61 protein-coding genes and 2 riboswitches are annotated in these 57,671 nt (G+C 38.5%); of the genes, 39 read left to right on the top strand and 22 right to left on the bottom strand.

The genetic code is table 11. The features are described from left to right. Nucleotides 1-51 precede the first annotated feature (51 nt). Nucleotides 52-462, bottom strand: a complete 411-nt coding sequence (locus N784_RS08130) for an ABC transporter ATP-binding protein (RefSeq protein ID WP_052127208.1) — start codon at nt 460-462, stop codon at nt 52-54. A gap of 775 nt (nt 463-1,237) precedes the next feature. Here N784_RS08130 and N784_RS08125 point away from each other — a divergent pair. Continuing rightward, entirely contained in the window at nt 1,238-1,543 is a 306-nt protein-coding gene (locus tag N784_RS08125) for a YfzA family protein (protein ID WP_036834086.1), read from the top strand. Nucleotides 1,544-2,074: 531 nt separating this feature from the next. Here the strand turns inward: N784_RS08125 and N784_RS08120 are convergent. Next, complete coding sequence (locus N784_RS08120) at nt 2,075-2,587, bottom strand: gamma carbonic anhydrase family protein (protein ID WP_036834005.1); 513 nt, start codon at nt 2,585-2,587, stop codon at nt 2,075-2,077. A gap of 68 nt (nt 2,588-2,655) precedes the next feature. On the opposite strand from N784_RS08120, the gene N784_RS08115 reads away from it, so the two are divergent. The 9 genes from N784_RS08115 to lpdA all read left to right on the top strand — a co-directional run bounded on the left by N784_RS08115 (nt 2,656) and on the right by lpdA (nt 11,930). Continuing rightward, nucleotides 2,656-3,606, top strand: coding sequence for an NAD(P)H-dependent flavin oxidoreductase (locus tag N784_RS08115; protein WP_036834004.1), 951 nt, complete (start codon nt 2,656-2,658; stop codon nt 3,604-3,606). Between the two features lie 271 nt (nt 3,607-3,877). Then, nucleotides 3,878-4,915 (top strand): ABC transporter substrate-binding protein, encoded by a 1,038-nt coding sequence (locus N784_RS08110; protein WP_036834003.1) that lies wholly within the window; start codon nt 3,878-3,880, stop codon nt 4,913-4,915. Nucleotides 4,916-5,012: 97 nt separating this feature from the next. Beyond that, nucleotides 5,013-5,981, top strand: coding sequence for an ABC transporter permease (locus tag N784_RS08105; protein WP_036834002.1), 969 nt, complete (start codon nt 5,013-5,015; stop codon nt 5,979-5,981). Next, on the top strand, nt 5,968-6,762 hold the full coding sequence (locus tag N784_RS08100) for an ABC transporter ATP-binding protein (RefSeq protein WP_036834001.1): 795 nt from the start codon (nt 5,968-5,970) through the stop codon (nt 6,760-6,762). Before N784_RS08105 ends, N784_RS08100 begins: the two co-directional genes overlap by 14 nt. A gap of 16 nt (nt 6,763-6,778) precedes the next feature. Beyond that, nucleotides 6,779-7,183: a thioesterase family protein gene (locus N784_RS08095; RefSeq protein WP_036834000.1), complete on the top strand. Its 405-nt coding sequence runs from the start codon at nt 6,779-6,781 to the stop codon at nt 7,181-7,183. A 51-nt stretch (nt 7,184-7,234) separates the two neighbouring features. Next, complete coding sequence (gene pdhA / locus N784_RS08090) at nt 7,235-8,308, top strand: pyruvate dehydrogenase (acetyl-transferring) E1 component subunit alpha (RefSeq protein ID WP_036833998.1); 1,074 nt, start codon at nt 7,235-7,237, stop codon at nt 8,306-8,308. Next, on the top strand, nt 8,305-9,300 hold the full coding sequence (locus N784_RS08085) for an alpha-ketoacid dehydrogenase subunit beta (RefSeq protein WP_036833997.1): 996 nt from the start codon (nt 8,305-8,307) through the stop codon (nt 9,298-9,300). Before pdhA ends, N784_RS08085 begins: the two co-directional genes overlap by 4 nt. 17 nt (nt 9,301-9,317) lie before the next feature. Next, nucleotides 9,318-10,520, top strand: a complete 1,203-nt coding sequence (locus N784_RS08080; protein ID WP_036833996.1) for a dihydrolipoamide acetyltransferase family protein — start codon at nt 9,318-9,320, stop codon at nt 10,518-10,520. Then, complete coding sequence (lpdA, locus tag N784_RS08075; protein WP_036833994.1) at nt 10,521-11,930, top strand: dihydrolipoyl dehydrogenase; 1,410 nt, start codon at nt 10,521-10,523, stop codon at nt 11,928-11,930. A 49-nt stretch (nt 11,931-11,979) separates the two neighbouring features. On the opposite strand, the gene spxA is transcribed toward lpdA, so the two are convergent. The 6 genes from spxA to N784_RS08045 all read right to left on the bottom strand — a co-directional run bounded on the left by spxA (nt 11,980) and on the right by N784_RS08045 (nt 16,816). Beyond that, a complete protein-coding gene (gene spxA / locus N784_RS08070) occupies nt 11,980-12,375 on the bottom strand; it encodes a transcriptional regulator SpxA (protein WP_036833992.1) in 396 nt (131 codons plus the stop codon). Between the two features lie 118 nt (nt 12,376-12,493). Continuing rightward, the gene (locus N784_RS08065) at nt 12,494-13,687 is read right to left on the bottom strand and encodes an NRAMP family divalent metal transporter (RefSeq protein WP_036833990.1); all 1,194 of its coding nucleotides are present in this window, start codon (nt 13,685-13,687) and stop codon (nt 12,494-12,496) included. Between the two features lie 13 nt (nt 13,688-13,700). Then, the gene (locus tag N784_RS08060) at nt 13,701-14,468 is read right to left on the bottom strand and encodes a LamB/YcsF family protein (protein ID WP_036833988.1); all 768 of its coding nucleotides are present in this window, start codon (nt 14,466-14,468) and stop codon (nt 13,701-13,703) included. 12 nt (nt 14,469-14,480) lie between these two features. Next, complete coding sequence (locus N784_RS08055) at nt 14,481-15,482, bottom strand: 5-oxoprolinase subunit C family protein (RefSeq protein WP_036833987.1); 1,002 nt, start codon at nt 15,480-15,482, stop codon at nt 14,481-14,483. Next, nucleotides 15,483-16,190, bottom strand: coding sequence for a 5-oxoprolinase subunit PxpB (pxpB, locus tag N784_RS08050; RefSeq protein ID WP_036833986.1), 708 nt, complete (start codon nt 16,188-16,190; stop codon nt 15,483-15,485). A gap of 164 nt (nt 16,191-16,354) precedes the next feature. Continuing rightward, the gene (locus tag N784_RS08045; protein WP_036833984.1) at nt 16,355-16,816 is read right to left on the bottom strand and encodes a hypothetical protein; all 462 of its coding nucleotides are present in this window, start codon (nt 16,814-16,816) and stop codon (nt 16,355-16,357) included. A gap of 102 nt (nt 16,817-16,918) precedes the next feature. Here N784_RS08045 and N784_RS08040 point away from each other — a divergent pair, with 102 nt between their 5' ends. Beyond that, complete coding sequence (locus N784_RS08040) at nt 16,919-17,602, top strand: phosphatase PAP2 family protein (RefSeq protein WP_036833982.1); 684 nt, start codon at nt 16,919-16,921, stop codon at nt 17,600-17,602. 161 nt (nt 17,603-17,763) lie between these two features. On the opposite strand, the gene chbG is transcribed toward N784_RS08040, so the two are convergent. Then, nucleotides 17,764-18,507 carry a chitin disaccharide deacetylase gene (chbG, locus tag N784_RS08035; protein WP_036833980.1) on the bottom strand — a complete coding sequence of 248 codons (744 nt, stop codon included), beginning with the start codon at nt 18,505-18,507 and terminating at the stop codon, nt 17,764-17,766. A 12-nt stretch (nt 18,508-18,519) separates the two neighbouring features. After that, entirely contained in the window at nt 18,520-19,236 is a 717-nt protein-coding gene (locus N784_RS08030) for a GntR family transcriptional regulator (protein WP_036833978.1), read from the bottom strand. Nucleotides 19,237-19,397: 161 nt separating this feature from the next. Here N784_RS08030 and N784_RS08025 point away from each other — a divergent pair, with 161 nt between their 5' ends. From N784_RS08025 to N784_RS08010, 4 genes are read left to right on the top strand one after another with little or no spacing between them, the layout of a single operon-like run. Next, nucleotides 19,398-20,723 (top strand): 6-phospho-beta-glucosidase, encoded by a 1,326-nt coding sequence (locus tag N784_RS08025; protein WP_036833975.1) that lies wholly within the window; start codon nt 19,398-19,400, stop codon nt 20,721-20,723. Then, nucleotides 20,720-22,051 carry a PTS cellobiose transporter subunit IIC gene (gene celB / locus N784_RS08020; protein WP_052127207.1) on the top strand — a complete coding sequence of 444 codons (1,332 nt, stop codon included), beginning with the start codon at nt 20,720-20,722 and terminating at the stop codon, nt 22,049-22,051. Before N784_RS08025 ends, celB begins: the two co-directional genes overlap by 4 nt. After that, on the top strand, nt 22,051-22,377 hold the full coding sequence (locus tag N784_RS08015) for a PTS lactose/cellobiose transporter subunit IIA (RefSeq protein ID WP_036833974.1): 327 nt from the start codon (nt 22,051-22,053) through the stop codon (nt 22,375-22,377). Before celB ends, N784_RS08015 begins: the two co-directional genes overlap by 1 nt. 1 nt (nt 22,378) lies before the next feature. Next, the gene (locus N784_RS08010) at nt 22,379-22,681 is read left to right on the top strand and encodes a PTS sugar transporter subunit IIB (protein ID WP_036833972.1); all 303 of its coding nucleotides are present in this window, start codon (nt 22,379-22,381) and stop codon (nt 22,679-22,681) included. Nucleotides 22,682-22,779: 98 nt separating this feature from the next. Here the strand turns inward: N784_RS08010 and N784_RS08005 are convergent, their stop codons facing one another. Beyond that, on the bottom strand, nt 22,780-23,319 hold the full coding sequence (locus N784_RS08005; RefSeq protein ID WP_036833971.1) for a hypothetical protein: 540 nt from the start codon (nt 23,317-23,319) through the stop codon (nt 22,780-22,782). 148 nt (nt 23,320-23,467) lie between these two features. Between N784_RS08005 and N784_RS08000 the strand changes: the two genes are divergently transcribed. Further along, a complete protein-coding gene (locus N784_RS08000; protein ID WP_052127206.1) occupies nt 23,468-23,728 on the top strand; it encodes a 2Fe-2S iron-sulfur cluster-binding protein in 261 nt (86 codons plus the stop codon). A 170-nt stretch (nt 23,729-23,898) separates the two neighbouring features. Here N784_RS08000 and N784_RS07995 read toward each other — a convergent pair whose 3' ends face one another. Beyond that, nucleotides 23,899-24,948 carry a homocysteine S-methyltransferase family protein gene (locus tag N784_RS07995; RefSeq protein WP_084600188.1) on the bottom strand — a complete coding sequence of 350 codons (1,050 nt, stop codon included), beginning with the start codon at nt 24,946-24,948 and terminating at the stop codon, nt 23,899-23,901. Nucleotides 24,949-25,041: 93 nt separating this feature from the next. Then, a riboswitch (SAM riboswitch) is annotated at nt 25,042-25,150 on the bottom strand. A 277-nt stretch (nt 25,151-25,427) separates the two neighbouring features. Between N784_RS07995 and N784_RS07990 the strand changes: the two genes are divergently transcribed. From N784_RS07990 to N784_RS07980, 3 genes are all read left to right on the top strand, one after another. Beyond that, complete coding sequence (locus N784_RS07990) at nt 25,428-25,859, top strand: BrxA/BrxB family bacilliredoxin (RefSeq protein WP_036833969.1); 432 nt, start codon at nt 25,428-25,430, stop codon at nt 25,857-25,859. A 62-nt stretch (nt 25,860-25,921) separates the two neighbouring features. Beyond that, nucleotides 25,922-26,875 (top strand): aromatic acid exporter family protein, encoded by a 954-nt coding sequence (locus tag N784_RS07985; RefSeq protein WP_036833966.1) that lies wholly within the window; start codon nt 25,922-25,924, stop codon nt 26,873-26,875. 51 nt (nt 26,876-26,926) lie between these two features. Next, a complete protein-coding gene (locus tag N784_RS07980) occupies nt 26,927-27,436 on the top strand; it encodes a L,D-transpeptidase (RefSeq protein WP_036833964.1) in 510 nt (169 codons plus the stop codon). Nucleotides 27,437-27,442: 6 nt separating this feature from the next. Here N784_RS07980 and N784_RS07975 read toward each other — a convergent pair whose 3' ends face one another. Further along, entirely contained in the window at nt 27,443-27,976 is a 534-nt protein-coding gene (locus N784_RS07975) for a dihydrofolate reductase family protein (protein ID WP_036833962.1), read from the bottom strand. Between the two features lie 123 nt (nt 27,977-28,099). Further along, nucleotides 28,100-29,188, bottom strand: coding sequence for a D-alanyl-D-alanine carboxypeptidase family protein (locus N784_RS07970; RefSeq protein WP_052127205.1), 1,089 nt, complete (start codon nt 29,186-29,188; stop codon nt 28,100-28,102). 230 nt (nt 29,189-29,418) lie between these two features. On the opposite strand from N784_RS07970, the gene N784_RS16610 reads away from it, so the two are divergent. Further along, on the top strand, nt 29,419-29,592 hold the full coding sequence (locus N784_RS16610) for a hypothetical protein (protein WP_156965207.1): 174 nt from the start codon (nt 29,419-29,421) through the stop codon (nt 29,590-29,592). A gap of 19 nt (nt 29,593-29,611) precedes the next feature. Then, complete coding sequence (locus tag N784_RS07965) at nt 29,612-31,627, top strand: penicillin-binding transpeptidase domain-containing protein (protein ID WP_036833960.1); 2,016 nt, start codon at nt 29,612-29,614, stop codon at nt 31,625-31,627. 192 nt (nt 31,628-31,819) lie between these two features. On the opposite strand, the gene prli42 is transcribed toward N784_RS07965, so the two are convergent. Then, nucleotides 31,820-31,975, bottom strand: a complete 156-nt coding sequence (gene prli42 / locus N784_RS16605; RefSeq protein WP_232305991.1) for a stressosome-associated protein Prli42 — start codon at nt 31,973-31,975, stop codon at nt 31,820-31,822. A gap of 234 nt (nt 31,976-32,209) precedes the next feature. On the opposite strand from prli42, the gene N784_RS07960 reads away from it, so the two are divergent. From N784_RS07960 to N784_RS07930, 7 genes are all read left to right on the top strand, one after another. Continuing rightward, a complete protein-coding gene (locus tag N784_RS07960; RefSeq protein ID WP_036833958.1) occupies nt 32,210-33,862 on the top strand; it encodes an acyl-CoA mutase large subunit family protein in 1,653 nt (550 codons plus the stop codon). A 17-nt stretch (nt 33,863-33,879) separates the two neighbouring features. After that, on the top strand, nt 33,880-34,710 hold the full coding sequence (gene mce / locus N784_RS07955) for a methylmalonyl-CoA epimerase (RefSeq protein WP_036833956.1): 831 nt from the start codon (nt 33,880-33,882) through the stop codon (nt 34,708-34,710). Continuing rightward, on the top strand, nt 34,710-36,257 hold the full coding sequence (locus N784_RS07950; protein WP_036833955.1) for an acyl-CoA carboxylase subunit beta: 1,548 nt from the start codon (nt 34,710-34,712) through the stop codon (nt 36,255-36,257). Before mce ends, N784_RS07950 begins: the two co-directional genes overlap by 1 nt. Before the next feature lie 121 nt (nt 36,258-36,378). Then, nucleotides 36,379-37,503 (top strand): M20/M25/M40 family metallo-hydrolase, encoded by a 1,125-nt coding sequence (locus N784_RS07945; RefSeq protein WP_036833954.1) that lies wholly within the window; start codon nt 36,379-36,381, stop codon nt 37,501-37,503. 116 nt (nt 37,504-37,619) lie between these two features. Beyond that, entirely contained in the window at nt 37,620-38,867 is a 1,248-nt protein-coding gene (locus tag N784_RS07940; protein ID WP_036833953.1) for a DNA polymerase IV, read from the top strand. Between the two features lie 159 nt (nt 38,868-39,026). Then, nucleotides 39,027-39,728, top strand: coding sequence for an ABC transporter ATP-binding protein (locus tag N784_RS07935; protein WP_036833951.1), 702 nt, complete (start codon nt 39,027-39,029; stop codon nt 39,726-39,728). After that, nucleotides 39,725-41,998 carry an ABC transporter permease gene (locus N784_RS07930; protein ID WP_036833949.1) on the top strand — a complete coding sequence of 758 codons (2,274 nt, stop codon included), beginning with the start codon at nt 39,725-39,727 and terminating at the stop codon, nt 41,996-41,998. The genes N784_RS07935 and N784_RS07930 overlap by 4 nt, the downstream gene beginning before the upstream one ends. Before the next feature lie 44 nt (nt 41,999-42,042). On the opposite strand, the gene N784_RS07925 is transcribed toward N784_RS07930, so the two are convergent. Together N784_RS07925 and N784_RS07920 are read right to left on the bottom strand one after the other, a co-directional pair. Beyond that, nucleotides 42,043-43,020, bottom strand: coding sequence for a homoserine dehydrogenase (locus N784_RS07925; protein WP_036833947.1), 978 nt, complete (start codon nt 43,018-43,020; stop codon nt 42,043-42,045). 20 nt (nt 43,021-43,040) lie between these two features. Next, the gene (locus N784_RS07920; RefSeq protein ID WP_036833946.1) at nt 43,041-44,741 is read right to left on the bottom strand and encodes an O-acetylhomoserine aminocarboxypropyltransferase/cysteine synthase family protein; all 1,701 of its coding nucleotides are present in this window, start codon (nt 44,739-44,741) and stop codon (nt 43,041-43,043) included. A gap of 112 nt (nt 44,742-44,853) precedes the next feature. Then, a riboswitch (SAM riboswitch) is annotated at nt 44,854-44,964 on the bottom strand. 171 nt (nt 44,965-45,135) lie between these two features. Between N784_RS07920 and N784_RS07915 the strand changes: the two genes are divergently transcribed. Next, entirely contained in the window at nt 45,136-45,540 is a 405-nt protein-coding gene (locus N784_RS07915) for a thiol-disulfide oxidoreductase DCC family protein (RefSeq protein WP_036833945.1), read from the top strand. Between the two features lie 20 nt (nt 45,541-45,560). Here the strand turns inward: N784_RS07915 and N784_RS16815 are convergent, their stop codons facing one another. Continuing rightward, nucleotides 45,561-45,725, bottom strand: a complete 165-nt coding sequence (locus tag N784_RS16815; protein ID WP_198134411.1) for a hypothetical protein — start codon at nt 45,723-45,725, stop codon at nt 45,561-45,563. 118 nt (nt 45,726-45,843) lie between these two features. Here N784_RS16815 and N784_RS07910 point away from each other — a divergent pair, with 118 nt between their 5' ends. Beyond that, the gene (locus tag N784_RS07910) at nt 45,844-46,023 is read left to right on the top strand and encodes a hypothetical protein (protein ID WP_036833944.1); all 180 of its coding nucleotides are present in this window, start codon (nt 45,844-45,846) and stop codon (nt 46,021-46,023) included. A gap of 89 nt (nt 46,024-46,112) precedes the next feature. Here the strand turns inward: N784_RS07910 and N784_RS07905 are convergent, their stop codons facing one another. Further along, on the bottom strand, nt 46,113-46,868 hold the full coding sequence (locus tag N784_RS07905) for a TraR/DksA C4-type zinc finger protein (protein WP_036833943.1): 756 nt from the start codon (nt 46,866-46,868) through the stop codon (nt 46,113-46,115). 187 nt (nt 46,869-47,055) lie between these two features. Between N784_RS07905 and N784_RS07900 the strand changes: the two genes are divergently transcribed. The 8 genes from N784_RS07900 to N784_RS07865 all read left to right on the top strand — a co-directional run bounded on the left by N784_RS07900 (nt 47,056) and on the right by N784_RS07865 (nt 53,747). Continuing rightward, entirely contained in the window at nt 47,056-47,409 is a 354-nt protein-coding gene (locus tag N784_RS07900) for a lmo0954 family membrane protein (RefSeq protein ID WP_036833942.1), read from the top strand. Nucleotides 47,410-47,438: 29 nt separating this feature from the next. Further along, nucleotides 47,439-48,068: a PspA/IM30 family protein gene (locus tag N784_RS07895; RefSeq protein ID WP_036833941.1), complete on the top strand. Its 630-nt coding sequence runs from the start codon at nt 47,439-47,441 to the stop codon at nt 48,066-48,068. Between the two features lie 92 nt (nt 48,069-48,160). Beyond that, nucleotides 48,161-48,886, top strand: a complete 726-nt coding sequence (gene liaF / locus N784_RS07890) for a cell wall-active antibiotics response protein LiaF (RefSeq protein ID WP_036833940.1) — start codon at nt 48,161-48,163, stop codon at nt 48,884-48,886. Further along, entirely contained in the window at nt 48,883-49,923 is a 1,041-nt protein-coding gene (locus N784_RS07885) for a sensor histidine kinase (RefSeq protein WP_036833939.1), read from the top strand. Before liaF ends, N784_RS07885 begins: the two co-directional genes overlap by 4 nt. Then, entirely contained in the window at nt 49,916-50,548 is a 633-nt protein-coding gene (locus N784_RS07880) for a response regulator transcription factor (protein WP_036833938.1), read from the top strand. The genes N784_RS07885 and N784_RS07880 overlap by 8 nt, the downstream gene beginning before the upstream one ends. A gap of 137 nt (nt 50,549-50,685) precedes the next feature. Beyond that, nucleotides 50,686-51,783, top strand: coding sequence for a D-alanine--D-alanine ligase (gene ddlA / locus N784_RS07875; protein WP_036833937.1), 1,098 nt, complete (start codon nt 50,686-50,688; stop codon nt 51,781-51,783). A gap of 167 nt (nt 51,784-51,950) precedes the next feature. After that, on the top strand, nt 51,951-53,141 hold the full coding sequence (locus N784_RS07870; RefSeq protein WP_036833936.1) for a dicarboxylate/amino acid:cation symporter: 1,191 nt from the start codon (nt 51,951-51,953) through the stop codon (nt 53,139-53,141). Between the two features lie 423 nt (nt 53,142-53,564). Next, nucleotides 53,565-53,747 carry a hypothetical protein gene (locus tag N784_RS07865; protein ID WP_036833933.1) on the top strand — a complete coding sequence of 61 codons (183 nt, stop codon included), beginning with the start codon at nt 53,565-53,567 and terminating at the stop codon, nt 53,745-53,747. A gap of 30 nt (nt 53,748-53,777) precedes the next feature. Here the strand turns inward: N784_RS07865 and N784_RS07860 are convergent, their stop codons facing one another. The 3 genes from N784_RS07860 to N784_RS07850 all read right to left on the bottom strand — a co-directional run bounded on the left by N784_RS07860 (nt 53,778) and on the right by N784_RS07850 (nt 56,189). Then, complete coding sequence (locus tag N784_RS07860; protein ID WP_036833931.1) at nt 53,778-54,542, bottom strand: YqcI/YcgG family protein; 765 nt, start codon at nt 54,540-54,542, stop codon at nt 53,778-53,780. Nucleotides 54,543-54,607: 65 nt separating this feature from the next. Continuing rightward, nucleotides 54,608-55,228, bottom strand: coding sequence for a LysE family translocator (locus N784_RS07855; RefSeq protein ID WP_036834081.1), 621 nt, complete (start codon nt 55,226-55,228; stop codon nt 54,608-54,610). Between the two features lie 16 nt (nt 55,229-55,244). Beyond that, nucleotides 55,245-56,189, bottom strand: coding sequence for an arginine deiminase family protein (locus tag N784_RS07850; RefSeq protein WP_036833929.1), 945 nt, complete (start codon nt 56,187-56,189; stop codon nt 55,245-55,247). A gap of 319 nt (nt 56,190-56,508) precedes the next feature. Between N784_RS07850 and N784_RS07845 the strand changes: the two genes are divergently transcribed. Then, nucleotides 56,509-57,351, top strand: coding sequence for a DUF1672 family protein (locus N784_RS07845; RefSeq protein WP_052127204.1), 843 nt, complete (start codon nt 56,509-56,511; stop codon nt 57,349-57,351). Nucleotides 57,352-57,671: the final 320 nt, after the last annotated feature.

Genomic DNA, 57,671 nt, shown 5'->3' with positions numbered 1-57,671 from the left:
TAGCATGAGCCCAGACCTGAATAGTAGGTGTGGGCTATTTGACGCGTACGCTTATACTAATTTTCCGTCTTTAGTGTTAATTGTGTAATGACAATAATCTGCTACATTGGTATCATGGGTTACTATTAAGATGGTTTTTCCTTCATTACAAAGTTTCTTTAATAAAAGCATTATTTCTTTTGTTGTTTCACTATCAAGTGCTTCTGTAGGTTCATCAGCTAAGATAATATCAGGATCATTAATTAAAGCTCTGGCTATCGCGACACGTTGTCTTTGACCACCAGATAAATGATGGACTAACTCTTTTAACCTATCATGTATTCCTATTTTCTTCGTTAACAATTGCGTTTTCTCTCTAGCTTCTTTCTTATTATATTTTTTAGAATATGATAAGGGTATGCGTATATTTTCAAAAACGCTATACTTCTCAATTAAAGCAAAATTATGACTATTATACGACAACCAAGCTTATTTGGCATCCAAGAATTATATGACATGGAACCTACCAAAAATATGAAGAGATTATATCTGCAAATAAATTGGGTTCTATTTATTTTCATATAATCCAATTTATTGCAAAAAATGGGTTGACTTATTAAATTCAAAATTTTACAATGTATGTAACGAAAATATAGAAAAAGGGATGATGAATGTGTATGGATAGTAAACTTTTTCTAGCACTTACTGATGGAAGGTTTTCCCTTTTATGGTTGCTTTGTTCTTAATATTTGTCAAACCCATTTATAAATAATAATGGAGATTGTATAATTATTTCTCAGAATGCAATGTTTATCGGGTATGGATTTACATTAATATGGGGGGATGGGGTTGTAGCATAGTAGTAGAAAAAATTAAGGAATTCAAAAGGAAATATCAATTTGTATCTACATACCTTAATAAGTAACTTACATTTTATTTATCGTTGCTTCCATATTATGGTTCTTTATTTAGTCTAAGTATACACATGTCAATTCATTTACTTATTTTATATTTTAATTAATTATTTCTCCCAATGAAATAATTTTGTCGTTCCCAGTTCCACATGGCAACAACAAACAGCCGAAAGTTACTGCTGATGATATTGACAAGGAATATATCGAACAAGAATTTGATAGGTACATCAGGGGGGGAATTTAGAAGATGAAAGGGAAAAATATTTGAACGCATATGGTGGTGCGGAATCAGTAGAAATTCAACAAACGGGCCATTTTGCAGAAGAAGAGAAAGAGGGATGTTTTTGGCTAATAAAAAAAGCTCTGTTTCATTTTTAAAAAAAGCTTGGGTTTCCTCGGTTGGTGTATTTGTATTATCGCAGATAGTCTTTATTATATTTGAAAAAACAGGATGGACGCCTAATTACAAAGAATTTGACAGTGGAACATTATTTGGAAAGATTCTGGAATCTCCAATTTTTACCGATTGGTTTGCTTTTTATGAGAAACCACATATGAATTTACTGACTGTATTTTTTGCAATCTTTTTTCTGATACCTGGAATTATAGGTGCAATAAAAAGTGCTTTCGTTGCTGAAAAAGCAAGTTGAATTCCGAAAGCAGAGTCCTAAACAAACGGGCGAGATTGTTGAATAAGAGAGTATTTAAGATGGGTTTGTTTCAGTGCCAAGAGGGTTCGGGTGCAGTGAGTTTCACTTTTAGCCGAAGAAAGTAAAAAAAGAGTGGCTATCTCGCCACTTTGAACAGTTTCTTTTAACTCAGGCGTACATTTTGACTGAGCTCCACAATTGGATTTGTTGGCTCGATAACGTGCTTGTGCTTCTTCAGCCGTACATTCAGCGTTTCTTTTCAATTCACGCGTTCTGATATGGTAAGATGCTTGTAGCTCATAACGATTTCCTCCGTTCAAATGTTTGTTGTGGTAACTACATTTTACACGAGGTCGTTATGGGCTTCTTTTATTTACCCTTGGGTGTTGCACTTAATTATACAATCGACCTAATAATTTATTTCGCAATAGATCAAAATTACTTCTAGCATTCATGATACGTTTGATACTACCTTAGGCTAGCCCATTACGAAGCGTTTTTTTGCATAGTATGACGTTGCAAAATAGTAATTTATTTAAGCTGTTGCATGAATTCTTGTCCCTTTTGAATGTATGTATCAATGGATAGCTGGATCAGTTGTAAGTCTTGCTTATTTAATTCCCGTACTACTTTACCAGGAGTACCTAGAATCAGCGACCTTGGTGGGAATTGCTTGCCAGGAGAAATCAATGTGTTAGCACCTATAATACATTCCTCGCCAACTTGTGCGCCATCTAAAATGGTTGATCCCATGCCGACAATGGAACGATTCCCAATAGTGCATCCGTGTAAAATGACGTTATGCCCAATGGTTACTTCATCCCCTACTTTTAATGGTGCTCCTTCGTATAAATGACATGTTGCGTTGTCTTGAATGCTGCATTTCTCACCAATCGTAATCGGTGCTTCATCTCCACGGATGACAGCATTAAACCATACGCTCGAATATTTACCAATGGTGACCTCGCCGATTATATGCGCTCCAGGTGCGACAAATACGGTGTTATCGACTTTTGGCCATATGTGATTATAAGGATGTAACATTCTCATTCACCTCAAATTGTGATAATGTTAAAAATAGTATAACATTTTAATTGCGTGGAGGGAATTAGATGAATCAACTATGCGAGCAATTACATATTAAGTATCCAATCATACAAGGGGGAATGGGGGATATTAGTCATGAAACGTTAACGGCAGCGATTACAGAAGCGGGGGGATTAGGTACAATCGGGGTAGGTACGATGAGTGTGGAGGAAGTAGATTCCAAAATACAAGCAACAAAAGAGCTCACAGATAAGCCTTTTGCCGTTAATATACCATTGAATGTAACGCCTTACAAAAAAGAGATGATCCAGTTAGTTAATCAATATGACGTTCCGATTGTTTCTTTGTCAGCAGGAAACCCAGCCCCTTATGTAAACTGTTTTCATGAACGAGGCGTTAAAGTGTTGACCGTTGTCGGCTCTAAACGTCAGGCAGTTAAGGCGGAAATGGCAGGGGTAGATGTCATTGTTGCAGAAGGATTTGAAGCAGCGGGTATTAACTCTCCATTCGAGACTACGACACTTTCCTTAATTCCTCAAATTGTTCAATCTGTATCCGTACCAGTAGTGGCAGCGGGAGGAATTGCGGACGGATATGGTTTAGCGGCTATGTTAGCGCTTGGAGCTAGCGGGGTGCAAATGGGAACGCGTTTTATTGCGACGAAGGAAGCGCCGTTTCATTCTCATTATAAACAAGCGGTCATGGAAGCAAAGGACAATGAAACCGTCATTGTTGGCAGAAGTGTTGGCCAGGTTCGTCGAGTATTAAAAAAACCATATACGGAAAAACTTTTACAATATGAACAAGAAGGCATAACAGTGGAACAATTTCAACAATATACTTCTGAACATTTTCATAAACGCGGCGCATTAGAAGGAAACGCTGAAGAAGGATTTATGAATGCAGGACAAATATGTGGATTTATCGATACGATTCCAACAGTGGAACAATTAATACAATCTATGATGGAGCAATATAACAATCGAATTCAACAGTTACAACCTTTTCAACCATAATCGGCACATAAAAAGCAGGCGTTCACAGTTAGACTAAGTTAATGCCTGTTTTTTTATGTGTCTGTATTTTGTTTGGTCATAACTCGACAAAAGTCAAAATATACACATTAATTTATATTTTCAGAATTTTCATTGACAATTTTAGGCTTGTTCGTTACGATAACGTTATAAATACAATGGTTATAAAAATGCGCTAACGTTGCTTCATAGCAATTCGTTATGCTAAACATCAAGACGTACACACAGGGGAATGAATACGAGGAGGAATGAAATGAAAAAAACGAGTTGGTTGCTTTTCGTGTTATTCGTTGTTGGTTCATTGGCTTTGGCCGCATGTGGGGGAACAGAAAATGTAGAAAGTGATGCGGAAGATAGTGCTGATAGTGGTGAAACAAATGAAACGGAAGCAGCGGAATCATCTGATGCGTACACGGTTGGTATTTCTCAATTTGTGGAACATCCATCGTTAGATGCTGCAACAGAAGGCTTTAAAAAAGGCATCGAGGATAGTGGTTTGACAAATGTAACGTTTGATGTTCAGAATGCGCAAAATGATATGTCTAACAACCAAACGATTGCGGACAATTTTGTTAGTGATCAAGTGGATTTAATTTTCGCCAATTCTACACCTAGTGCTCAAAGTGCATTAAATGCTACAGCAGACATTCCTATCGTGTTTACATCGGTAACAGACCCGATTGGCGCCGAGTTAGTTCCTTCTATGGATGAAGCAGGAGGAAACATTACAGGTACAACAGATAATCATCCGGATGCGATTCCGAATACTGTTCAATTCATTGATGAGCAGACAGAAGCGAAGAAAATCGGCATGGTTTACAATGCTGGTGAACAGAACTCTGTCGCACAAGTTGAAATGGTGAAACAGGCTACAGAAGGTACCGACTTAGAAATAGTAGAGGCGTCTGTATCCAACTCCGCTGAAGTACAACAAGCTACAGAATCTCTTGTAGGACGAGCAGATGTATTTTACATTATTACCGATAATACCGTCGTCTCTGCATTAGAGTCTGTTATTGGTGTTGCAAATGATCAAGGGATTCCTCTCTTTGTAGGAGAACTTGATTCTGTGGAACGTGGTGGATTAGCTGCTTATGGATTTGATTACTATGATATAGGTTATCAAGCTGGGGAGATGGCGGCATCTGTATTAAAAGGGGAAAAAGAGATAGCGGAAATAGCGCCACAATACCCAAATGACTTAAAGCTCGTTATGAATCAACAAGCAGCTAAAGACATGGGAGTAGAAATAAAAGATGAATGGAAGAGCTTGGCTGAGTTTATAGAATAGAAAAATGTGAAAGTGGTTCAGTGGTTACAGAAGTAAAAATGCAATCACTGAGCCTTGTTTCGAGTTTTCTTGTCTACTTGAGTAAGGGGGAGTTCGGGTGGCTTTAGCTTTGTTTAGTGCATTTGAATCAGGTGTAATATACGCTATTATGGCACTCGGTGTTTATTTATCCTTTCGTGTACTTGATTTTCCGGATTTAACGGTTGATGGCAGTTTTGTGACTGGTGCTGCTGTTGCCGCTGTGATGATTCTTCAAGGGTACAATCCATTTCTCGCTTCTACCGTTGCTTTACTAGCTGGATTTGTCGCGGGTTGCCTTACAGGAATTTTACACACAAAAGGTGGGATAAATCCACTGTTGTCTGGCATTTTAATGATGATTGCGTTGTACTCGATTAACCTTCGAATTATGGGGAAATCAAACATTCCACTACTTAATCAACAAACGGCTTTAGATCAAGTAGAGGCGGTTTGGTCAAATGTGGCCGTTTTATCCTCATGGGGAGTCGTCATTTTTATGCTGCTCGTTACGTTAAGTTTCAAGTTGCTATTGGACTGGTTTCTAAAAACAGAGGTAGGGTTAGCCGTTCGTGCAACAGGAAACAATCCGAAAATGATTCGTAGTTTTGCTGCGCATACTGATTGGTTAATCATACTAGGGCTCGGTGTTTCCAATGCTTTTGTTGCTTTTTCCGGAGCTTTCATCGCACAGCTGTCTTCATTTGCGGATGTTGGTATGGGAATAGGGATGATTATTATCGGTCTTGCATCGGTCATTATTGGAGAAGCGTTATTTGGCTCCAAAACGATTGGACGAACAACACTTGCTGTCATCGGCGGGGCAATCGTTTATCGCATCGTCGTAAGTATTGCGTTACGAATAGAGTTTCTCGATGCAGGAGATATGAAGTTAATTACAGCGATTATCGTTATTATTGCTTTAATTGTTCCGAAAGTAATGGATGATCATAAAGTTCGAAAAATGAAAAAGAAACGAAATGCACAAAGGTTAGCAAATTTGCAATCGCTGTCGGAAGAAAAGGAGGAGCACCATGCTTCATCTTGAACACATACACAAAGTATTTAATGAAGGCACCCCAGACGAGAAGATTGCTTTAAATCAGGCCAATCTTACGTTACATAAAGGTGATTTTGTAACGATTATTGGTAGTAACGGTGCGGGAAAATCGACGTTAATGAATATTATTTCTGGCGTGCATTCACCTGATATGGGGAAAGTCGTTATTGATAATCGTGAAGTAACGGTTTTACCGGAATATAGACGTGCCCGATATATAGGAAGGGTGTTTCAAGATCCAATGGCAGGAACAGCACCGTCTATGACAATTGAAGAGAACTTATCCATCGCTTATTGTAGAAGTAAAAGAAGAACGTTTAAAAAAGGAGTAACGAAGAGGAGAAGAGATTTTTTCCAAGAGGCATTACAAACGCTTCATCTCGGTTTGGAAAATCGTTTAAATGCTAAAGTTGGACTGTTATCTGGAGGGGAAAGGCAAGCTTTATCGTTGTTAATGGCGACGTTTACAGAACCTGCTATTCTATTGCTAGATGAACATACTGCAGCATTAGATCCTGCACGTGCTGCGCTTATTACGAATTTAACGAAAGAAATTGTCGCAACAAAAGAGTTAACTACCTTAATGGTTACCCATAACATGCAGCAAGCGTTAGATTTAGGGAATAAACTATTGATGATGGATAAAGGTGGTATTATTCGGGAGTACGATGAACAGGAAAAGAGAAATTTAACAGTAGATAAATTGTTAGACGAATTTCAGAAGATAAAAGGAGAGCAGTTGGTAAATGACAGAGCTTTGCTTTCTTAAATAAAGGAGGAGAAGAATGAAGTCAGGAATGCATATAGGGCAAACAGCGACCATTACGGCAAGGGTGACACCAGAAATGTTTGCCCAGTTTGAAGGAAAAGTCGTTCATGAAGCTTATTCAACAGTTGCCATGGTGTATCACATGGAATGGGCAGCAAGGCAAATAATCTTACCATATTTAGAAGCTGATGAAGAAGGAATTGGTGCTGCTGTTCAAGTGAAACATGTTGCACCAACAGCAGTTGAAACAGACATACAAGTAACGGCGACATTGACAGAATTAAGGAATCATTTAGTTATTACAGAAGTAGAAGCCAAGAATAATAAAGGGATTATAGGTAAAGGAGAAGTCACCCAAGCAATCGTGCCAAAAGAAGTCATCAAGGAGAAAATAAAGCTAAGCGAAATGACACAACCCTAATTGTAAACGCTTCCATATATAAGCGTTTCCATCGTTGAAGGAGGAATGACATTGGAACAACAATTTCCAATCAAGCAGTTGTTAAATGAAAAGGGAGAAGTCACCGAAGTTTTACAGAATGAATTGCTAAACGATGCTTTCATTCGCTTATTGTATTACCACTTAATTCGGTCTAGAACGTTTGACCGTAAATGTGTTAGCTTGCAGCGTCAAGGTCGAATTGGCACGTATGCACCATTTGAAGGACAAGAAGCAGCGCAAGTAGGGAGTGCGATGGCGCTTGAGCAAAATGATTGGCTTTTTCCGACATATCGTGATCATGCTGCAACGATGACGTTCGGACATGACTTAACAACAATTTTATTATATTGGAACGGACGAAATGAAAGCTGTATACCGCCAGAGGGGAAGCGTATAATTCCTCCAGCTGTACCGATTGCAACCCAGCTTCCACATGCAACTGGCACGGCAATCGCTGAACAGAAGAAAGGAACGAATCATGCTGTCATCGCTTATTTTGGTGATGGTGCGACTTCAGAAGGTGATTTTCATGAAGGGTTAAATATCGCAAGTGTATTTCAAGCGCCTGTTGTATTTTTTAACCAAAATAATCAATATGCCATTTCGGTACCGATAGAAAAACAAATGAAATCAAAAACTATTGCTCAAAAAGCAATGGCTTATGATATGCCGTCTGTTCGCATTGATGGAAATGATGTGTTCTCTGTATACAGGGAAACAAAGAAAGCACTCGACCGCGCACGTAACGGAGAGGGACCGACATTAATCGAGGCAGTTACATGGCGGTACGGAGCGCATACGACTGCCGATGATCCAACGAAATATCGAAACCAAGAAGATAGTGAAAACAGGAGGAAAGCGTATGATCCTATTCTTCGTTTAGAGAAATATATGTTGGCTAATGCTATATGTCAACAAGAAGAAATGGAGCAAATGAAGCAAGAAGTTATAATTGAAGTGGAGCAAGCTGTAGAACAAATGGAGCAAGTACCTCCCGTAAGTGTGGATGATATTTTTGACTATGTTTTCGCTGAATCAATTTGGCCTATCGAAGAGCAAAAAAGAGTTTACTATGCTTCAGTAGGGAAAGGAGAGAAAGCATGAGTACAACGGTAAAAACGAATACGCTCACATTTGTCCAAGCCATTACAGACGCGATGAAATCATTATTAGAACAGCATGAAGAAGTTATTGTATTAGGGGAGGATGTCGGAGTAAATGGCGGGGTATTTCGAGCGACGGATGGTTTGCAGCAACAATTTGGTACGGATCGTGTTATGGATACGCCATTAAGTGAAGCTGGATTTACTGGTGCGGCGATAGGAATGGCGATTAATGGATTGAAACCAATTGTAGAAATTCAATTTTTAGGGTTTATTTACCCAGCTTACGAGCAGATTATGACGCACGCTTCTCGTATTCGTGCTAGAACGATGGGGCATTATTCCGTACCAATGGTGATTCGCGCGCCATATGGTGCTGGTGTGCGCGCTCCGGAGATACATTCCGATTCAGTAGAAGCTTTGTTTACACATATGCCAGGTATAAAAGTAGTTTGTCCGTCAACGCCTTACGATGCGAAAGGATTATTAATAGCTAGTGTACTAGATCCTGATCCTGTCCTTTTCCTAGAACCAATGAAAATTTATCGGGCTGGAAAAGAGGAAGTACCAGAAGATGAGTATTCAGTCGAAATCGGTAAGGGAAAGGTTGTTCAAGAAGGAGAAGATGTAACCGTTATCGCTTGGGGAGCTATGGTGCCTGTTGCCATGGAAGCCGCTAATAAAATGACCGCACGTGGGGTTACTTGTGAAGTGATTGATTTACGCACGCTATACCCACTAGATCGTGACATCATCCAGCAATCGGTACAGAAAACAGGTCGTACCGTCATCGTTCATGAAGCACATCGTACGAGTGGAGTAGGAAACGATGTCATGTCAATCATTAATGACTACGCTTTCCTTTATCAAAAAGCACCAGTGCAACGAGTAACAGGATTTGATACGCCTGTACCGTTTTTTGCATATGAGGACTATTTCTTACCATCTTCAGACCAAGTCATACACGCCATTGAAAAAGTGATGAACTTTTAAAGAAAGGAGCATATTGTATGGAAGTGAAATTGCATGATATAGGGGAAGGAATGACAGAAGCAGAAATCGTTCATTATTTCGTACAACCCGGCGATGCAGTAGTAGTCGATCAACCGTTAGTAGAAGTGCAAACCGATAAAATGACGGCAGAATTACCAGCACCAGCCAATGGAACAATTGAAGATGTGCTCGTTAAGGTTGGTGAAACGATAAAAGTAGGCACAACTGTATTATCCATGATCACCACTTCACAGCCCACATCAGCAGTATCGGAAGAGAAAGAATCGACCATAGAACAACAATGGCAAGCGAAAACTTTCCGTATAGAAAAGCGCAAACAACCGATTTTAGCATCCCCATATACGAGAAAAATGGCTCGCGAACAAGGTGTCAACATTGAAGAAATAAAAGGCACGGGTCCTGCTGGTAGAATTGTCGATGAAGATGTGTATGCATATGTTCAAAAAGAGAAAGAGTCGTTATTACAAGAAAATTCGCCCACACAACAAGTGATGAAACAAGAGAAAGAAATCCACATCATCCCATTCAAAGGTCGCCGCAAACAAATCGCTAAGAAAATGAAACAATCGCTACATACGATTGCTCATTGTAGTCACTTTGAAGAGGTTGATGTTACAAATGTACTGCAATGGAAGGAACAAAGTAAACAAGCAGGTAAAAATGTATCGCTTACGGCTTACTTTGTAAAAGCAGTTTCTTTAGCGCTGAAGGATTACCCTATTTTTAACGCTACATTAAATGAAGAAAAAGAACAAATAGAAGTGCAAACCTCTCATCATATCGGCTTAGCAACGAACACAGAGGAAGGGGTAATTGTACCTGTTTTAAAGCATGTGGAACATAAATCGCTGCTAACTATTCAGGCGGAAATGAGAGCTTTAACAGAAAAGGCACTTCATCATACGTTATCCAGAGAAGAAATCACAGGGGGTTCCTTTACCATTAGCAATGTAGGTCCTTTACAAGGTAGTATTGGTGCTACTCCAATCATTCACCATCCTCAAACAGGAATCATGGCTTTTCATAAAACGAAGAAGCGCCCTGCCGTAGTCGAAGATGAGATTGTGATTCGCTCCATGATGAATGTGTCTATGACATTCGATCACCGCGTTGCAGATGGTGCCACTGCAGTACAATTTACGAATCGGCTCGTTGAACTAATTGAGCATCCGAATTTATTGACATTGGAGCTGGTATAGATGGTTGTAGGTGAAATCGCCGAACAGAAAGACGTTGTCGTTATCGGAGGTGGTCCAGGAGGCTATCATGCTGCGATTGAAGCAGCACAAAAAGGGTTTACGGTTACACTCATTGAAAAGGAAAAGCTCGGTGGCGTATGTTTACATGACGGTTGTATCCCATCTAAAGTATTTACTACCGCAGCTAGAAAAAAAGAAGAAATATTACGATTTCATGCTTTCGGAATCGACCATGGTGAGGTTACGTTTCAACTTTCAAAGCTTCAACAACATAAACGAAAGGTCATTGAACAGCTGCAGAAAGGCGTAGAAGCTTTATGTAAAACGAATAAAATCGAGATTGTTCATGGCAACGCCTCTTTCTTATCAGCAGATCGGATTGGCGTTGATAACGGTCATCAATTTGACGTGTTTCATTTTAATCATGCCATTGTCGCTACAGGAAGCACACCGATTCATCGTAGCGGTGTATCATTTGATGATGAGAAGGTGGTTCATGACGGCTCTATCTTTTTATTATCAGAAATCCCAGAACATCTAGTAGTATACGGAAGTCATTCTATTGCAATCGAAGTGGCGATGAGTTATCGACAATTTGGCTCTATGGTTACCCTTATAATGGCGGACGATAAAAATACCTTGCCTTATGATACAACGATTACTCGTGAACTCTTGCGGCAGTTTAAAAAGCAACAAATAAAAGTCTATACAGGCGTAAAAGAATTTAGAGTAAATAAAGAAGCTTCTCATATAACTGCAATGTTTCAACATAAAGGGGAACAAGACACACTTGACTGTACTCACGTTTATGTAGCATCGGACTATGTGCCCAATGTAAAGGAGCTAGGGCTAAGTCGATTAGGGATACAACAAGGAAGCAATGGGTATATCGCCGTAGATGCGCACATGAGAACGAGCCTGCCATCCATTTATGCGATTGGTGATGTTACAGAAGGACCACGTTTAGCAGTAAAAGCAATAAAGCAAGCAGAAGTTGTTGCAGCAACTATTGCTGGAGAGCCTTCAGAATTTGATCCAACATTTATTCCAGAAGTCATTCATAGCATTCCGCCAATTGCCACTGTTGGTAAAACAGAACAACAAGCGGTAGAAGAGCAATTCGATGTGAAAATTGGTCACTTTTCTTACGGAGCTAATGGGTATGCGACTATCCAAGGGAAGAAAGATGGATTCATCAAACTTGTAATCAACCAAAATAATGATGTTGTGTTAGGTTTTCATGCAATCGGTGAAGGTGCAGTAGAACTAGTTTCTACTGGTACACTTGCATTAGAAATGGCAGCTCGAGTGGAAGACTTGACGTTCCCTCATTATCCGCACCCAGCATTTAGCGAAGCACTTAGTGGGATGGAATTTTCAGCAGTAAAAGGGAAAGTACGCTTAATTTGACCCAGAAAAGAATAAGCTAGCGCACCTTCGATAGGTGCGCTAGCTTCGATTAGCTTACTCCAGATAATACTTGTTGTAACTCAAAGCTACGAACTTTTCTCGGTAGAAAACTACGAATCTCTTCTTCATTAAACCCTACTTGCATCCTTTTTTCATCCATAATGATAGGCCTCTTTAAAATGCTAGGATTGTCTTGGATGATGGTATATAACTCTCTCATTGTTAAGTCATCAATGTTGGTATTTAACGATTGGTACACTTTAGAACGTTCAGAAATAATCTCTTTCGTACCATCTTCTGTCATGCGGATAATATCTTTAATCTCCTCCACGCTAAGTGGTTGTGAGAATATATTTCGTTCTATATAAGGTAATTGTTGTTCATCTAACCAAGCTTTTGCTTTACGACAAGAGGTACAGCTAGGGGATAAATATAATGTAATCATGGTACTGCCTCCTCCAAATAATCTTTATTTATTTATAATCATTATAACAACTATTTATCTTAAGTTCAAGATAATCTCATAGATAAATGAAAAAAGTGCCTCATGAAAGAGACACACACTAGGAAGCAAACAGAGCAGGAATCCCCTCTGTTAAACTGTATATTCCCATGGTTGCCATAATGATGACGATAAAAGCACCGAATATCGTTAACCAACGAGGGTGTTTATAGTCGCCAACAATACGCGTTTTGTGAGCGGCAATAATCATCACACCTAAAGAAATAGGTAAGATAAGACCGTTTAGTGATCCTACTAAAATAAGAATCTTCACTGGCTCCCCAACAAGTACAAACACGAGTGTTGAAATAGCTATGAAGCTTACAATGACTAGTTTTTGATTGGATTCAATTTTTTTACTAAATGTTTTAATGAAAGATACAGAAGTGTAGGCGGCACCGACAACAGAAGTGACGGCAGCAGACCACATAACGACGCCGAAAATTTTATATCCAATTGGTCCAGCCGCTGCTTCAAATACAGAAGCGGGTGGATTCGCTGGGTCAAGTGCAATTCCTTGAGCGACGACACCTAATGCTGCAAGAAATAGAAAAATCCGCATAATGGAAGCTATTCCAATGGCGGAAATAGCGCTTCGATTAACATAGTTTAGTGACTCTTTCCCTTTAATTCCTGCATCTAATAAGCGGTGACCACCGGCAAATGTAATGTAGCCTCCAACTGTACCACCAACTAATGTAACGATAGCTAAGTAATCGATTGTATCTGGATTAAATGTTTTGACTACGGCTTCACCGATAGGAGGTTGTGCAGTAAACATGACATACACCGTCAAGCCAATCATTATAAACCCGAGAAATTGGGCGAAACGGTCCATAAGTTTACCAGCTTCCCGAACAAGAAAAATACCAATGGCAACCATACCACTTAAGAGCGCACCTAACTCCGGGGAAACTCCAAATAGCACATTCGTTCCCAAACCGGCACCAGCAATGTTTCCGATATTAAATGCTAAACCACCCGCAACGATTAAAGCAGACAGGAAGAACCCTAATCCTGGCAATAGACTGTTTGCGATGTCTTGAGCGGGCTTTCCGCTGACGGTAATGATACGCCAAATATTCAATTGGGCGCCAATGTCGATAATGATAGATATGAGAATGACAAATCCAAAACTAGCTGCGAGCTGTTCTGTGAAATGTGTCGTTTGTGTTAAAAATCCAGGGCCGATAGCAGAGGTAGCCATTAAGAAAGCGGCTCCTAGTAAGAGTCTTAGTCTAGATTGCTTCTCCATGTTGTTCCACTCCTTAAACGATGGTATGTATGTGTTCTATTTTTATTGAAGCACTTTGTAACGCCCCATGTATGTGTTTGGCAAAGGATAAAGCTTGTTCCCCATCACCGTGAATACACACTGTGTCGGCTTGAATAGCTATATCGACTTGTTGTAATGTATGGACTTGTTGTTGTTTCACCATCCGTATCACTTGTTGAACAGCTTGATTGTGATCTGTAATAAGTGCATTCGATTGACGTCTGGAAGTTAACGTGCCATCTTCCTGATATGTGCGATCTGAGAATACTTCACTCGCTGTGCGCAATCCGTTTTGTTTTCCCGCTTCGTATAAAGCACTACCCGCTAATCCGAACAAAATGAGCTCAGAATCAACATCAGTGACTGCTTGTGTGATTGCTTGTGCCAAATCTTTGTTGCGAGCAGCCATGTTATATAACGCTCCGTGTGGCTTAACGTGCTGCAATGTCCCACCTTGTGTTTGGACGAATGCTTGTAATGCCCCGATTTGATACACGACAATGTCGTATGCTTCTGCTGGAGTAATATCCATATTCCGGCGACCAAAACCGACAAGATCGTTTAATCCTGGATGAGCTCCAATAGCTACGTTATGCTCTAACGCCAGTTCTACTGTTTTCTTCATGGTGGATGCATCTCCCGCATGGAATCCACATGCAATATTGGCTGAAGTGATATAGGGAAGAATTTCTTCATCACGACCTTTCGTGTAAGTGCCGAAGCTTTCTCCCATATCACAATTAATATCTAGCTTATACATTCGTGTTCCTCCTTAACGTATACGTGATTGATATTGAAGGGTAATGGCTCTAGTTAAATGTTTAATGGCTCTTTCTCGATCCATGTATAATCGTTGCGCTTCTTCTAATGTGATTTCATGAAATGTGATGGTTGCTCCAGGTTTTAGTTGAGCGAATATTGGTAAATCAACGCTAGCAATTTGAGCAATCCGCGGGTAGCCACCGGTTGTTTGCCGGTCCGCTAACAATACAATAGGTTCTCCGTTTGATGGCACTTGAATGGTACCAAACACGACCGCTTCTGAAAGCATGCTTTGTTCTTCGGCTAGTGGAAGTGTCGGTCCGTTTAAACGATAGCCCATCCGATCCGATTGACTACTTATAGTAAACGGTTCATTAAAAAAAGCTTGTTGACTCTTTTTGCTGAATAAATGGTATTCATGACTAATCATCACTCGAACTGGTTGATTGTTTTGAACTTTCGTCCGAAAAGCGTGTGTAACCGACCATGGTAACGATATAAAGGATTTATTCTTTATTTCATCAATGTATAGTTGTAAATAAGAGGCTGGTGTTCCAATTGGAAGTCTGTCACCAGCACGTAAACCTCTACCGTCTTTTCCACCTATTCCAGCGCGTAAATAGGTAGACCGACTGCCCATCACAACGTCAACTTGGATCCCGCCAGCTACTGCTAGATAGCACCGACAGCCGTTTTTTGCTTGACCGAACGTTAATACGCTACCTTTGCGCACAATAACCGGACACCATTGTTTTACTCGATGTCCGTCGATAGAAGGATTGAATTCGCCTCCACAAAGGGAGATAAGTGCATCTTGTTCAAATTCGAGCTTAGGGCCGGCAATCGTAGCTTCGATGGTTGCACAATCTTCGCTGTTGCCAACTAATAAATTGGCGATACGATGAGCCGTTTGATCCATCGCTCCACTTACAATGATGCCTTGTTTCTGAAACCCATATCTTCCTTTATCCTGAATAGTCGTTAACATACCAGGTTTATGTATCAATATCACTTACTTTTCCTCCTTATACGATTCATAAGCTTGTCGTGTAATAGGCTTAAAAACAATTGTATCCCCAGCTTGAAGGAGGGTAGGTGATGTAGAATTTGGATCAAAAAGGGATAATGGCGTTTGCCCGATTAACTGCCAACCACCAGGAGTGGCAATAGGGTACACTCCTGTTTGTTTACCAGCAATGCCAACAGAGCCTGCTGGAATTTCTAGTCGAGGGGATTGCTTTCTCGGAGTAGCGATTCTCTCCGACATCCCTCCGACATATGGAAAGCCTGGTGCAAAACCAATCATATAGACCGTATACGTTCCTTGTGAATGAATATGAACCACTTCTTCTTCTGTTAAATGATTTACTTTAGCCACATATGCTAAGTCAGGACCGTATTCACCACCGTAACATACGGGGATTTCTACTGTTCGACTTCGTGTTACCTTACTTCCTTTAACCGTACGCAATAACCTTATGAGTTGCTTTGAAACTATTTCATACGGGGATTCGTGAGCATTTACATAAGGTGTTTTCATAGGGTCATATAAGACTGTTACCTTCGTAAACGCTGGAATATGTTCGATTAGCCATTCAAATGATTGCTGCTCTATAGCATGACTAACGCATTGTACGTTTCTATGAACCGTTTCGTTGATGTCGTCTCCTAGTTCGATTACAATTGCGTGATCACCAAGCGGAGAGAGATGAAAGTACATCCGATCATCCTCCTTCGTGGATTAGAATGTTTGTTAAAATATTTTATAATTTCATATAATAACGGAAGCTGTAAGGGATTTCAATTAGCCATATATTTAGAAAATTGTCAATAGCATTAAAAAAAAAGACCGCATCCTTTCATAGATGAGGTCCGACTAGATGGTTATTTTTTTGTGAAACCTTCTTGTTGTAAATAGTCTAGAGCTTCCTTGTAAGTAGTGAATGTACCGTCTAACATGTCCCCAGCATATACGTTAAACAGCCCAAAATCATACACTAAGGTTAACGTTTGTTGAGATTCATTGACGAACTGTTCTTCTAAACCGTTATATTCTCTTTCCTCTGGTAACATCGATAAAGAATCTATCGATTGCTTAATAATTTTATTCAACTGCTCTTCAGAAAAATCGCGAATGTTTACCATGCCGCGTTGATCTGTTTCATAGCCTTCAATATAAGCGGCATACACAAAACCATTTCCGTTCGGGTGTAGATGATAGACAACATTTTTCTTATCCATTACACTTTCGTTATAATGGAAATTAACTCTGCCTAAAGAAACATTTTGACGTGTTAATTCAGGGAAAGATTGGATAATCGTTAATTTTTGTTCGAAAGTTAGCATAAGTCCTCCAAAATTCATTTATTTTCACGACTTGTATTATACCATTGTGAGAGAGGACTACAAAATAGGATCATCCGAAGATAAAAGAGAGGAGACTTTCTATTGAAAAAGGCAATATTAAAAGACATACCGAAGCCGGCCATTGGTATTATTATAGGTGGTTTTCTTATCATTGGACTATCCTTTCAATTATTTCTAGAACTATCAGAAAAACTTGTAGAGAATGGTACGTTTTATATTGATACTTTTATGAAAAATATCGTTGAAGGAATTCAATCTCCTTGGATGACTTCTATATTTCGCGTCATAACAAGTGCTGGCGCTGTTAAGTGGATGACAATAGCTTCCATCTTATTATTCGTCTACATTGTATTATTTTCAAAAAGAAGTAATTGGGTTGCGATTTATTTAGCAATCAGTATGCTCGGCATTAGCTTGCTTACAACGCTCTTAAAGTATGGTTTTGGTCGCACGAGGCCGTCTGTGCTGGAACAATACGATGGTACTGGCTTTAGCTTTCCGAGCGGGCATACAACAGGCTCTGTCGTGTTCTATGGATTCATGATGTATATCATTTTCCGTTCGAATAGCACAACATCTGTTAAAAGAATCATCTGCGGTTTACTCACGTTCATTATTCTGTCCGTTGCTTTTAGTAGAGTGTATCTAGGCGTTCACTACTTTACAGACATACTAGCAGGATTATCCTTAGGTATGGCGTGGCTCTTAGTTTGTATATTTGCATTGGAATTTACACTGTGGAGAAAAAAGCGTAAACAAGTCTAACACATAATATAGTAGTATATCTTTTCGTTAACGTCGTGTTTGATAAAGGATAGATTGAGAACAATATAAAGTACATATGTTATGCTGTTGAACCATAGAGGCCGGAGGTAATCAATCTCTGACCTCTATGGCATATCAACAAGAGGGGATTGCTATAAGTGCTATGACCTTATAAGATCTCGGTAATTTACTAATTCAAAAACTTCATGCTGCTCGTATAGCGAATTTACTTCTTTATTTGTTAACATCGCTAGCTCATCTACTCTTGGGTATGTAAAGGAAGACCCGTTAAGTACGGCTTTATCTAAATAAGCAGGATGTGCCATGATCTCAATAGAGGTAGCGCTTTCATGATGTTTGGCAAGACTAGCTGGATCCTTGAGCGTATCTACTTTTAATTCGAACGCATCGGTTGTCAACAGATGCTCGTCTTTTTGATAACCGTCCGGAAACATACGTCTTACTGGTAAATCGTATTCCTTAGCTAATGCACTATAAACGTCTATGAGTTTACCATATGTATGTATATGATGATGACTATCTATATGTGTAGGTTCTATGCCGTTTGAATACACTGCCTCTATTTGGGCTTTCCATTCTTCATACACTTCTTGTAAATCAACGTCAAAAAAACCTAAGTAATACTTTAATTGACGAAAACGTCCATACTCATCCGTAATTGTCTGCTTTTTTGGTGAAATGGGGGAGCCTGCCGTTAACGTTAAATGAACCCCTATACCTAGTGAAGGGGTTTCTTTAGCTAATGCATAGGCTTGCTCAGCCCCTGGCATATTCGCCATTAGTGTGGTAGAAGTTAATAATCCTTGTTGAAAAGCATCGATAATTCCGTAGTTTACGCCACGTGAATACCCAAAATCATCCGCATTAATAATAAGTTTCTTCATTATCAATTCCTCCTACTGATAGTTTCGTTCTATAAAGAATTCGACCTTATCCCCACGAAAATAAGCTTCTGAATATTCTACTATTTCATCCGTGGTTAGAAATGTTTTTGTCGTAATTTGAAAGCACGGTGCTCCAGAAGACAGATTTAAATGATGAGCAATTTCCTCATCTGGGATAATAATTTTTAGTTGCTCTTCCGTTCGTTTAATTGTATTTCCTTGTTGTTCTATTGTTCCATATAAGGATTTGTGTACCATTTCCTTTGTCAATGTTGGTACTAAATCTGCCCGAACATAGGCAATTTCAAATTGAAGCACTTCGTTGTCTGCATACCTCGTTCGCTTTACCTCATGCACGTCGTAATCTGAATGCTTCTTCATCGTTTGTTGAAGTTTCTCACTCGGTTGCATCGTAATTAATTCATTCACTTCGATTTTCGGCTTCAATCCTTGGGAAGCTAACTGTTCCGCAAATCGGTTTTGACTAGCACTAAGGCTCTGTCTCACCTTTCCTTTTGCCACGAATGTTCCTTTTCCTTGTTTACGGAAAATGTAACCTTCCATAATTAGATGATTTAAAGCTGTTCGTATCGTTGTTCTACTTACATCGTAAATAGAACAAAACTCCGCTTCTGTCGGTAAATTTCTCCCGGGTCGATACGTACCATTTTCAATTTTTTCAATAATGTCTCTTTTTACTTTACTGTGTAATTGTTTTTTTTGTGTCATGATCTTTCTCCTTCATAAGGATGTTTGTTTATTTAAGCTTATCATGTTTCGGAAAAATAAGAAATATATTTGTTATGACAATTTGGTATAGACTATATTGTGATAATCTGTTAATATAAATGCAAGAAAACGTTTTCAACACATGGTAGAGGAGGAGAGTTATGGCTTTGAAGGTAGTGATTATCGGAGGTGGATCAAGCTATACACCAGAGATAATGGAAGGTTTTCTAAAGAGGTATGAGCAATTTCCAGTGACAGACATCGTACTCGTTGATGTTAAGGCTGGAGAGGAAAAGGTGAAGATTGTTACAGCTCTTGCGAAACGAATGGTTTTAAAAGCGGGGAAAGATATTCGAGTATCGTACACCTTTAATCGAAAAGAGGCGTTACAAGGCGCGGATTTTGTAACGACACAAATTCGTGTTGGTGGTTTGCAAGCGAGGGCGTATGATGAGCGAATACCGTTAAAGCACGGCATGATAGGACAGGAAACGAATGGTGCAGGCGGCATTATGAAAGCGTTTCGTACAATTCCGGTTATGCTTGAAATTGCACAAGAAATGCATGAAATTTGTCCTGATGCATGGTTAATTAACTTTACGAATCCAGCAGGTATTGTGACAGAAGCTGTTATGAATCATAGTCCATTTAAAAATGTGATAGGAGTTTGTAACATTCCATTTAATATGCGGAGTGGGGTAGGGGAGTTATTCCAGGTTCCAGCTGAGCGAGTGATGATTGAATTTGTCGGGTTGAATCATTTTGTGTTTGGAAGAAAGGTGTATATTGATGGTGTCGATCGAACAGCAGAAGCGATGCATCATCTAATTTATGATGACGTGGATTATTCACCCGCTAATATCGTCGCATTACCGTGGAATAAGCAATTTTTAAAAACATTGAATATGCTTCCAAATCCGTATCATCAGTATTATTTCCAGCATGAACAAGTGTTGAAGAAAGACGTAGAAGCTTATCAAACGAATGTTACGCGCGCGGAAGTTGTGATGGAAGTAGAGGAAGCATTGTTTAAAAAATATCAATCTCCTAATCTGGATGTCAAACCAGAGGAATTAGAACAAAGAGGCGGAGCGTATTATAGTGAAGCAGCTTGTAATGTGATGACATCCATTTACAACAACAGCATGGATGTCCAAACTGTAAACACGCTAAATAACGGCACAATAACGGATTTACCAGCAGATTGTGTCATTGAAGTGAACAGTGTTATTACAGCTAGTGGACCAATGCCACTCTCGATTGGCAATCTTCCAGCGGTTATTAGTGGAGCAATCGTTCAGATGAAACAATATGAAAGACTTGTTGTGGAGGCAGCTGTGACAGGTGATTACAGTAAAGCTTATGCGGCAATGATAATGAATCCGTTAGTGACTTCAGATGATAAGGCACAAGTTGTATTAGATGAGTTATTGCACGTTCATCAATCTAATTTACCCCAATTTTCGAAGGAGGTAGTGAAACAATGAGCCAAAACGGTTTCATGCAATTCATTGATACGAAAGTCATGCCAGTAGCAGGTAGAATTGGTTCTCAAAGGCACTTAGTCGCAATTCGCGATGGGTTTGTCGCCATTATGCCACTCATTATTATTGGATCATTGGCAGTATTGATTAACAACTTTCCGATACCTGAATTCCAAGACTTTATGACCGCTGTATTCGGAGAGAATTGGAAATCAGTTGGCGGCGTGATTTGGAACGGTTCTTTTGCGATATTAAGTTTACTCGTTGTTGCCGCTATAGCCTATCATTTAGCTGAGTCCTATGAAGCTGATGGGTTATCTGCTGCTTTAATTAGTGCAGGGACGTTTGTCGTACTAACCCCAGTTACAGAAGACTTCGGATTAGCGATGACTTGGCTAGGAGCTCAAGGTTTATTTGTCGCCGTCATTACTGCTTTAATCTCAGCTGAACTCTTCCGTCTGTTCTACAACTCAGACAAGTTGAAAATTAAAATGCCAGAAGGGGTACCAACAGGAGTAACGAAATCATTTAATGCATTACTCCCGGCAGCCGTTATTTTAACGTTGGCTGGTTTCTTTAACGCATTTGTTGTCAATGTTACTGGAGTTAGTATTCATGAATGGGTATATGCCACGATTCAAGAACCTTTACAAGGATTTTCGAATACGATTGGATCAGCTATTGTCTTTGTCTTTTTAAATCAAGTCCTATGGTTCTTCGGTTTACATGGCACGAATATACTTGGCCCAATTATGGAATCTATCTATTTACCATTAATAGAAGAAAACCAAGCATTATTTGCTAGCGGAGTGAGCGCGCATGAGGTACCATATATTGTAACGAAACCATTCTTCGATGCGTATGTCTTTATGGGAGGGTCTGGTGCTACGTTAGCATTAATCTTTGCTATTTTCTTAGTCGTCAAAGCAAAGCATTATCGTACCGTAGGAAAGCTTTCTTTAGCACCTGGAGCGTTTAACATAAATGAACCGATGATTTTCGGTTTACCAGTTGTGTTAAACCCGGTTATGTTCGTTCCGTTTATTATCATTCCTCTGCTAATGACAGCGAATGCTTATTTTGCTATCTATTTCGGATTGGTGCCAAAAACGGTCGCCATTTTACCTTGGACAACACCACCAATTATAAGCGGTTACCTAGTGTCGGGAGGGTCCTTCACCGGTGTCGTTTTACAATTAGTGAATTTAACAATGGCCACTTTGATTTATATACCGTTTATTAAACTAGCAGAACGTGCAAGTATAAAAAAGCTGGAAGAACAAAAAGCGGCGCAAGTTACATCTGACGCCCAAGGTTGGAGGGACGCATAATGAACGACACGATAAATATCGAACAAGTTTCCTTTGAAATTATTTTGCACGCTGGCAATGCACGATCTTCAGCGATGGAAGCACTACAAATTGTAAAGCAAAACGATTACGATGGAGCCATGCAAAAAATTGAAGAAGCAGAGACAGAGCTTCATAAAGCACATAAGGCACAAACGCAATTACTTCAGCAAGAAGCTCAAGGAGAAGGGAAAGCGCCAACCGTGTTGTTAGTTCACGCTCAAGATCATTTGATGACTGCTATGACGCTGAAAGATATGGCGAAAGAGATGATTGATTTATACAAAGAAGTTAGGGGAGGAAATTAAGATGAAAATAGCACTTGTTTGTTCAGCAGGAATGTCTACTAGTATGCTCGTACAAAAAATGCGTGAAGCAGCTGCAGCTCAAGGATTAGAGGCTCATATTGATGCCTATGCTCAAGCCGATTTAAAAAACCATATGGAAGATGTAGACGTTATTTTAGTCGGACCACAAGTTCGCTACTTGAAAGGACAAATAGCGAAAAAAGCTGAGCCATACAATACACCAGTAGAAGTAATAGATCAAATGGCATATGGAACGATGAATGGGGAAAAAGTGTTAGCCCAAGCTGTTGCATTAACGAAATAAACCTTTCATCATTGAAAATAACAATAAATAACAAACAAGTCAAACACCTATTTTACCGGGGGTTTGACTTGTTTATATGAACTACTTCGCAATAACCTTTACTGCATAATGATGTCAAAATCTTCATGTGTAGGAACTTCTTCTGTGTAGGCAATCCAATACGTATACTGCTTTGATATATCATCTGTAAATTCCTCTAAATAAGTTACCGCTTTGCTAGTTTCTCCTAACACTTTCACTCCTTTTACATTTGGGGAATCATCAGGCATAATAATCGTAACAGTTGGTCCTTCGTCTCTTGCAAATAACAGTGCATGTCCTATTTCAATACTTATTGACTTAGTGCGATCATTTGGACCTGCATGCCATTGTAATTTTCCATTATTTTCTTTTAAAATGATTAAATCAGGATAATGAGAAGTGCCGTCATAGTTATTTTTAAATATGACGTAAATAAAATCTCCTTTAATGTCATAATCAATAATTTCTTTATTCGGTAAAGTGTTTTCTGTCATTATATTCGTGATTTGTTCTTCTAATGGGGGTCTTTCTGTTACGTTCTCTTCTTTAACTTTCACTTCATTTGAACACCCAAACAATAGGAAAGTTACGAAAAATAATACACCCATTTTCTTCATTGCATTACCTCCTTGTCATGTGATGTTCCCTAACTTTTGATATATCAGCAGCAAGTGAGTAGAGGGGGTGCTCTCTTGCTACTTTAATGGATTACCCATACAATAGTTAATGTAAGTAGCGAACTTTACATAAGCAGGGGGAATAGTAATGTTAATCAAAGTACAACAAGAAGGCAACGTGTATGAGATTGAAGCGGTTAAAGGGAAATCGTTATTAGCTGCTGCATTTGAGCAGGAGGTTCCGTTGGATTATAAGTGTCAAAAAGGGAACTGCACACGTTGTAGAGTTGAATTATTAACTGGACAAGATGCTGTAAATAAGCCAACACCGAAAGAACATACAAAATTAGAAGATGAATTATCGAATGGTTTTCGGTTAGCTTGTCAAACGGTACCATTAAACGTGTAAAGTCTTTCGTCTTGAAGTAATGGATAAATATTAAGGAATAGAGCTCTTTCTTACAACAGTAGGAAAGAGCTTTTTTGTTAAGGTGGGCCTGATTATTCATGTAGTATAGTTGCAGCTACTGTTAGTTTTGGTTTTAACGCAGCGTCTATTAGTCACAATCCTAATCATAATTATGCTTTTACGCGATAAGCAACATTGTGTTTTTTCAACGTTTTATCTGTTCCGAACAAGAAATGTTTCTCCATATTTGGGGAGTACTTTGAATTTATAGTTTTCCGGCCAACTGTTTCGGCTACTTCCCTTAACATACTTGGTGATGCCCCGCAGCATAAGCCGAAATAATTCACTCCGATATTAAAGGCTTCCTTTGCCCATTGTGCAAGTTCGTAACGATTACAATAAAGAGGATCTAAGGAAGTAGGAAATGTCGTTTCGGTTGGCAAATGACAAGCACAACCAATATCAGGTAAGTTGAAGAAAGTAGGGTGTGCTTCTGAAGTACGATATGGAACAGGTAAAGCAGCCACGTATCCAGCGGTTGTCGCTCTAATTTTCTCGATATAGGGCTGCATCGTTTGGGGACCACGGAAACAATTCATGCCAACGACTAACGCGCCATTTTGTTGTAGCAGGTGACAAGCCTCTTCCACTTTATAGCCATCACGTAACTTGTTTTCCCCCATTAACCCGAGCGTAATTACGGCGGGTAACTGTTGTTTTGCAATTTCTTCTAAAGCAATCTGCGCTTCCTCGAAGTAATAAAACGTTTCTCCATTTACAAAATCAACACCTTCTTCCTTACACCATCCCACCATCTCTCTGAATATTTGTCGAACGGTTTGTTTAGCGTGTTCATCAGTTGGGTCAAATAAGTTCGTATTCGAAATGTTCCCAGCTACTAACGCCTCTTCATGAGGGTGCTCCTTTGCTACCTCCTTTGCTAGACGAATCGCTTGACGGTTTAGTGGTTCTAGCAATTGTTCTTTTCCAATAATCCTCATTTTTTCCCTATGAGCATTATACGTAAAAGCAAGAACAACGTCTGACCCAGCATTCATATAATCACGGTACGTTTGCTTAAGCGCCTCGGGATTATCTAATGCCACTTCTGGTACAAAGGAACCTGCTTGTAAGTAACCTCTGCGTTCCAACTCGAATAAATATCCTTCTCCACAAATAACCGGTCCATCTTTAAGTCTTTGTTCTAGGGATCGTTTCATCAATCATTTCCTCCTTGACATCTATATTAGAATAGAAGGGAATACAAAAAGCCCTCTTCCAAAATAAGAAGAGGGCGTATGTATGGATTCCTCCTCTTATCTTTCAGACGTATTGCCTGTAGGATGTAGCACCTTTTCCGTCGAAAATAGAAAGGTTGCCGGGCTTCACAGGGCCTATTCCCTCAGCCACTCTTGATAAGAGATACTACTATGCAATTACCAATCATTATAAGTCATGGAATAAAAGAGGTCAATATATTTTCTTTGTTTTTTGAATATTAAGAAATGATAGGTGTTTAGTTAGTTTGGGCAATATGATTGCTGTTGCGTGGCGCGGCTAGTAATTTCTAAATTATTTGTAGAATGTGGAACGATTACGTTTATGCAAACCGCATTCTTCACATTTCCGTTGAAACGGTGCGTAAAACTTGGTAATATGACGGTAGTAAGTAACACCAATATAAAGGAGCTATGCATCCATGGATTTTAATTTGTTTATGAATGACGTTGTTACACAAGCTCGTACAGAGATGGAACAAGCTGGTTATGAGCATGTAACAACACCTGAAGAAGTAGATGAAGCATTACAACGTAAAGGAACGACTTTAGTCATGATAAATTCAGTATGCGGTTGTGCAGGAGGTATTGCACGTCCAGCTGCTGCTCATTCAATTCATTATGATAAACGGCCGGATCACCTTGTAACAGTTTTTGCTGGACAAGACCGAGAGGCAACCGAGCGTGCGCGTGAATATTTTAAAGGCTTTCCACCTTCTTCTCCTTCTTTTGCGTTTCTGAAGGATGGGGAGATTGTAACGATGGTAGAGCGTCACGATATTGAAGGGTTTGATCCAATTCAAGTAGTGAATCGCTTACAAAAAATCTTTGATCAACATTGTGAAGAAGTGTAAGAAACTACGAAAAAGATGGTCAAATGGCCATCTTTTTCGTCATTTTCATGTAAGGAGATAAAATTGTGAAAATTGGATATCGTACGATCAAAACGGCAATCGGCACACCAATTGCAATATGGATTGCTCAAATGCTTTCCCTTACCAACTTTGCTTCAGCTGGTATTTTAACCATTTTGTGTATACAGAACACGAGAAAAAGGTCGATAGAAAGTGCTTCTTCTCGATTTGCCGCTTGTTTGTTAGCTATGATGTTTTCCTTTGCTTTCTTTAATATCATTGGTTACAACCCTCTTGCGATAGGGATTATGTTGCTGCTGTTTATTCCAACAACGGTTAAGCTAAAAGTGCATCAAGGAATAGTGACAAGTTCGGTTATTATTTTGCATTTGTATGATTCTGGGGATATAACTAGTGAAACGTTAGTTAATGAGTTTTTATTGATTACCGTAGGAATAGGTGTCGCCTTGTTGTTAAACTTGTATATGCCTAGTTTGGAAGCGAAATTAAAGAAAAAGCAGCAATTAGTTGAGCAAAATTTTGCCGCAATTTTTCGTGAAATGGCTTTTTATCTTCGAACAGGTGATCAAGAGTGGACAGGGCACGAAATAACGATTACAGCAGAAATTTTAGACGAATCGAAGGCGTTAGCTTATCGTGATGTGGAGAACCGACTCTTTAAAGGGCACCATGAATATTATCATTATTTTCAGATGAGACAGAAGCAATTTGATTTATTAGAAAGAATGCTTCCGCTAATTAGTCGAATTCATAATGCTTCAGGAGAATCGATGCGCATTGCTGACTTTTTCGAAGATTTATCAAAAAATATTCACCCAGGAAATACGGCAGTTTTGTTTTTAAATGACATTAAGGATATGCGTAAAGAGTTTGAACAACAAACATTGCCGATAACGAGAGAGGAATTTGAGGAAAGAGCCAATTTATTTACTTTATTAAATGAGGTGGAACAATATTTAATTATTAAGCGTATGTTTAAGAAAAGTGATATATAATACATGTTTCGGGCAAGCTACATATAACTTTCATTTCAAAGGAGAGAAGGTATGAAAAGCTTGCTCGTTTTTTTATTATTTATGTCTCCTATATGGCCAGTAGGGGAGAACCCATCGCCTGGGTACCCTATGGTCATTGTAAATAAACAAACGAATCAGCTCGCATATATTGATAAAGGGAACGTGCAACGCGTATTCCATGTAGCGACAGGAAAAACGGCTGATTTAACCCCTGAGGGTGTGCACACGTTTACAGTGAAAGCAATTAATCCTTATTACCGTAAACTAAACATTCCTGGTGGTGATCCTCGTAATCCGTTAGGTACAAGGTGGATAGGGTTTGACGCACTGCATACAGATGGCCGAATGTACGGGGTTCATGGCACTAATCGACCTGAATCTATAGGGAAGTACGTGTCAAATGGCTGCATTCGTATGCACAATAAAGACGTGGAATATTTATATAATCGCATTCCAATTGGAACGAAGATAGCTGTTGTATCGAGTAATCAAACCTTTGTCGAATTGGCAAAACAATTCAATGCTGTGAAAGAGAAATAAGGCATTTTAGTTGATAACTTCATAATGTAGTTCAACGAATTGGTTGAATTTCTGCGTGTCTTTTAATGATAGATTGATGTGATCATTTCTTTCTTTAAATAACGGTATCCCTGTACCAATCAGCGTCGGAGCAACTGTTATAATAAGTTCATCAACTAAATGAGCTTGTAAGAATGTATGTAGCAATTCTCCTCCACCTACAATCCATATGTTCTTTCCTGATTGGTTCTTAAGACTTTGTACAAACGACGTTACATCATTTTGAACAACCTTGACATCTTCTGTATCTTCCATAGTAGACCTTGTGAATACATAACAATCTTTGTCCTTATACGGAAAATGTTCCATACCTTGCTTTATAATCCAATCATATGTTTTCTTACCCATTAAAATGGTATCCGTAGTTTCATAAAATTGTGAAAATCCGTTATCTCCTTTCCCTTCTACTTTAAATAACCATTCAAGAGACTCATCCTTTGTTGCAATATATCCATCTAAACTGCTAGCAATAAATAATACTACATGTCGTTTTTGGCTCATTGTGTCCTCCTTGTTAAGAATGTATGTTCGCATTGAGTGTATCATCTATAGCTATGAATTACAATATTTATGTACCATTTATTTATGAAGAAGCCCAAATCATTAGGGAATTTGGGCTCGATATTAATGAAAGGCTATTAAGGATATAATCTCGTTTCGGACCATATTGGAATGGTGCTTATTGTCAGTTTCATAACGGTAGTGCAAAGGGAACGATGCAATAGGTTCATTTTGCATTGCATAAATGTTCAAGATTCCATATTGAACGTCTGTAGTGTACTGACTATTTTTACGTACCGTGAAGTATAAATCTTTCGGTGAATTCCACTGTTGGAATGGACTTTCAAAAATAGTCCCTTCTTTAATCCTCTTTGTTTCGAAATTGTTAAATCCATAGTCTAATAGATTTCGTGTATCTTCATAAGCTTCCTTCTGGGTATCACTATTAAGGGTAATGACAATTAAACTTAAACCATCCCGCTCAGCTGTTGTCTCAAGTGTGACTCCAGCTTCGTCTATAAAACCAGTCTTTCCTCCTGTTACTCCATCATAAGGAGATTCTCGTAACATGCGGTGGTGGGTATATAACGTCGTTTCCCATTGCTGATTGGTCCATTCATATTGTTTCGTTCCGATTATTTCGCGAAATGTTTCGTTTTCCATGGCATATTCGGTTATTTTCGCTAAATCAACAGCAGTAGTTTGATGATCTTCCTCGAAAAGTCCATGTGGGTTTTTAAAGCTCGTATGTTTTACGCCAATTTCATCTTGTAAATACGTATTGAGTTCATGAGCGAATGCTTCTACAGACCCGTGTAAATGTTCCGCAATTGCTACTCCAGCATCATTAGCAGAATTTATTAACAATCCATGCAGTAACTTGTTTAACGTCAGTTGTTCGCCTGCTTCAAGGTAGACTTTAGAACCCTCTACCTCTTTTAGATGATCAGAAACTGTAACAACATCTTGTAAGTTACCATTTTCTATTGCGTAGATAGCGGTTGCGATTTTGGTTAGGCTAGCGGGGTACATTAGCTTTTCCCCTTTTTTACTATAAAGAATTTGTCCTGATTTGGCGTCCATTAAAACGGCTGCTTCACTGGAAATAATCGAATCGATCTGCTGCGTTTTCTTCTCCTCAGCAGAAACAGTAGTGCCATAAACGAAAAATAAACAACCGAATAGGACGAATATCGTTCGTATCTTCTGCATCGCTTAGACTCCTTTTCCTATTTCATTTTGTGTAAAGGTAATTTAATGGTAAAATAAAAGGGATTATGTGTAATAAAATTTCGCTATGATTTATTATAATACAAACATGGGTTAAAAGAACTATATTTCAACCATTGTAATGTAATTTTAATATCATTGTAAAAAAGACGTGATAAAAAGTGATAAAATGGTTTTTTTTTAGGTTGAAATAAGGGAAGGTAGGAATTGTGATGGGTATTATTTACTTGTTTTTAATTTTTATTGTAGGAGCTTTCGCATTGTTTAGCATTGTCTATTATGCTGTAAAAACGGCGATTGAGCGATCAACCACTGCTCAGATGGTAAAGGATATACATGAAAATGTGCATCGGTCAACGAAACATGAGCAAGAAGGAGACATTTAAGAGGTAGGGGGAAATGGTGATGAAAAAGTTATTGTTCTCATTTAGTGTATTTTTTATATTTGTATTGGTTGGCTGTTCTGAAAAACCAAAGCCAGAAACGACATTCCAACAATATATGGATGCTTGGAATGAACAAGCGTATGATAAAATGTACAGCGCGTTATCAGCAGAGTCAAAAAAGAGCATTTCCGAAGAAGCGTTTATCAATCGGTACGAAACGATTTATGATGGTATAGAAGCTAGTAACATACAAGTAGAATACAAATTGCCGGAAGAAGAAAATACATATAAAGAAGAGGATATGCCGTCTTTTGACTATCAATTAAGCATGGAAACGTTAGGTGGTACAATTACCTCCACTCATAAAGCAACGTTCGTTTACGAAGAAGGAGAAGAGGAATCTCGTTGGGGGATGAAGTGGAGTCCATCCATGATTTTCCCTGAGATGGAAGCTGGCGATCAAGTGAGGGCAAAAGCAGTACAACCAGCACGAGGGGAAATTTTTGACGTAAATGGAGAGCCTCTAGCTGTTAACGGTACGATGATTCAAATTGGATTAGTACCAGAATGGATGCAAGGGGATGAAGAAGCAGTAAAGAAAAAAGTAGCATCTTTACTTGATATGAAAGTCTCAGAAATCAATGATAAATTAAATCAAGAATGGGTCACAGATGGCTCGTTTGTTCCTCTTAAGTCCGTATCAAAAGATAATACGTCACTAATAGAAGAGCTAAGGCCGTTAAATGGAACGAAATTTGAAGAAATGAATGCCCGTGTGTATCCTCAAGGAGAAGCAACTGCTCATTTAATAGGCTATGTTGGTAGTATTACAGAAGAGCAATTAAAAGATTGGGAAGATAAAGGATACACGAAACATTCAGTAGTCGGACGCACAGGATTAGAAAATGTACTCGAACTATCATTGAGTGGCACACCAGGAGGGGAAGTGTCGATAATTGACGAACAGGGGGAGAAGAAGACGGCGCTTACAAGTACGGATGCAAAGAATGGAGAAGATATTCATTTAACGGTTGATGCAACGTTGCAACAAGATATTTACCAACAGATGGATGGGCAAATGGGCTCAGCGGCAGCCATTCACCCACAAACAGGGGAAGTAAAGGCGTTAGTAAGTAGTCCGGCCTATGATCCAAATCAGTTTATTTTAGGGATGAGTGGAGCGGAATACAATAAGCTGGTTGAACATTCAACAAATCCGTTGATGAATCGTTTTTCTAGTACGTATTCTCCTGGGTCGACCTTTAAAGCCATTACAGCAGCAGTCGGTTTAGAAACAAATGTTATTGACCCTAATAAAGAAATGAAAATTGAAGGAAAATCCTACTCACAAGATGGGTGGGGGAATTATTCTGTTAATCGTGTGAGTGGGGCAGCGACCGATAATGCTGTTACTTTAGAAGAGGCACTCTATCGTTCAGATAATATTTATTTTGCTAGGTCGATGTTAGATATTGGTGGAGAACGTTTCTTACAAGAAAGTAAGCAATTTGGTTTCGGGGAAAAAATACCTTTCTTATATCCTATTAACTCATCACAAATCATTACAGAAGGTCCGTTCGAAAGTGACGTATTACTCGCAGATACAGGTTATGGACAAGGACAAGTACAGATGAGTACATTACACGCAGCGTTATCGTATACGCCATTTGTCACCGGTGGAACGTTACTACAACCAGTAATGGAAAAAGGGAAAGAGAAGAAAAAGGCTTGGCATGAGGATGTCATCTCCAGTGCAACAATCGAAGAAGTAACAACTGGTTTAAAGAAAGTTGTTTCCCATCCACAAGGAACGGCCTATAAACCAGTTGTGGACAATATAGCGATTGCAGGGAAGACGGGAACGGCAGAAATCAAGGAACAACAAGGGGAGAAAGGTAAAGAGCTAGGGTGGTTTGTTGCTTGGAACACCGATAAAAAGGACTTAATGGTATCTATGATGATAGAAGATACGAAAGATGGAAGTCAAAGTGTAGAAGAGTATGTGAAGCAAATTTTTCAACAACACGCTGAATAAAGAACAGCTTGGATTTCATAGTATACGAAACCCTGAATATGGGACGCTCCTAAAAGTGCCCGCATTCAGGGTTTTTTTAGGTTTTAGTCCAGCTATTATACGTTTCATTAAAAAAGATGATTTCGGTTTATACCGAAATCATCTTCTTGAACGTGAATGCATTTGTATTCGAAGACAGTCCTACTTCCATTGTTATAGGAAGAACGATGCTCCAGCTAATAGAGAAGATAGAAGCATGGATACAATCATTAAGTAGATAACAAATTTTTGTCTTCTTTGACGTTTAGATGGTTTGCGTTTTAGTTCTTGCTGCATTGGTTGTTTCTTGTTAGCCGTTTTTGCTGACACGGATAATCCTCCTTCGGGCGAAGTGCTACCGTTATTTTACCTTTATTTCGTCAAAAGGACAAGTTACTTCCTGAGGAATGCACTAAAAAATGAAACGAAGCCATTCATTTATACAACCTTTTATTCAATTATTGCGAAGATTCATGATATAATGTAATTGTCGGAATATTGAAAGGGTTTTCTTGTTTGTGTGTAGAAGATTAGCAGTTAAGAGAGAAAAAGGGGGATGGGCTGATGACTTCTAAGTATGAAAATCAGCATGCACAATGGGAAAAAGAAGCAGATCAAGTGACAGAAAGATTTCCAGAAAGAAAATCACTATTTGAAACAAGCTCGCACATTACAGTTGAACGGTTGTATAGTCCAAACGAAATAGATAAAACATATATGGATAAATTAGGATTTCCAGGTCAATACCCATATACAAGAGGAATTCAGCCAACAATGTATCGGAGTCGCTATTGGACGATGCGTCAATATGCGGGATTTGGTTCTGCTAAAGAAACGAACGAACGGTTTCGTTACTTATTAGATCAAGGGCAAACTGGTTTATCGGTTGCATTTGATTTACCTACTCAAATTGGTTATGACTCAGATGATCCAATGGCAGAAGGAGAAGTAGGGAAAGTAGGAGTAGCCATTGATTCATTGGCTGATATGGAAACGTTATTTGATCAAATTCCATTAGATAAAGTGAGTACATCGATGACCATCAATGCACCGGCTTCCGTTTTGTTATGTATGTATATTGCGGTTGGGGAAAAGCAAGGTGTACCGAAAGAGAAACTAACGGGTACGATTCAAAATGATATTTTAAAAGAATATATTGCTAGAGGAACGTATATTTATCCTCCGAAGCCATCGATGCGAATTATTACAGACATTTTTGCATATTGTCAGGAGCACTTGCCACGCTTTAACACCATTAGTATTTCTGGCTATCATATTCGTGAAGCAGGCTCTACTGCTGTTCAGGAGCTTGCCTTTACGATTGCAAATGGGATGGCTTATGTCGATGCAGCTTTAGCTTCTGGCCTCGATATAGATCAATTTGCGCCAAGGCTCGCTTTTTTCTTTAATGCGCACAATCAATTTTTTGAAGAAGTAGCGAAGTTTCGAGCAGCTAGGCGTATTTGGGCAAAAATAATGAAAGAACATTATCAAGCTCAAAATCCGAAAAGTTGGAAGCTTCGTTTTCACACGCAAACAGGTGGGTCTACCTTAACTGCTCAACAGCCAGATAATAACATTGTCCGTGTTGCTATCCAAGCGTTATCTGCTGTTATGGGTGGGACACAAAGCTTGCATACGAATTCTCGTGATGAAGCATTAGCTTTACCGACTGAAGAGTCTGCTCGTATTGCTTTAAGGACTCAACAAATCATTGCCCATGAAAGTGGAGTGGCGGACACTGTTGATCCGTTAGCGGGTTCCTATTATGTAGAAAAGTTGACAGATAATATGGAAAAAGAGGTAACCGACTATTTACAACAGATTAGTGATTTAGGTGGAGCAGTACAAGCCATTGAAGAAGGGTTTATGCAACGAGAAATACATTATGCAGCCTATCAATCTCAAAAAGCGATTGAGCAAAGAGAAGAGATCATCGTAGGCATGAATCAATTTAAAATTGAAGAAGAGGTCAATGAAGAACTGTTACGTGTAGATGAGAAGCTAGAAAAACAACAAATAAAGAAAACACAGTCCGTTCGCACCGAGCGTGATGCTATTGCCGTTGAACAAGCGCTCAATCGGATTAGAAAGGCTTCACAACAAACAACTATCAATTTAATGCCTCTTATTTTAGATGCAGTTAAAGCCTATGCCACTGTAGGTGAAATATGTAACGTACTGCGTAATGAATATGGAGAATATACAGGAATGTAGCGAAGGAGGTAATGACAATGGAACATAAGCAAATTCGCGTGTTAATAGCAAAACCTGGATTGGATGGACATGATCGAGGTGCCTTAGTTATTGCACAAGCTTTGCGAGATCACGGGATGGAAGTCATTTATACAGGATTAAGACAATCACCGCAACAAATTGTTCAAGCGGCCATTCAGGAAGATGTAGATGTGATAGGGCTCTCTTCTTTATCTGGAGCACATAATTCTCTTTTTCCTAAAGTAATAGAAGAATTGAAGAAGCACAACGCAGAAGATATCCCAGTAATTGGCGGAGGGGTTATTCCGTATGAAGACATCCCACCTTTGGAAAAACAAGGTATCCACAAAATATTTACACCAGGAACTCCTACAGAAGAAACAGCCTTATACATTAAACGTATCCTTCAACCAGAACAAACATCAAGTTTAACCCCACCAGAGAAATTAGCACATATAGGCATTGCAGTAAACAGCATTGAACAAGCGTTACCTTTTTATACAAATGCATTAGGTCTTCGTTTAACTGGCGTGGAAGAAGTAGCGTCAGAACAAGTGAAAGTTGCTTTTGTCGAGATAGGGGAAACGCAAATTGAATTGTTAGAGCCTACCGATGACAACTCGCCAATAGCAAAATTTATGGAAAAGCGTGGAGAGGGAATCCATCATATTGCAGTGGAAGTAACAGATATTGAAGAGCGATTACGACATTACAAAGAGAAAGGGATTTCCCTTATTCATGATACGCCGAAATTAGGGGCTCATCAATCCCAAGTCGCTTTCCTCCATCCGAAAGCAACAAACGGTGTTCTAATGGAACTATGTCAGCTTGAGAAGGAGGAAGAATAATGGACATCTTTGACAAAATTAATGCATTATACGATAAACGACGTATGGTGGAATTAGGGGGTGGGGATGAACGTATTGAAAAGCAACGACAAAAAGGGAAGATGACAGCACGAGAACGGATTGATTATTTGTTGGATAAAGGTACATTTGTCGAATTGAGCCCATTTATGGAACACAGAGGTACTGGATTTGGAATGGAAGAAAAAAAAGCGCCAGGTGAAGGTGTTGTTACTGGCTTTGGTAAAATTAACGGTCAAGATGTGTATTTATTCGCGCAAGATTTTACGGTTTTTGGTGGGGCGTTAGGAGAGATGCATGCCAAAAAGATTGCCGCAGCGATGGATTTAGCCGTAAAGAATGGTACTCCGTTCATCGGTTTAAATGATTCTGGTGGAGCGCGTATTCAAGAAGGTGTGTCCTCGCTTGATGGATATGGGCAAGTGTTTTATCGTAATTCTATTTATTCGGGTGTTATTCCGCAAATATCGGTTATTATGGGGCCTTGTGCAGGCGGAGCGGTATATTCTCCAGCTATAACTGATTTCGTTATTATGGTGGAAGAAACGTCACAAATGTTTATTACAGGTCCGAAAGTTATTGAAACGGTTACTGGGGAGAAAATAAGTTCGGAAAATCTCGGCGGAGCCCGTGTACATAATACGAAAAGTGGTAACGCCCATTTGAAAGCAGCAACAGAAGAAGATGCATTAGAAAAAGTACGAACTTTAATTGGCTATTTACCAGCAAACAATCAAGAAATTCCCAAGCAAGTCGAGATGGATGAGGCAGATCATTACAGGCCGGATTTAACAGATGTTATTCCATTTGATTCGATTCGACCTTATGATGTTCGGAGAGTAATTGAACAGGTAGTAGATAAAGATTCTTTCTTTGAGATTCATCCTGACTTTGCCAAGAATATTGTCGTAGGTTTTGCTCGAATTAAAGGAAAGACGATTGGCTTAGTGTGTAATCAACCAAAATATATGGCTGGTGGTCTTGATATTGATTCATCTGATAAGGCAGCTCGATTTATTCGCCTTTGTGACTGCTTTCATATTCCAATCATCACATTTGAAGATGTGACAGGATTTTTTCCTGGTATTAAACAGGAACATGGTGGCATTATTAGGCACGGGGCTAAAATTTTATATGCGTATTCGGAAGCGACTGTTCCTAAAGTGACGGTTATTACGAGAAAAGCTTACGGAGGTGCATACGTTGCGCTCAATAGTAAATCGATTGGAGCTGATCTTGTCTATGCTTGGCCAAACGCTGAGATTGCGGTTATGGGACCAGATGGAGCAGCTAATATAATATATGCAAAGGAAATTAAAGAAAGCGAGCAACCTGAAATCGTTAGGCAAGAGAAAATTAATGAATATCGAGAGCGTTTTGCTAACCCGTATGTAGCGGCTAGCTTAGGGATGGTTGATGATGTGATAGATCCACGAGATACGCGGATTATTTTAATTCAGGCTTTAGACATGTTGAAAAACAAACAGGAAGATCGACCGGCTAAAAAGCACGGCAATATGCCATTATAACATTTAACGTACTAGAAATAATATTGTATAATAGAAGTAATGCTTGTTAGTAGCATTATTCATCGATAAGGAAGCTCGACTACGAACTTCCTTTTTTTACATAGTTGAAGGAGGAACCATGATGCATAGCGTTAATCGCGACAGACTAATTGAAGAGTTTTTGGAATTGGTGCAAATTGATTCTGAAACAGGAAATGAAGCAGAAATTGCGAAAGTATTAAAGAACAAATTTGTACAGCTAGGCTTAGAAGTGGAAGAAGATGATTCTCAAGCAGAAACAGGTCATGGTGCAAACAACTTAATTTGTACATTAAAAGGGAACGTAAGTGGTGCGGATACGATTTATTTTACATCTCACATGGATACAGTCGTTCCTGGTGTAGGTGTAAAGCCTTCTATTAAAGACGGTTATGTTGTAACAGATGGTACAACGATTCTAGGTGCTGATGACAAAACAGGTCTTGCAGCAATGATGGAAGCTATTCGCACCATTCAAGAAAACAATCTTGAACATGGTGACGTACAATTTATTATTACGGTTGGTGAAGAATCTGGATTAAAAGGGGCAAAAGCCTTACAACCATCCTACTTAAAGGCGAAATATGGTTATGCTCTTGATAGTAACGGTCCAGTTGGAAACATTGTCGTAGCAGCGCCAACTCAAGCTAAGTTGCACGCAGTTGTGAACGGCAAGACAGCCCATGCGGGAGTAGCTCCTGAAAATGGCGTTTCTGCGATTACAATGGCTTCTAAAGCAATTGCCAAAATGCCATTAGGTCGCATTGACTCGGAAACAACAGCGAATATAGGCCGTTTTGAAGGCGGACAGAAAACGAATATTGTATGTGATTACGTAGAAATTCTTGCCGAAGCTCGCTCTTTAGTCCCTGAGAAAATGGAAGCGCAAGTAGAGAAGATGAAGAAAGCACTTCAAGAAACTGCTGAAGAAATGGGAGGCAGTGTGGAGATTGACGCTCAAGTCATGTACCCAGGCTTTAAGCATCAAGATGGCGATGAAGTGGTTGAAGTTGCTAAACGTGCTGCTAGTAAAATTGGCCGTACTTCTGAACTTGAACAAAGTGGTGGCGGTAGTGATGCGAATATTTTTGCTGGCCATAATATCCCAACTGTTAACCTTTGCGTTGGTTATGAAGATATTCATACAACGAAGGAGCGCATGCCACTTGATGAACTGGAAAAAGTAGCAGAACTAGTAACAGCTATAATCGAAGAGGCTGCCCAATAATGAAGACGGAATCCAGCGCATGACAATTGCTGTCACGCTGGATTTTTTTCGTTTAAACTGGATTATGGTATAATTAGATGAAGAACTTATGTTCGTGGAACGGGAGGAGAGATTGTATGACTTCATGGTATCCGAAAAACGGAAGGGTCATTTTCCATGTTGATATGAACAGTTTCTATGCTTCTGTTGAAATGGCTTATAACCCTGATTTAAAGGGAAAACCATTAGCTATTGCCGGTAACCCAGAAGAAAGGCGAGGCATTATTGTAACGAGTAGTTATGAAGCTAGAGCAAAAGGTGTGAAAACGACGATGCCTCTTTGGGAAGCAAAGCGTCTTTGTCCGGACTTAATTGTAATGCGGCCTAATTTTGATCGCTATCGTGAAGCGTCAAAAGAAATGTTTCAAATATTAGCCAATATTACTCCACAAGTACAGCCAGTATCTATTGATGAAGGATATATGGATATAACGGACTGTAAGTATATGGGAACACCTATATACATTGCCGAGCGTATTCAACAAACTATACTTCATGAACTCGACCTACCATGTAGCATTGGGATTGCACCAAACAAATTTTTAGCAAAAATGGCCTCCGATATGAAGAAACCTCTTGGAATGACGGTATTACGAAAAAGAGACGTAGCAAAGAAATTATGGCCATTACCCGTTATAGAAATGTACGGCGTAGGAAACAAAACAGCCGAGAAATTACAAACGATTGATATTCATACGATTGGAGATTTAGCTAATGCGGATGTGTTGCAATTAAGAGTCTTGCTAGGTATAAATGGCGAACGATTACAAAAAAGAGCAAATGGAACAGATGACAGGGAAGTGGATCCCAATGCAGTTTCAGAATTTAAAAGTATTGGTAATTCTCAGACCTTTCCTCATGATACAACAGATGATGTAGAAATTACAAAAATGCTACGAAAGCTTTCCAAACAAGTAGCAACAAGAATGGACCGAAAGCAAGTTAGCACAAATCACTTGCAAATTATGATTCGTTATGCAAACAGAAAAACGATTACGAGAAGTAAACCATTACCTGATTCCATTTATACGGCGGATGATATATATGCTACTGCGAATCACTTGTTCCAATATCATTGGAATCAGCAACCGATTCGTTTATTAGGTGTGACTGCTCAGCATTTTATTGATAAACAAGAATCAGGCATGCAAATGAATTTATTTACATATGAAACAGAGGCGAAAAAAGAAAAACTGTATGACACAATCGACCAACTAACTGAAAAATATGGCACCAATCCGTTTAAATCTTTAAAAGAAGTGAAATCTAATTCTATAACAACTAGTTTTCAAAAAGACTTTTTAGATGATTTTAAACGGCAATGAGAAACATAAGTGGATAACTTATGTTTTTTTGCTTAATTTTGAAATATTTTTATTGTTATATTTCATATATACTTGTGAATGGTTCCCTTTTCATGTATTCTAAAATTAGAAATGAAATATAAGGTTTATTATATTTCAAAATAAGGGGGAGTAGAGGGTATGGGTATTGACTTAACAGATGTGAATAAGGTGTATCAAAGTGGTGAAGTAGAAGTGCACGCGTTAAAGAATGCTAGCTTACACATAGCAGATAAGAGTGTAGTTGTAATTCTAGGTCCATCTGGTTCGGGTAAATCTACTTTATTAAATGTAATCGGTGGAATTGACAGATATGAGAGTGGAACGATTAAAGTGGAAGGACAAACGTTACACGAGTTGAAAGATAAAATGTTAACAGAATATCGTCGTCATACACTAGGCTTTATTTTTCAGCAGTACAACTTAATCCCAACGTTAACCGTTTATGAAAATGTAGAAGTAGGTAGACATTTAAGCGAAAATCCTTTAAACATGCAGGATACGTTAGAAAAGGTTGGTATGTGGGATAAAAAGGATAAGTTTCCATTCCAGTTAAGTGGAGGCGAACAACAACGTGTAGCGATTGCACGTGCACTTGTTAAAAATCCTAAAATTCTTATGTGTGATGAGCCAACTGGAGCATTGGATGAAGAAACAGGTAAGAAAATATTAACATTACTCAAATATGTTAATGAAACATATGGTACAACGGTGTGTATTATTACGCACAATCATGGGATTGGGGAAATGGCGCACAGCGTTATTCGGATGAAAAGTGGCGAAATCGTTGAAAACTATCAAAATGAAACACCAGTACATCCAGAACGTGTGACTTGGGCATGATTCTTCGAAAAAGCATTATACGTGATATGAAACAAAGTAAGTTTCAATATATTGGCGTTGTATTGCTTCTTATCATTTCCATTATGCTTTACGTCTCTTTGTCTATGGCAATCGCCACACTTGATACGAGGAATACTAAATTTATCGAGTCATATAACCAAGAAGATTTCCGATTTATGGTATCGGAGCAAGCCGATGCCAATCAGCTATCCCGATGGGAATCAGCTTATAACGTACAATTAGAGAAAAGGCTAGTAGCGGATGTTGATTTTGGAAATGACGCAACGCTCAGAGTGATTCAAACGACTGATACAATCAATAAGGCATATATATCTGAAGGAGAAATGCCAACAAAAGTAAATGAAATAGCGATTGCCCCTACTTTTGCGGATGCACACGCTATACAGGTAGGGGATGAACTAAACGTACGCGGACAAACGTTAACCGTAACAGGGTTTATGTTTCTTCCTGATTATATATACATTTTAGATAAGGAAAGCGATTTATTAAGTGATCCGAACACATTCGGGATAGCTATTGCCAATGAGAAAACGATTCAAGCTGTAACGGAATATCCGATGATTGAAATATTAGGGGATCAAGCTAAGGATGAAACAATAGCAAGTTTGAAAGAAGCGGTCTCGAATGATTTTACTATTTTAAAATGGTTAAATGCTGAAGATAATCCGCGCATCACATTTGTGGAGTCTGAAATTGAAGGTGCTCAAGGAGTAATTACGACTTTACCACTTTTTATTCTTGCACTAGCAATTATGATGACGTTAATGATTATGAAGCGAAGAATGGAAATGCAGCGGAAAGAAATTGGAACGCTAATGGCTTTAGGGTATCGTAAGAAGGAATTACTCTTTCATTATATGACATATGCAGCATTGATAGGGTTTATTGGAACTCTAGGTGGTGTTGCACTTGGAGCAGCTTTATCCGTTCCACTTACGAATCTATACGCTACCTTTTTTAATTTGCCTCGTATTTCATTCTTTGACTGGGATGTTAGCGTTATTATAATAGGCATCATTCTTCCTGTTCTATTGCTGCTCGGAATGACTTACCTCGTCATCCGAAAACCGTTATCTCAAGCACCTTTAGATTTATTAAGCCCGAAGGATATGCAAGCTGGAAGAAAATCAACCATAGAAAAGCTGCCATTATTTCGAACAGGTTCATTTATTTCTAGGTTTCGCTTGCGACTTATGATTCGTAGCAAAGCTCGAGCTATTTACATTTTCTTAGGTGTGATGTTCTCCACTATATTATTAATTTATGGATTTATTACGTATAACGCGATGGATGAATTAGTGGATACAACATATGAAGATATTTACACGTACGACTATGCCGTTTATTACAACACCTTGCAACAAGAGGAACTAGACGAAGGAGCGAGCGGCTTTACTTCAAGTGAAATAACGATTGATGAAGTGAATGGAGAAAAAACTCAAAAGGAAAACCACAAGTCTATGGTATTTGGAATTGCGCCGGATACAACCTTCCTTCAGTTGTTGAATAATGAAGGACATTCATTGACATCGAAAACAAAGGAAGGGATAGTAGTAAGTTTGCCACTTGCAACGATGGAAAACATTGAAGTAGGGGATACGCTGACAATCCGTAACTCGTTTAATGATCGTGCGCTGACAGAAGAAGTAGTTGGTATTACGAATGTCTATGTGGGGAATTATGTATATAGCGAGCATGGAAAGGTAAATGAATTCTTGGGTTATCCTCTTAATACTTATACAGCGATTTGGACAGAAGAAGCACCTATAACGCAAGAAAATATCCTATTTTTAGAGGATAAACAGGATGTAATAGATAACTTTGAATCAACTTCTGCAATGACACGTTACTCTATTATCGTAATTGCTGGTATTGCTTTCCTTATTGGTGTCATCGTATTAACGTTAATAACGAATTTGATTGTTGAAGAAAATGGACCATCTATCTCATTGTTAAAGGTGATGGGATATAAAGATAAAGAAATATCTAAGTTAGTTGTAAATGTATATAGTCCTATCGTCCTCATTGCTTATGTATGTTCTGTACCAATCGGGATGTGGAGCATCGAAGCGATGATGGCATCAATTGTAGAACAAACGGGATTCTATCTACCAGTGAATCTTAGTTTATGGATGGTTATAATAGGATTTCTAATCATTATGTTTACTTACTATACGTCTTTGTTCTTCTCCAGAAAAAAACTCGCGAAAATCTCTTTACAAGAAGCATTGAATAAACAACAAGACTAAGTAAAGCCCGAATACAAGGAGAATGTATTCGGGCTTTTTAGTTATTATACCATGGTAGGTACGACATGTTGTTGCTTGAAGCAATGGACGAGGTCTTCGACGATTGCACTGGCTGTTGGTAATTTTCCTGCACCTGGACCTGTTATCGTTATGTTGTCTAGTAGATCAGTGTGTATCGTAATGGCGTTATTTACTCCATCAACTCGATATAATGGATGACTCTCGTCTAGAAAAACAGGTTGAACGGATACGCGTGGAATATCTTCTCTTATTTCGATGGTTGCTACGTGTTTAATAGCACGCCCTCGTTTAGCTTCCTGCTGAATATCTGCCAATGTTATACGTTCAATGCCTTCTTTATATACATCGTTCCAGTTTGGTTGCATCCCAAATGCTAGTCTGCTTAAAATCATAGCTTTATAAAAAGCGTCATCACCATTTATATCATTTGAAGGGTCTAACTCAGCATACCCTTTTTGTTGTGCTTGCTGTAAGGCTTCCTCGAAGGAAAGATGATGCACAGCCATTTCCGTTAACATATAATTTGAAGTACCATTTAAAATGGCTTCTAGTTTACTAACTTGGTTTACTTTAAGTAAATGTTGTAGCGTTCGTATAATCGGTGTCCCTCCGGCTGTCGTAGCCTCATATCCAACTTGCACGTTATGCTGTGCTGCAAGATTAAGTAAGGATTGACCATAGTGAGCAAACATCACTTTATTCGCTGTAACGACATGTGCTCCAGATTTTATCGCTTGCACAAGGTAATGGTATGCTGGTTGCTGGCCGACAATGGCTTCAATAACAACATCTACTTGAAGCTGTAATAATTTTTCATAATTGGTCGTAACAAGCGTGGAAGCATCTATTTCTCTTTCTTTGGAGCCATCTTGAATCAAAATACCAACGACTTCAAGCTCTTCGCCTAATAGATTTGACATGTGTGCTCTATGGCTACGTAACGTTTCGTATACTCCTTGACCAACAGTTCCAAACCCAAGTATGGCTACACGTATGCTCATTTTTCCCATCCTCCATGAATTTAATTTATTCCTATAGATACTGTTTGTTTATTGCAATGGTGCTTTATAATTTCTTCATATAAACTATCTACTTCTATATATGCGGTGTTTGTGTTCGTTAATTGTTCTATTGTATATGGATCAATGGTATCGCGTACAATGCAGTAGAAAGCTATTGGGAATGTAGCTATAGCTTTTAAAACCGCTGTACTATTTAGCGCATACACAATATCTACATCGTTTGTTAGAGCCTCTTTCTCTACAACAACCTCAAATCCTAATCGCTCTAATTTAACTATCTCAACATGTTTACTCTTTCTGTCGCCTCCAAAAATGGCTATCTTCTTCTTTCGAATCGTTTGTTCATCTCGGTGTAAGGAAGAAGCTAGTAGTTGAGATGAAAGCTCAGTAGGGACTGCGTTACTCGTAAAACCAGTAGCTTCCTTAATGGCTTTTTCTAAATCCGCGATTAAATCCTTAGGTGACTCTAATCCAACTGATAAACGAATTAAATCTTCTGTAACACCGCTTTTGACTAATTCTTGTTCATTTAATTGTTGATGGGTTGTAGAGGCGGGATGAATAATGAGTGACTTCGCATCTCCTACATTCGCTACATGCGACCATAATTGAATATGATCAATAACTGTACGTCCTTCTTCGCGCCCGCCTTTAATTCCGAATACGACCATCGAACCATAGCCCCCGCGTAAATATTTACTCGCAAGTTCGTGAGACGGATGGTTTTCTAAACCTGGATAAGAAACCCATTCTACACCTTGGTGTGCTTCTAAATACGTGGCAATTTCTTCCGCATTTTTCAAGTGTCGTTCCATGCGTACTGGCAATGTTTCTAAACCTTGCAGCAAATAGAATGCATTTTGTGGGCTTAAACATGCCCCTATATCACGTAATAATTGTACGCGTAGTTTCACAGCGAATGCTGCTGGTCCGACATCTATTCCATATCGTAGTCCGTGATAGCTTAGATCAGGCTCTGTAAAACCTGGAAACTTCTCGTGATTCCAATTGAACCGCCCACCATCAACAACTACACCACCAATTGAATTACCATGTCCACCTATCCATTTTGTGGCGGAGTGAACGACTATGTCTGCTCCCCATGAAATCGGCTTGCATACGTATGGGGTAGCGAAGGTGCTATCCACAATAAAGGGTACATGGCAAGCGTGTGCCACATCTGCCACGGCTTCTATATCAAGGACTTCTAAACTGGGATTACCTATTACTTCAGCAAAGATAGCTTTCGTATTTGGTTTGATTGCAGCTTGAAATTGATTCGCGTCATTTCCATCAATAAATGTTACGTCAATTCCGTACTTGGGAAGCGTCACGGCAAATAAATTATACGTCCCACCATAAATGTTAGAAGAAGCAACGATGTTATCGCCAGCTCCAGCAATATTTAATATCGCCAGTGTGATGGCAGCCATCCCTGAAGACGTACATACTGCCGCAACCCCGTCTTCTAACAATGCAACTCGTTGTTCAAAAACGTCTAAAGTAGGATTTGTAATTCGAGTGTATATATTGCCGGGTTCTGCCAAGGCGAATAAGTTTTGTGCATGTTCGGTGTCACGAAATACATAAGAAGTCGTCTGGTGAATCGGTATTGCGCGTGATCCGGTTGATGGATCAGGAGTTTGACCTCCGTGTAAACTAGTTGTTTCGGGCTGATAATGATGAAATGGTAACGTCATGAACAATTCCTCCTTGGGTAAATGAAAGTAAACTAGGAAAAATCGCCAGACAGGTAAGGGAGAAGGGAATAAAAAAACCCTTCATAAGAAGAGGGTTGTGTGTACGTTCCTCCTCTTATCTTCCAGATCCACATGACCTGTAGGATGTAGCACCTTTTCAAACGGATTTTGAAAGGTTGCCGGGCTTCATAGGGCCTAGTCCCTCTGCCTCTCTTGATAAGAGATAAAAATTATAAAAATTTGAAAATACTGAACTTGTAATGAATTATATACTATATGAAGATTGGAAGTCAACAATGAAAATGAAAAAAATGACTTAATGTCAATATACAGTAAATAGCCACGATGATTGTCTGTTTGTTACAATGAAATTACTACTCATGCTATCGGGAGGATGTCTAAGATGCAAAAGCAAATTGTTTTGTTTGATGGGGTATGTCATTTTTGTAGCCAAAGTGTTCAGTTTATTATTAAGAGAGATAAACAAGAACGCTTTCAGTTTGCTTCGCTACAAGGTGAAGTAGGGCAACAGTTACTCACACAATATCATACAAAAAATAACATTAATAGTATGGTTCTTATTCAAGAAGGGCGTGTTTATACTCGTTCGACTGCTGCATTAAAGATTGCAAATGAACTAGACGGGGCATGGAAACTGTGTTGTGCATGTATCATCATTCCTCGATTTATGCGGGATAAAGTATATGACATCATTGCTAACAACCGATATAAATGGTTTGGAAAAAAGGATGTATGTACCATCCCATCTCCTCAAATGAGAAAACGTTTTTTGGACTAGTAAAGGACTAGGTATGTAACCTAGTCCTCTTCTCCTTGATATCCATGCTTGGAGTTTCTATTTCCAACGCGGTCTAATTTTTCTCTACTTATCGTTTCGTTTGTTAATTCGACACTTGCCATGCTCTCAGTCGGTGTGTTGTTATTTTTTCCGGCGGCATTATGCATTACTTTTCTTTTCGTCACGTACATGCTCCTTTCTATATGACTTCGTGTTTATTGTTGCTTAAAAGCGTGTGTCTTATGCTTATTGGTTATGATAGAAGCGTAAAAGGGAAATAATCAGAAAGAAGGAGGGAATAACATGGCGAGGAAATATATCATTAAACGTTTATCTCACAACCAACTTGCAGAAGGCTTTAGTAATAAATCGACATATAGTCAAGCTTTTTCTAGAACGAAAATGGGCGATGCATCATCAGAAGGTCAGCTATTGGCTAGATATTATACAAGTTATGATAATAAACATAGGAAAAACATTTAGAGTGTATTTCTTTGTAACATAAAGAATAACTTATAAAGCAGGGAACAAAGGTATAGTCCTTGCTTTATAAGTTATTTATGGCCTGCCTTTTATTCTTCTTCAAGGTAGGAGTCTTTGCGGGAATCATGTAAATCCCCTAAGATAGACATTTCGTTCGCTTCATCTAATGATTGTTCATATTCCTTATGTTGATCATTGGGATATGTGCGTTTTTCTTTCCCCTCCATAGTAATTCCTGTGAAATTTTCATATGCTTCCACGGAGCCAACGTTTTCCGCAGAATTAATATATGCTTGATTATAATGCTCGATATGTTGGCCAGAGAAATCAGATGGTGTTTCCGACGTGCCATAGCGTGCAACAGCTTGCCATGAATCTTCCCCATCAAAAAAGTTAGTTCCTTTTCTTTTGTCCGCACGTTTTTGGTAACCTGGTTCAAGTACTTCTTCTTCGATAGGTCGTTCATTCTCCTCGTGTTTTTGCTGAGGACTATGCTTTGCACAATATTTCGTTGTTGGTATTGCTTCTAATCTATCGTATGGAATAGGCTCCCCACATGATACGCACCTTCCATAATCCCCACTGCTCATGCGATGCAATGCATCGACAATATCGCTAAGTTCTTTTTCGGCGTGTTCGTTTAATGCGATATCTTTTTCACGTTCATATAATTCCGAAGCTGTATCACCAGGATGGTTGTCGTAATTCGATAATTCCCCAACGGATTGCTGCATGGACTCAGACTGTAGATTAAAATGGTTATTTTGTTTTAAATGTTCCATTAGTATGTCTTGTTGCTTGTGTAATTGTGCTTGTAAATGACTTAACTGTTCTGTCGTTAACATGAATGCTTTCACTCCTTTAACCATGTCTTGCCTTAGTATGAACCAACACCCACAAACTCATGCTCGAGCATGGTTTAGTTGCTGATACGTCTTAAGTCTTATATGAAAATATAGCTAAAGTTCATTATGACAAGCAGTATAGACAGGTATGATGGAATTAAGAAATACGAAAGGAGGAAAACATACGATGAAACAATTTTTATGGTTTATTGGCTCATTCATTGCCCTTACCGTTCTGGTTGTTCATTTTATACCAATGGTGTTTCTAATCGGAAGCGTATGGTTACTGTATGCTATTTTTAAACAGTTTATGAAGTCATCTTCCACATTTAAGAGAGTGCTGTGGATTATGATTGCATTAATGGTTTTCTGTATAGCGATTGCGAATATATATGCGGTTATTGGAATAGCAGCAGCTTACTTCTTGTACATAGCATACAAGAAGTGGAGAGAACGAAAACAAGAGAACGTTCTAATGGACAACCGTTCCGAAGATCCTTTCGTTCATTTCGAGAAACAGTGGGCCGAATTGAATAAATAAAAAAACAAAAATATAAGGAGAGATGGATGATGGCATCTATTTTTAAACGAATTGCAGATTCTGTATCAGCAGATATCCATACCATGTTAGATCAAAAAGAACAGAAAAATCCTATTGCGACGTTAAATCATTATTTACGTCAAAGCGAGCAAGAAACAGAACGAGTGAGGAAGCTGGTAGAACGTCAGCATCGACTAAAAGAAGAATTTAGAAGAGAGTATCAACAAGCAAAGGACATGGCTAATAAACGTAAAAGGCAGTTAGAGATTGCCCAAAAAGCAGGGGAAGAAAGTTTAGCTGAATTTGCAAGTAAAGAATATGAAGAATACACAGCAAGAGTAGAGCGAATGAACCAATCTTATCAAGAAGCTGTCCACCAGTTATCTGTGTTAGAACATAAGTATGAAGAAATGAAGCATCGTCTAAAGGATATGAAGTTAAGAAGAATGGAACTTATGGGAAGAGAAAATGTAGCCAATGCCCATTATCGCATGAACCAAGTGATTCAAGAAAATGCCAATCAGTCTTATTCTAATTTTTCCGAGATAGAACAATATATTGAGAATTTGGAATATAAAGTGAACCACGCTTATCATAAAAATACATTTGATAGTAAAATGGCTCAATTAGAAAAAGAAATGGACGAAACCGTTAATTAATTTGTGGTACTCTAATATATAGGATATGTATGTAAGGCGCAGATTCCTGCGTCTTTATTTCTTATTTTACACAGAAGGGAGGCACCTGTTCATTGCTAAATAAATTAACGACAGATACGGTAAATTGGATTGTGATTATTGGGATAGTGCTACTCGGCTTTAACTTCTTCCTATTTGAACCTGAACTAATTTTTATGTTTATGTTTCTTGGTTTATTAATTTATATAGGGAGGAAGCGAAATCATACGTTGATTGGAAAAATGTGCTTTTGGATTGGTGCCGTCTTTTTAATCTTTTTAATTTCCAGCATGATGGTTGTTCAATTCGCTATTGGTGCTGCGCTGATTTTATTTTTGCGTTATTATGCCAACACGAAAAAACACCCACCGAAGTGGGAACCATCCTTTTATGAAGGTGATTCACTTGAAGAGCCATTATTGAAAACGACGCCACTATTACAACATAAATTCCTTGGTGATCAAGTGACAAGTGAAGCGGGATATAAATGGCACGATGTAAACATTCAAGGTGGATTTGGTGATCGAATTCTTGATTTGAGTAATACGGTATTACCAGAAGACGTTTTTATTTCAATCCGACATGTTGTTGGGAATATTGAAATTTACGTACCATATGAAGTCGAAGTGAGCGTGCACCATAGCGCTATGTTTGGAAATGTGGGCCTGTTAGGAGAGGTTTCTAGGAAGATAACCAATCAAACAATTGCCTATCATACGCCGCTTTATTATGAGAAAAAACCACGCATTAAAATTATTACCTCAACGATTTCTGGTGATATAGAGGTGAAGCGTCTATGATGTTTATACTGCGACAAACCGTTATAGGTATCGGAGTTGCTTTACTTTGTACTATATTTACTGTTGGTTTAACCTTTTATGTATTCCCTTTACAACAATGGACAGATCTTTGGAACAAAGAATTAATTGATGTTCCATATATAGTTTTTATTTTGTCCTTTTCTGTATTGTTGGGAATAATTGGTGGTTGGTCTTTCGGTTGGGTGTGGAATAGAAGGTTGCATAATATCCAGCGTCATTTAGATGAACTTATAACCGGTCGTGAATTAACATTAAAAGGTGAAAAAGAGCAACCTTTTATCCAAATGAATAAAAGGTTGCAAAAGTTAGAAATAAAAATGAAGAAACAAACGGAGACGACACAACGTTTAGCGACGAAGAGAGCGAAGGAAAGGGAGCAAAGTTTACAAGAAGTTGTTGCGCAAGAACGGAGTCGCTTAGCTCGTGAATTACATGATTCTGTAAGTCAACAACTTTTTGCCGCTTCGATGATGATGTCTGCCATAAATGAAACAAACCCTCCAGATGACTCGTCTTTACAAAAGCAACTAGCAATGGTTGAACATATGATTCAACAATCTCAATTAGAAATGCGCGCTTTATTATTACACTTAAGGCCTGTTCCATTAAAAGGAAAGTCTTTGCAAGAAGGTGTGCAAGATTTATTAGCGGAATTAGTGAATAAAGTGCCCATTAAAGTAGAGTGGAACATAGAAGATATCCGCCTTGAGAAAGGAGTAGAGGATCAGCTGTTTCGTATTTTGCAAGAAGCCATATCGAACACGTTGCGTCATGCGAATGCAGAGGCTTTACACGTTATGCTCATAAAGCGGGATACATTTATCATCCTACGAATTGTCGACGATGGAATTGGTTTTGATGTTGAACAGGAGAAAACCAGTTCGTACGGATTACACAATATGCAGGAGCGGGCGATTGAAATTGGTGGAAACATAAAAGTGGTAAGTGTACTTCGGGAGGGAACACGTATCGAAGTAAAAGTACCGCAATTAAAGGAGGTGGTGGCAAATGATTAGCGTGTTATTTGCTGATGATCACGAAATGGTACGAATAGGCGTGTCTGCTTACTTATCTGCTCAATCAGATATTGAAGTGGTTGCGGAGGCAAGTAATGGCCATGATGCTATCGAACTTGCTCTACAATACAAGCCTGATGTGATTTTAATGGATTTAGTGATGAATGAAATGGATGGTATTGAAGCAACGAAACGTATTATCAACGTATGGCCACAGGCGAGAATTATTATCGTTACTAGTTTTTTAGACGATGATAAAGTATATCCAGCCCTTGAAGCTGGAGCAACAAGCTATATGTTAAAAACATCAAAAGCTGAAGAAATAGCCAATGCCATTCGTGCTACTTATGAAGGACAATCGATATTAGAACCGGAAGTAACGGGTAAAATTATGAATAAAATGCGAAAGCCATCACATCAACCGCTACATGAACAATTGACGGTGCGGGAACAAGAGGTATTGTTATTGATGGCAGAGGGGAAGAGTAACCAAGAAATCGCAGATCAGCTATTTATCGCTTTGAAAACCGTTAAAGTACATGTTAGTAACATTCTTGGAAAATTAGAAGTCCAAGACCGTACACAAGCTGTCATATACGCTTTTAAGCACGATTTAGTAAAGTAAGACATAAGTTGTTACTAGTTTCGTGCATTTGTACCTTTGCCCGAACTTGATTAGAAAGGTATAATATAATTTCTAGTAATATTTTGTAGAGTACATTTTGTAATAAGGTTTATTGTGTTACAAGAAGGGAGACGGACATGACGAAAAAGACAGTAGGAATTATTTTTGGTGGTAAATCTTCAGAACATGAGGTTTCTTTACAATCTGCCAAAAATATTGTAGATGCAATAGACAAAACAAAGTATAATGTCGTTTTAATTGGAATAGATAAAGAGGGGAATTGGCATCTTCATGATGAATCACAATACTTACTTCATGCTGAAGATCCTAAAATGATAGCTTTGAATCCGTCGAATGCAGTTATTTCAGTTATTCCTGGATCATCTGAGAAACAAATTCGGACTCAATCAGAAGAGGTGGTTTTACCACAATTAGATGTTGTTTTTCCAATTTTACACGGAACGTTAGGCGAAGATGGCAGTATTCAAGGGATGCTTCGTATTGCCAATCTACCTTATGTAGGAACAAATGTGCTTGGTTCTGCCGTTTGTATGGATAAAGATATAGCAAAACGATTATTACGAGATGCAGGCATTGGTGTAGCCAACTGGATTACGTTTAAAAGACATCAGAAAGATACCATTTCTTTCGAAGAAGTAGAACAGCAGTTAGGGTTACCTTGTTTCGTGAAGCCTGCGAATCAAGGCTCTTCAGTTGGAGTAAGTAAAGTGCAAAGCAAAGAGGATTTCAAGAAAGCTGTTGAAGATGCTTTTCAATTTGATACGAAGATCATTATTGAAGAAGGTATTGAAGGCCGTGAAATAGAATGTGCAGTATTAGGGAATGAAAGCCCAAAAGCATCTGTATTAGGAGAAATACGTGCAGATAATGACTTTTATTCATACGAAACGAAGTACATTGACGAAAATGGCGCTTCATTAGATATTCCAGCTATCATAGATGAGGCAACATCTGATCGGATACGTCAAGTCGCTGTTGAAGTGTTTCAAGCACTTGAATGTGAAGGCTTATCACGCGTGGATGTCTTCTTAAAAGCGAACGGAGAAGTCATAGTGAATGAAGTGAACACGTTACCTGGATTTACGAAGATAAGTATGTATCCGAAACTTTGGGAAGCGACAGGTATTGCTTATTCTCAATTAATTGATCAGTTAATTGATCTTGCTATTGAGCGTCATGACCGAGACAATGAAATGAAAAGTACAAGAGAATAGATATTCGAATAAAAAGCGGGTTCTGGAACATTTCTAGACCTGTTTTTTTGCCTATTAATTATTAGAAAATTTAAAAATCAAAAAAACCTCTTAACAAAAAAGGAAAGTAGATATATACTAGTATCCATCATAAAAAAACGGTTGTTCATTAGAGGAGGACAAGTGAGATGAGATTTGGCTTATTACCACGATTAATAGCTGCCATTTTATTAGGTATAGGAGCAGGACTTATATTGAATGAATGGTGGATTTCGTTTTTAGCAACATTTAACGGCATCTTCGGCAATTTTTTAAACTTTATTATTCCACTTATTATTCTTGCATTTATTGCTCCGGGAATTGGTGAATTAGGTAAAGGTGCAGGGAAAATGGTAGGTATTACTACTGCATTCGCATATGGATCCACTATTTTTGCGGGAATGTTAGCTTTCTTTACAGCGACTACAATGTTCCCGGTTATGTTATCTGGAGTTAATGGAAATGGTTCGATTGATAACCCTGAAGAATTTCTTCAAAGTCCATTATTCCTTTTTGATATGCCGCCAATTATGAGTGTTACAACAGCACTTATTCTTGCATTTGTTCTTGGTTTAGGCTTAGCGGCAATTCAAGGCGAAACATTACAAAAAGGAATGGAAGATTTTCGAGCTATTATTGAGAAAGTGATTCATTACGTAATTATCCCCTTACTACCCGTTCATATTATGGGAGTATTTGCGAATATGACATACGGCGGTCAAGTAGCGACGATTATGTCTACATTTATTAAAGTGTTTGCGCTTATCATTATTTTGCATTTAGTAATGTTAACCTTGCAGTACTCTGTAGCAGCAGCAGTTTCACGAGCAAATGTCTTTCAATTATTAAAGACAATGGTACCTGCATACTTTACAGCTTTAGGAACTCAATCATCTGCATCATCTATACCGGTTACTTTACGTCAAACGAAGAAGAATAAAGTCCGTGAAAAAGTAGCCGATTTCGTTATTCCACTTTGTGCAAATATTCATTTGTCAGGAAGTGCTATAACACTTGTAAGCTGTGCGATGGCTGTCATGTTTATCAATGGAATGGATGCTTCATTCAGTACAATGCTTCCATTCATCTTAGCATTAGGAGTAACGATGATTGCTGCACCAGGAGTACCAGGAGGAGCTGTAATGGCTGCACTAGGATTGATGCAATCAATGCTTGGATTTAGTGAAACGATGACATCACTAATGATTGCACTGTATTTAGCTCAAGATAGTTTTGGAACAGCTACGAATGTAACTGGTGATGGAGCTTTAGCGATAATAGTGGATAAAATATCAGGTAAGAAGATGGAGCAAGAACAAGAAGAATCGTTACCTGCATAGTAAAGAAGAACACCTTCGTTCCATGACGGGGGTGTGCTTTACGTAAATTGGAAAAGGGAGATGCTTACCGATAGCATCTCCCTTTATATATACATTCTCATAACGTTTACTTCAAATCTTTATATTTTGCCGCGGAATAATCACTGTGCTACTAAAAAACTTAAATAACGAAAGCCCTACCTCTCATTCGTCCTTGCGACTCCTCGATCGCGCCAGTGTAAATAAGGTGCTTGCATGGAAGCTTTCACAGTTGCCAGATGATTTTCCGTAAATTGTAATGGGAACTTCTTAAATGGTTAAACTGTAATGCGTTTAACAATATTTAATACTAACATCATAATAATTAAAAAGCAAATTATTTTTCTTCATGAGTAAAGAAAAGTGAATAGGAAAAACTATAACTAACATAAAGGGGGTATATTAATGGTAAATAAAAAGTGGAATAAAGTGACACAATCCTTTTCAATGGATGTTCAAGAATTTGATCAAAGTATGCACCCCGAACGAGATGGAAAGCAAGAGGTGCATTCGTCTGATTTAGAGTTGTTAGCGCAATACTATAATAAAAATAGCACCATTCCGCTAGATATTACGAAATATCAATAGGTAGTACGTATGACAGCTAATTTTTTAAAGTTAGCTGTTTTTTACATTCTCATTATTTTGCTGACTTTTAGAGAAGGGACATGTAGAAGGGATAGAATCATCATCTCTTAAAAAATATTGCTGCCATTCGTAATTGTCTTCTTGACCGTACCATTTTAAGGATGGATGGATGGGAATTTTATCATATGCATTTAAACGTTTACGAATGACATGTTTAATTTTCCTACCAAAAGATGTATGATCATTAATATTTTCGAAAACCCACCTTGGTTGCAGTGCGATGAGAAACGTAGGTGCGTAACGACTCGCTCTAGTGAAATGAGTGGGAGTAGCACAAAAAGCGAAATAAGGTTCACCATGAAAACAAAATTCCCATTTATGATGCTTTGGGTCTTCAGGTATAGAAGCTGGCCACTCCATTTCATCATTTGCCGAAATTCCATTCAACACCTTCCAAAATAATTGTTCGTAATCGGCTACTGTATAGTGAGAGAAATCTTTATCATACGTATTGAATAGTAAAACAAGTGATGCGTATTGGCCAGTACTTCTTGAAACCTTACTATATTCTTTTAAGGATTGGGCAAGCTCTTTATGCGTATGTGCTTCTCTTGGGTCATTCGCAAAACAAAACCGTAGTTCATTATTATTAAAACCTTGACGTCCTAGAACACATGGATACGAATTGTTTGCGTCATTGATCATATCTGTAAAACTAGTAAATGCCTTTCGCTTCCAAGGTTTTAACGAAGAGAGGTTGTGTTCAATCCAACTCTTTTGATACAAAAGCGACATAACCGATTCCTCCTTATATGCTATTAACATATAAAAAGGAGCTTAATTAGGTGACTGTCCATACGTTAAAGAATTATTTGAGCAGCTTGCGATGTAAAGTAAATACCGAAGCCAACCAAAACGACACCTGCGATGAGGGAAATGGTCTTTAACAGTCGTTGATTGTCCCATTTTCCAACCGTGCTAGCTACATAAGCCATAACAGCATCCCAAATTAAAATTCCAACAAAAATTCCACTGCTATAAAAGAGTAATGTTCCCATGCTATACTGTGCCATCGTGTTTGCCAAAATGGAACCATAAATCCCAAGCCAAAATATAATGTTTAATGGATTCGACAAAGCCATAAGAAACCCAGTTAGAAAAGATTTCTTATAGGATGTACTCGGCTGTGTTTCTTGAATTTCTTTTCCCGCATGAATGATACTATCTATCCCTGTATATAGGAGGATAAATCCGCCAAATAACCAAAGAAATACTTTTACAATCGGAATGTTAATAAATTGAGCTAGTCCAAAATAAATGAGGAACATAAAACAAATATCAGCTATCATTGCCCCAATTCCTACAAGCCATGCACTCCCAAATCCATGCTTTATTCCTTTGTCTAATTGAGCGGCATTAATTGGACCAATTGGAGCAGACAATGATAAACCTAATACAATATAACTAAAAAATGCTCCCACCGTTTCTCCCCCTAATTCAGTTTCTCCTTTCAAGCGGCAGCGTCATACAACGAATACCACCTCCGCCCTTTTCTAACTCGTCTACTTCAACTGGAATAATATTCTTGTTTCGCAGTTTTGGATGATCATTGAAAATTCTCCGATTTGCTTTTGTACTTAATAAAATGGTTTCAGGATTAATATTAAGAAAGTTAATATCTGGTATGGTATTATACACCTCTAACCAATACACTTCAAATTGATGTCGGCGTACATAATCTTCCATCATGTAATAATTATAGTCCTTTTCATTTGTATAAACTTGTATAGGAAAAAAACGCAAAAAACTTTTGGCGACTATTACATCCTCATGGGCAATATTACAATTCATATCGAGGTGGAGCGTTTCACTAGTTCGGGGTAGATCAATGATGGCAATTTCAGAAAAGCCGATAGCAAATAGCTGTTTTAAAATTGCTTTCACGCTATGAACACTTGTACGAGCTCCAACATTAATCAAGATGGCATCTCTGTTTAATATTAATAAATCGCCAAACTCTAAACCTTGACTTATTTGTACGTCTATTTCTTTAAATTCATCACAAAACCATACTCGCAATAAAGATTGCATGTGATCATATTCTGGCTTGCGCATCGAAGTCCCAGCATGTCCAGGAAGTATTGTATCTTTCATTACACAAGCAAGGTCACGTACAAACATACGATTAATTAATTGCTTACTTAAACGGGCATCTGGCTCACATAAATAATCCGTATATCGTAAAATATGTACATTCTCTTCACTTAATGCATGACAGAGGTTATTATGTTGTTCTTGTGCGATGGAGTGATTAACAGGTTCATTCCATTGTACTTCCTTTGCTGCTTTTAGATTTGGAATATCTATTACAGATGGTGGGCTAACGATAACAGAACGAAGAGAGAATATCTCCGACTGACAATGTGGACGAAGGTTATACATTCACGTTTCTCCTTTCTAAAGGCAATCTTTCATAGCGTATCCAGTTAAGAGAAAACGATTCTAACCTGATGTATCGTTATGTTCATTTGTTTCGTACAAATAGCTTACCCTATTCCCCTCCAACCATTTCCCCGTAACGATAGACTCATTTTTAGAAATATCCGATCTTTCTGTTGATTTCATCTGTAAAATGCAGAAAAGAACCTTTACAATAATGAATATAATTTCCAAATGAAAAAGGAAGGGTGTTTAGGTGGTACATAAACGGAAAATATTAATTGGTAGCTTAAGTTTAACGATATTACTAGGAGGTTGTTCAGTGGAGAAGTTATTCATGTCTAAAGAGGAACGCTTCAACAAGGAAAAGTATGTAAGCGTTCAAGAGTATACAGGGCAAGGGTACGATTTACGAAATGGATCAAAAACAGATAAGATTGCGGATGACCACCTTGATGAAATAGACGAGGGAGTCACGAAATTTTTTAAAGAAGAATATAAAACAGACGTCATCGTACACAACGTAGTAGGTGCTCAAGGCGGAGCTTCTGTATTTGTGGAGTCAAAAGGGGAGCCACATTTTTATACGTTTGCCGTTGTGCCGATTGATAAGTCAACAGAAGAAGTGAAGGTAGATAAGGTATGGTCGCAGGAAGGGCAAGTAGAAAATGCACTTTTTACAGGGATATATGGCATGGTGTATGAAGAGGAGTTTACCAAATTGAATAACAAGTTGGCTGAGGTTGCGGGCAAATACAACCTTGTTGGTAAGCGAGGAGAAGCAGTGGCAAACGTTGGCGCAGGTGGATTTAGTAATACTTACTTTTATATGTCTATGCACGATAAAAGTTTTTATCCCCTTTTAGATCAATACTTAAAGAATCCAGATACGAATATAGAAAAGTTTCGAGAGATTTTCAATGAAATTAACGTAGATCCTAATAATATACTAATTACAATTCACATGTTTATGGCAGAAAAAGAGGTAGACCCAAACGAAGAGGCGTTTAACGAATTAGTAACTGCGATTGAAGAAATGGAAGGAATTCCAACAGGGGCTTATTCTATTTATTTACATGATAATCGCATTGGTAAAGGGTCGGCAACGGCTGGTAAAGATAATACGTTAGAGCGTTCAAACCCAAATAAAATTATAAAAAAATAAAAGTTGGGAGGTACAAGAATGGATTCTGTATCAGTAAATGACACGCAAGTTACAGACTCTAAATTAGTCGAGTTAGCTGGTTTTCACGCCTGAAGATATCGTGACAGATACAATAATGAATATAATTTCCAAATGAAAAAGGAAGGGTGTTTAGGTGGTACATAAACGGAAAATATTAATTGGTAGCTTAAGTTTAACGATATTACTAGGAGGTTGTTCAGTGGAGAAGTTATTCATGTCTAAAGAGGAACGCTTCAACAAGGAAAAGTATGTAAGCGTTCAAGAGTATACAGGGCAAGGGTACGATTTACGAAATGGAT

Origin of the sequence: Pontibacillus litoralis JSM 072002 (assembly GCF_000775615.1) — a bacterium.
Lineage (GTDB): Bacteria > Bacillota > Bacilli > Bacillales > BH030062 > Pontibacillus > Pontibacillus litoralis.
Note: the sequence above shows the minus strand (reverse complement) of the source record. Positions and strands in the feature narration are given on the sequence as shown.

Excerpts from the sequence above, each read along its gene's own strand:
- N784_RS08120 (WP_036834005.1), bottom strand. The coding sequence starts at position 2,587 with ATGTTACATCCTTATAATCACATATGGCCAAAAGTCGATAACACCGTA.
- N784_RS08115 (WP_036834004.1), top strand. The coding sequence starts at position 2,656 with ATGAATCAACTATGCGAGCAATTACATATTAAGTATCCAATCATACAA.
- N784_RS08110 (WP_036834003.1), top strand. The coding sequence starts at position 3,878 with ATGAAAAAAACGAGTTGGTTGCTTTTCGTGTTATTCGTTGTTGGTTCA.
- N784_RS08100 (WP_036834001.1), top strand. The coding sequence starts at position 5,968 with ATGCTTCATCTTGAACACATACACAAAGTATTTAATGAAGGCACCCCA.
- N784_RS08095 (WP_036834000.1), top strand. The coding sequence starts at position 6,779 with ATGAAGTCAGGAATGCATATAGGGCAAACAGCGACCATTACGGCAAGG.
- N784_RS08085 (WP_036833997.1), top strand. The coding sequence starts at position 8,305 with ATGAGTACAACGGTAAAAACGAATACGCTCACATTTGTCCAAGCCATT.
- N784_RS08080 (WP_036833996.1), top strand. The coding sequence starts at position 9,318 with ATGGAAGTGAAATTGCATGATATAGGGGAAGGAATGACAGAAGCAGAA.
- lpdA (WP_036833994.1), top strand. The coding sequence starts at position 10,521 with ATGGTTGTAGGTGAAATCGCCGAACAGAAAGACGTTGTCGTTATCGGA.
- spxA (WP_036833992.1), bottom strand. The coding sequence starts at position 12,375 with ATGATTACATTATATTTATCCCCTAGCTGTACCTCTTGTCGTAAAGCA.
- N784_RS08065 (WP_036833990.1), bottom strand. The coding sequence starts at position 13,687 with ATGGAGAAGCAATCTAGACTAAGACTCTTACTAGGAGCCGCTTTCTTA.
- N784_RS08060 (WP_036833988.1), bottom strand. The coding sequence starts at position 14,468 with ATGTATAAGCTAGATATTAATTGTGATATGGGAGAAAGCTTCGGCACT.
- pxpB (WP_036833986.1), bottom strand. The coding sequence starts at position 16,190 with ATGTACTTTCATCTCTCTCCGCTTGGTGATCACGCAATTGTAATCGAA.
- N784_RS08045 (WP_036833984.1), bottom strand. The coding sequence starts at position 16,816 with ATGCTAACTTTCGAACAAAAATTAACGATTATCCAATCTTTCCCTGAA.
- chbG (WP_036833980.1), bottom strand. The coding sequence starts at position 18,507 with ATGAAGAAACTTATTATTAATGCGGATGATTTTGGGTATTCACGTGGC.
- N784_RS08030 (WP_036833978.1), bottom strand. The coding sequence starts at position 19,236 with ATGACACAAAAAAAACAATTACACAGTAAAGTAAAAAGAGACATTATT.
- N784_RS08025 (WP_036833975.1), top strand. The coding sequence starts at position 19,398 with ATGGCTTTGAAGGTAGTGATTATCGGAGGTGGATCAAGCTATACACCA.
- celB (WP_052127207.1), top strand. The coding sequence starts at position 20,720 with ATGAGCCAAAACGGTTTCATGCAATTCATTGATACGAAAGTCATGCCA.
- N784_RS08015 (WP_036833974.1), top strand. The coding sequence starts at position 22,051 with ATGAACGACACGATAAATATCGAACAAGTTTCCTTTGAAATTATTTTG.
- N784_RS08010 (WP_036833972.1), top strand. The coding sequence starts at position 22,379 with ATGAAAATAGCACTTGTTTGTTCAGCAGGAATGTCTACTAGTATGCTC.
- N784_RS08005 (WP_036833971.1), bottom strand. The coding sequence starts at position 23,319 with ATGAAGAAAATGGGTGTATTATTTTTCGTAACTTTCCTATTGTTTGGG.
- N784_RS08000 (WP_052127206.1), top strand. The coding sequence starts at position 23,468 with ATGTTAATCAAAGTACAACAAGAAGGCAACGTGTATGAGATTGAAGCG.
- N784_RS07995 (WP_084600188.1), bottom strand. The coding sequence starts at position 24,948 with ATGAAACGATCCCTAGAACAAAGACTTAAAGATGGACCGGTTATTTGT.
- N784_RS07990 (WP_036833969.1), top strand. The coding sequence starts at position 25,428 with ATGGATTTTAATTTGTTTATGAATGACGTTGTTACACAAGCTCGTACA.
- N784_RS07980 (WP_036833964.1), top strand. The coding sequence starts at position 26,927 with ATGAAAAGCTTGCTCGTTTTTTTATTATTTATGTCTCCTATATGGCCA.
- N784_RS07975 (WP_036833962.1), bottom strand. The coding sequence starts at position 27,976 with ATGAGCCAAAAACGACATGTAGTATTATTTATTGCTAGCAGTTTAGAT.
- N784_RS07970 (WP_052127205.1), bottom strand. The coding sequence starts at position 29,188 with ATGCAGAAGATACGAACGATATTCGTCCTATTCGGTTGTTTATTTTTC.
- N784_RS16610 (WP_156965207.1), top strand. The coding sequence starts at position 29,419 with ATGGGTATTATTTACTTGTTTTTAATTTTTATTGTAGGAGCTTTCGCA.
- N784_RS07965 (WP_036833960.1), top strand. The coding sequence starts at position 29,612 with ATGAAAAAGTTATTGTTCTCATTTAGTGTATTTTTTATATTTGTATTG.
- N784_RS07960 (WP_036833958.1), top strand. The coding sequence starts at position 32,210 with ATGACTTCTAAGTATGAAAATCAGCATGCACAATGGGAAAAAGAAGCA.
- mce (WP_036833956.1), top strand. The coding sequence starts at position 33,880 with ATGGAACATAAGCAAATTCGCGTGTTAATAGCAAAACCTGGATTGGAT.
- N784_RS07950 (WP_036833955.1), top strand. The coding sequence starts at position 34,710 with ATGGACATCTTTGACAAAATTAATGCATTATACGATAAACGACGTATG.
- N784_RS07945 (WP_036833954.1), top strand. The coding sequence starts at position 36,379 with ATGCATAGCGTTAATCGCGACAGACTAATTGAAGAGTTTTTGGAATTG.
- N784_RS07940 (WP_036833953.1), top strand. The coding sequence starts at position 37,620 with ATGACTTCATGGTATCCGAAAAACGGAAGGGTCATTTTCCATGTTGAT.
- N784_RS07935 (WP_036833951.1), top strand. The coding sequence starts at position 39,027 with ATGGGTATTGACTTAACAGATGTGAATAAGGTGTATCAAAGTGGTGAA.
- N784_RS07930 (WP_036833949.1), top strand. The coding sequence starts at position 39,725 with ATGATTCTTCGAAAAAGCATTATACGTGATATGAAACAAAGTAAGTTT.
- N784_RS07925 (WP_036833947.1), bottom strand. The coding sequence starts at position 43,020 with ATGAGCATACGTGTAGCCATACTTGGGTTTGGAACTGTTGGTCAAGGA.
- N784_RS07920 (WP_036833946.1), bottom strand. The coding sequence starts at position 44,741 with ATGACGTTACCATTTCATCATTATCAGCCCGAAACAACTAGTTTACAC.
- N784_RS07915 (WP_036833945.1), top strand. The coding sequence starts at position 45,136 with ATGTCTAAGATGCAAAAGCAAATTGTTTTGTTTGATGGGGTATGTCAT.
- N784_RS07910 (WP_036833944.1), top strand. The coding sequence starts at position 45,844 with ATGGCGAGGAAATATATCATTAAACGTTTATCTCACAACCAACTTGCA.
- N784_RS07905 (WP_036833943.1), bottom strand. The coding sequence starts at position 46,868 with ATGTTAACGACAGAACAGTTAAGTCATTTACAAGCACAATTACACAAG.
- N784_RS07900 (WP_036833942.1), top strand. The coding sequence starts at position 47,056 with ATGAAACAATTTTTATGGTTTATTGGCTCATTCATTGCCCTTACCGTT.
- N784_RS07895 (WP_036833941.1), top strand. The coding sequence starts at position 47,439 with ATGGCATCTATTTTTAAACGAATTGCAGATTCTGTATCAGCAGATATC.
- N784_RS07885 (WP_036833939.1), top strand. The coding sequence starts at position 48,883 with ATGATGTTTATACTGCGACAAACCGTTATAGGTATCGGAGTTGCTTTA.
- N784_RS07880 (WP_036833938.1), top strand. The coding sequence starts at position 49,916 with ATGATTAGCGTGTTATTTGCTGATGATCACGAAATGGTACGAATAGGC.
- ddlA (WP_036833937.1), top strand. The coding sequence starts at position 50,686 with ATGACGAAAAAGACAGTAGGAATTATTTTTGGTGGTAAATCTTCAGAA.
- N784_RS07870 (WP_036833936.1), top strand. The coding sequence starts at position 51,951 with ATGAGATTTGGCTTATTACCACGATTAATAGCTGCCATTTTATTAGGT.
- N784_RS07865 (WP_036833933.1), top strand. The coding sequence starts at position 53,565 with ATGGTAAATAAAAAGTGGAATAAAGTGACACAATCCTTTTCAATGGAT.
- N784_RS07860 (WP_036833931.1), bottom strand. The coding sequence starts at position 54,542 with ATGTCGCTTTTGTATCAAAAGAGTTGGATTGAACACAACCTCTCTTCG.
- N784_RS07850 (WP_036833929.1), bottom strand. The coding sequence starts at position 56,189 with ATGTATAACCTTCGTCCACATTGTCAGTCGGAGATATTCTCTCTTCGT.